36 protein-coding genes and 1 pseudogene (1 of these 37 cut by a window edge) are annotated in these 43,488 nt (G+C 62.9%); 18 read left to right on the forward strand and 19 right to left on the reverse strand.

Going from position 1 to position 43,488, the window contains the following annotated elements:
• From HV796_RS05840 to HV796_RS05875, 8 genes are all read right to left on the reverse strand, one after another.
• Positions 1 to 574, reverse strand: partial view of a 3-hydroxybutyrate dehydrogenase gene (locus tag HV796_RS05840; RefSeq protein ID WP_175225505.1) — the 5' portion only. Its footprint begins 209 nt before the window's first position; 574 of the gene's 783 nt are visible here — the first part of the coding sequence; the start codon lies at positions 572 to 574; its stop codon lies beyond the left edge, outside the window.
• A 22-nt stretch (positions 575 to 596) separates the two neighbouring features.
• Complete coding sequence (locus HV796_RS05845) at positions 597 to 1,376, reverse strand: acetoacetate decarboxylase (RefSeq protein WP_175225506.1); 780 nt, start codon at positions 1,374 to 1,376, stop codon at positions 597 to 599.
• A 266-nt stretch (positions 1,377 to 1,642) separates the two neighbouring features.
• The gene (locus tag HV796_RS05850; RefSeq protein WP_175225507.1) at positions 1,643 to 2,131 is read right to left on the reverse strand and encodes an SRPBCC family protein; all 489 of its coding nucleotides are present in this window, start codon (positions 2,129 to 2,131) and stop codon (positions 1,643 to 1,645) included.
• Between the two features lie 16 nt (positions 2,132 to 2,147).
• The gene (locus HV796_RS05855; protein ID WP_175225508.1) at positions 2,148 to 4,490 is read right to left on the reverse strand and encodes an ATP-dependent DNA helicase; all 2,343 of its coding nucleotides are present in this window, start codon (positions 4,488 to 4,490) and stop codon (positions 2,148 to 2,150) included.
• Positions 4,487 to 6,265 carry a VRR-NUC domain-containing protein gene (locus HV796_RS05860; protein ID WP_175225509.1) on the reverse strand — a complete coding sequence of 593 codons (1,779 nt, stop codon included), beginning with the start codon at positions 6,263 to 6,265 and terminating at the stop codon, positions 4,487 to 4,489. Before HV796_RS05860 ends, HV796_RS05855 begins: the two co-directional genes overlap by 4 nt.
• Before the next feature lie 99 nt (positions 6,266 to 6,364).
• Complete coding sequence (locus tag HV796_RS05865) at positions 6,365 to 8,029, reverse strand: MFS transporter (protein ID WP_175225510.1); 1,665 nt, start codon at positions 8,027 to 8,029, stop codon at positions 6,365 to 6,367.
• Positions 8,030 to 8,324: 295 nt separating this feature from the next.
• Positions 8,325 to 9,977, reverse strand: coding sequence for a methyl-accepting chemotaxis protein (locus HV796_RS05870; RefSeq protein WP_175225511.1), 1,653 nt, complete (start codon positions 9,975 to 9,977; stop codon positions 8,325 to 8,327).
• 325 nt (positions 9,978 to 10,302) lie between these two features.
• Positions 10,303 to 11,880, reverse strand: a complete 1,578-nt coding sequence (locus HV796_RS05875) for a complex I subunit 4 family protein (protein WP_175225512.1) — start codon at positions 11,878 to 11,880, stop codon at positions 10,303 to 10,305.
• Positions 11,881 to 12,338: 458 nt separating this feature from the next.
• Between HV796_RS05875 and HV796_RS05880 the strand changes: the two genes are divergently transcribed.
• The 3 genes from HV796_RS05880 to oxlT all read left to right on the forward strand — a co-directional run bounded on the left by HV796_RS05880 (position 12,339) and on the right by oxlT (position 15,282).
• Positions 12,339 to 12,587, forward strand: coding sequence for a hypothetical protein (locus tag HV796_RS05880; RefSeq protein ID WP_175225513.1), 249 nt, complete (start codon positions 12,339 to 12,341; stop codon positions 12,585 to 12,587).
• A 174-nt stretch (positions 12,588 to 12,761) separates the two neighbouring features.
• Entirely contained in the window at positions 12,762 to 13,679 is a 918-nt protein-coding gene (locus tag HV796_RS05885; protein ID WP_175225514.1) for a S66 peptidase family protein, read from the forward strand.
• A gap of 310 nt (positions 13,680 to 13,989) precedes the next feature.
• The gene (gene oxlT, locus HV796_RS05890) at positions 13,990 to 15,282 is read left to right on the forward strand and encodes an oxalate/formate MFS antiporter (protein WP_175225515.1); all 1,293 of its coding nucleotides are present in this window, start codon (positions 13,990 to 13,992) and stop codon (positions 15,280 to 15,282) included.
• A gap of 131 nt (positions 15,283 to 15,413) precedes the next feature.
• On the opposite strand, the gene HV796_RS05895 is transcribed toward oxlT, so the two are convergent.
• The gene (locus HV796_RS05895) at positions 15,414 to 15,752 is read right to left on the reverse strand and encodes a DUF4148 domain-containing protein (protein ID WP_175225516.1); all 339 of its coding nucleotides are present in this window, start codon (positions 15,750 to 15,752) and stop codon (positions 15,414 to 15,416) included.
• A gap of 204 nt (positions 15,753 to 15,956) precedes the next feature.
• On the opposite strand from HV796_RS05895, the gene HV796_RS05900 reads away from it, so the two are divergent.
• The 7 genes from HV796_RS05900 to HV796_RS05930 all read left to right on the forward strand — a co-directional run bounded on the left by HV796_RS05900 (position 15,957) and on the right by HV796_RS05930 (position 24,670).
• Positions 15,957 to 16,331 (forward strand): hypothetical protein, encoded by a 375-nt coding sequence (locus tag HV796_RS05900; protein ID WP_175225517.1) that lies wholly within the window; start codon positions 15,957 to 15,959, stop codon positions 16,329 to 16,331.
• A 249-nt stretch (positions 16,332 to 16,580) separates the two neighbouring features.
• Positions 16,581 to 17,504 (forward strand): LysR family transcriptional regulator, encoded by a 924-nt coding sequence (locus tag HV796_RS05905; protein WP_175225518.1) that lies wholly within the window; start codon positions 16,581 to 16,583, stop codon positions 17,502 to 17,504.
• 32 nt (positions 17,505 to 17,536) lie between these two features.
• Complete coding sequence (locus HV796_RS05910; protein ID WP_175225519.1) at positions 17,537 to 18,211, forward strand: response regulator transcription factor; 675 nt, start codon at positions 17,537 to 17,539, stop codon at positions 18,209 to 18,211.
• Between the two features lie 106 nt (positions 18,212 to 18,317).
• Complete coding sequence (locus HV796_RS05915; protein WP_175225520.1) at positions 18,318 to 21,569, forward strand: efflux RND transporter permease subunit; 3,252 nt, start codon at positions 18,318 to 18,320, stop codon at positions 21,567 to 21,569.
• Complete coding sequence (locus HV796_RS05920; protein WP_175225521.1) at positions 21,559 to 22,773, forward strand: efflux RND transporter periplasmic adaptor subunit; 1,215 nt, start codon at positions 21,559 to 21,561, stop codon at positions 22,771 to 22,773. The genes HV796_RS05915 and HV796_RS05920 overlap by 11 nt, the downstream gene beginning before the upstream one ends.
• Positions 22,766 to 24,271 carry an efflux transporter outer membrane subunit gene (locus HV796_RS05925; RefSeq protein WP_246355714.1) on the forward strand — a complete coding sequence of 502 codons (1,506 nt, stop codon included), beginning with the start codon at positions 22,766 to 22,768 and terminating at the stop codon, positions 24,269 to 24,271. Before HV796_RS05920 ends, HV796_RS05925 begins: the two co-directional genes overlap by 8 nt.
• A gap of 126 nt (positions 24,272 to 24,397) precedes the next feature.
• A complete protein-coding gene (locus tag HV796_RS05930; protein ID WP_175225522.1) occupies positions 24,398 to 24,670 on the forward strand; it encodes a DUF4148 domain-containing protein in 273 nt (90 codons plus the stop codon).
• Positions 24,671 to 24,714: 44 nt separating this feature from the next.
• Here HV796_RS05930 and HV796_RS05935 read toward each other — a convergent pair whose 3' ends face one another.
• From HV796_RS05935 to HV796_RS05945, 3 genes are all read right to left on the reverse strand, one after another.
• Complete coding sequence (locus HV796_RS05935; protein WP_175225523.1) at positions 24,715 to 25,401, reverse strand: response regulator transcription factor; 687 nt, start codon at positions 25,399 to 25,401, stop codon at positions 24,715 to 24,717.
• 46 nt (positions 25,402 to 25,447) lie between these two features.
• A complete protein-coding gene (locus HV796_RS05940; protein ID WP_175225563.1) occupies positions 25,448 to 26,773 on the reverse strand; it encodes a sensor histidine kinase in 1,326 nt (441 codons plus the stop codon).
• A gap of 83 nt (positions 26,774 to 26,856) precedes the next feature.
• On the reverse strand, positions 26,857 to 27,546 hold the full coding sequence (locus tag HV796_RS05945; protein WP_175225524.1) for a response regulator transcription factor: 690 nt from the start codon (positions 27,544 to 27,546) through the stop codon (positions 26,857 to 26,859).
• A 326-nt stretch (positions 27,547 to 27,872) separates the two neighbouring features.
• On the opposite strand from HV796_RS05945, the gene HV796_RS05950 reads away from it, so the two are divergent.
• A complete protein-coding gene (locus tag HV796_RS05950) occupies positions 27,873 to 29,147 on the forward strand; it encodes a porin (RefSeq protein WP_175225525.1) in 1,275 nt (424 codons plus the stop codon).
• 28 nt (positions 29,148 to 29,175) lie between these two features.
• Here the strand turns inward: HV796_RS05950 and HV796_RS05955 are convergent, their stop codons facing one another.
• Complete coding sequence (locus tag HV796_RS05955) at positions 29,176 to 30,492, reverse strand: hypothetical protein (protein WP_175225526.1); 1,317 nt, start codon at positions 30,490 to 30,492, stop codon at positions 29,176 to 29,178.
• An 81-nt stretch (positions 30,493 to 30,573) separates the two neighbouring features.
• On the reverse strand, positions 30,574 to 30,822 hold the full coding sequence (locus HV796_RS05960; RefSeq protein WP_175225527.1) for a DUF4148 domain-containing protein: 249 nt from the start codon (positions 30,820 to 30,822) through the stop codon (positions 30,574 to 30,576).
• 510 nt (positions 30,823 to 31,332) lie between these two features.
• On the opposite strand from HV796_RS05960, the gene HV796_RS05965 reads away from it, so the two are divergent.
• From HV796_RS05965 to HV796_RS05985, 5 genes are all read left to right on the forward strand, one after another.
• Positions 31,333 to 32,247, forward strand: a complete 915-nt coding sequence (locus HV796_RS05965; RefSeq protein ID WP_175225528.1) for a carbohydrate ABC transporter permease — start codon at positions 31,333 to 31,335, stop codon at positions 32,245 to 32,247.
• A gap of 9 nt (positions 32,248 to 32,256) precedes the next feature.
• A complete protein-coding gene (locus HV796_RS05970; RefSeq protein ID WP_175225529.1) occupies positions 32,257 to 33,108 on the forward strand; it encodes a carbohydrate ABC transporter permease in 852 nt (283 codons plus the stop codon).
• Between the two features lie 196 nt (positions 33,109 to 33,304).
• Entirely contained in the window at positions 33,305 to 34,594 is a 1,290-nt protein-coding gene (locus tag HV796_RS05975) for a sugar efflux transporter (protein ID WP_175225530.1), read from the forward strand.
• A 210-nt stretch (positions 34,595 to 34,804) separates the two neighbouring features.
• Positions 34,805 to 35,683, forward strand: coding sequence for an MBL fold metallo-hydrolase (locus tag HV796_RS05980; RefSeq protein WP_175225531.1), 879 nt, complete (start codon positions 34,805 to 34,807; stop codon positions 35,681 to 35,683).
• Positions 35,684 to 35,887: 204 nt separating this feature from the next.
• A complete protein-coding gene (locus HV796_RS05985; protein ID WP_175225532.1) occupies positions 35,888 to 36,562 on the forward strand; it encodes a peroxiredoxin-like family protein in 675 nt (224 codons plus the stop codon).
• Between the two features lie 33 nt (positions 36,563 to 36,595).
• On the opposite strand, the gene HV796_RS05990 is transcribed toward HV796_RS05985, so the two are convergent.
• Entirely contained in the window at positions 36,596 to 37,501 is a 906-nt protein-coding gene (locus HV796_RS05990; RefSeq protein ID WP_175225533.1) for a LysR family transcriptional regulator, read from the reverse strand.
• Positions 37,502 to 37,728: 227 nt separating this feature from the next.
• Between HV796_RS05990 and HV796_RS05995 the strand changes: the two genes are divergently transcribed.
• Both HV796_RS05995 and HV796_RS06000 read left to right on the forward strand, forming a co-directional pair.
• On the forward strand, positions 37,729 to 38,850 hold the full coding sequence (locus tag HV796_RS05995; protein ID WP_175225534.1) for a TIGR03118 family protein: 1,122 nt from the start codon (positions 37,729 to 37,731) through the stop codon (positions 38,848 to 38,850).
• Positions 38,851 to 39,325: 475 nt separating this feature from the next.
• A complete protein-coding gene (locus HV796_RS06000; RefSeq protein WP_175225535.1) occupies positions 39,326 to 39,895 on the forward strand; it encodes a VOC family protein in 570 nt (189 codons plus the stop codon).
• Positions 39,896 to 40,200: 305 nt separating this feature from the next.
• Here HV796_RS06000 and HV796_RS06005 read toward each other — a convergent pair whose 3' ends face one another.
• The 4 genes and pseudogenes from HV796_RS06005 to HV796_RS06020 form a co-directional block, all read right to left on the reverse strand.
• Complete coding sequence (locus HV796_RS06005; protein ID WP_175225536.1) at positions 40,201 to 41,175, reverse strand: anti-sigma factor family protein; 975 nt, start codon at positions 41,173 to 41,175, stop codon at positions 40,201 to 40,203.
• Between the two features lie 11 nt (positions 41,176 to 41,186).
• Positions 41,187 to 41,720, reverse strand: a complete 534-nt coding sequence (locus HV796_RS06010) for an RNA polymerase sigma factor (protein ID WP_075160886.1) — start codon at positions 41,718 to 41,720, stop codon at positions 41,187 to 41,189.
• 820 nt (positions 41,721 to 42,540) lie between these two features.
• Positions 42,541 to 43,239, reverse strand: a complete 699-nt coding sequence (locus HV796_RS06015; protein ID WP_175225537.1) for a response regulator transcription factor — start codon at positions 43,237 to 43,239, stop codon at positions 42,541 to 42,543.
• A 137-nt stretch (positions 43,240 to 43,376) separates the two neighbouring features.
• Positions 43,377 to 43,488, reverse strand: a pseudogene (locus HV796_RS06020) (ketol-acid reductoisomerase); the annotation flags it as partial.

The following is a 43,488-nucleotide window of genomic DNA, read 5'->3' on the forward strand; positions in this document are numbered from 1 at the left end:
GCGGCGTGCGCACGAAGCCCGGGCACACGACATTGGCGCGTACACCGCGCGGACCGCCCTCTTTCGCCACCACGCGCGCAAGGCCGAGCAGACCGTGCTTCGCGGTGACATAGGCGGACTTCAGCTTCGACGCCTCGTGCGAGTGCACCGAGCCCATATAGATGATCGAGCCGCCACGGCCGCTGCTGTACATATGGCCGATCGCCGCCTTGGTCGTGAGAAACGCGCCGTCCAGATGCACCGCGAGCATTTTCTTCCAGTCGGAGAACGCGTAGTTTTCGATCGGGTTGACGATCTGGATGCCTGCGTTCGACACCAGGACATCGATGCTGCCGAATTTTTCAGCCGCCGCGTCAATGCCGCGGTTCACCGCCTCTTCGTCGACCACGTTCATTTCGACAGCGAACGCGCTGCCACCGCCATCATTGATGCTGGTTGCGACTTGCTGTGCATTTTTCAGCGAAAGATCGGCAATTACCACTTTCGCACCTTGCGCGGCGAGCTTGCGCGCGCACTGCTCGCCAATACCGCTTGCCGCGCCGGTCACGACGGCCACCTTGTTCTTCAACGACATATCACGATCCTCATTCAGAAAATTATTGGTTTGCAGCGGGCTTCAGCGTATTGACAGCGGCGAGATAGTCGAATGCGACTTCGCCGATATCGAGCGTCAGGTCCGCGATCAGATGACGGGCGCCGATCACGCGACGGACCGGCAAATCCGCGACAGGCGCGAGCGCATGCGGATGCAATTCGAGCGCGGCCGGTCCGCTCCATGCGCCGTACACGGTGACGTCGCGCAGGAAGAATCGCACCAGTTCGCATACCCGGGCGGTACCGTCAACGTGCGGAAGAACCTTGAGCAGATAGTTCGGCGTTTCACCCAGCTTGCGGCGCTCGCCATCGGTATCGCAGAAGCTGTGCTTGTACCCCATCGTGCCGGTTGCAATGCGTTGAGTGCCGTAGTCGAGCGTGCCGAGCAACGTATCGTTGCCGTCAACCGAGATGCGCGGACGCGCGAGTTTCTTCGGAAAGCCCCAGATTTCGCGGCCGCCGGCGATCGGACCTTCGTCGTCGAGATACATCGAGTGCGTGTAATTGCCGATTCTGCCTTGCGGATCACGCACTGAGATTACCTGGCCACTTTCCGTGTAGTCGCCGAATCCGGACGAGTCCGGCATGCGAATAAATTCGTAATGCACAAGACCGTCAGCCGGCTGCAGTGGTTCGGGCACCGCGGCGCGCAGCGCGTCGGGATCGGTTTCGTATGAAATGATGAAGTACTCCCGGTTCCTGTAGCGGAACGGCGGGCGCGGATACGCAGGGTTATGAACAGGCATCGCAAAAGCCGCTTTGCGAATCGAGTCAATGTCCATCGGAACCTCTCCTTGTGGGTTTGGCGTGCGTGGCGCACATCGAACATCGTAAAGGAACGAGCAGTGATTCTGTTCTCAGTTTTCAAAAAAATACATTGATGCTTTTGCAACATTGCGAGCGCAATTTCGCACTTCAATGTAAGGTCCGTGTGTTAATCGCGCGTGTGCATGTTGACGTACGACTGTTTCCCGCTTGATACGGAATGCATGTCGACGATCGCCGATGAGGCGTTCGACCAATACTGAGGAACGCGAACATCGAAGCGTCAGGAACGGTGCTCGATACTGACGAGTCGCGCATCGAGCAACCGCGCCAGCGACATCCCCCCTTCGCGCATCACGAAATCGTGATTCCATCGAAAAAGCGGCTTCGCGAACGGCGCAAACAGATTCATCCAGCCGCGCCGTGTCCGCACGCGCCATTCGTAGTGCACCATGGTGATGCCACGATCGTTCGCGAAGTGCCAGCGGCCAATGCCTTCCAGATCGCCGCTCGCAATGCCTTCGAGCGCGACCAGCGGCTCGATGCGGGTGACGCGCACATCGAACACCACCCGATACGGCAGCCGCCCCTTCCACGTGTAGCGTTGCAGCGAGCCGATGCCGTCGCTCGACCCTGCTTCGAGTTCCGCGACCTGCTCAACGTTTTTCCACCACTCGGGCCAGCGCGCCGAGTCGTGAATCGCGCTCCACACTGCGTGGAGCGGCGCTTCGAGACGCCAGACCGTCGCTAGCCGGTACTCGCTCGCTTGCATGCCGCCCTCTCACCGTTCATTGCACGCGCCACCAACGCGGCAACAGGCGCCGCACGTCGGCGCGCCGATAGCGGTCGTCGATCAGATGCACAATGCCGACATCCTGCTCGGTGCGAATCACGCGGCCCGCGGCCTGCACCACCTTTTGCAGGCCCGGATACAGGTACACGTAGTCGTACCCGTTGCCGAACTGTGCATGCATTGTGCGCCGCATTTGCTCATTGACGTCGTTGATTTGCGGCAAACCGAGTGTTGCGATAAATGCACCGATCAGTTGCTCGCCAGCGAGATCGATCCCTTCCGAAAATGCGCCACCCAACACCGCGAAGCCGATTCCGCATGTCGATGTCCTGAAGCGCGCGATAAACGCGTCGCGTGCCACTTCGTCCATGCCGGGTTCCTGCGTCCATACCGGCACCTCTGGAAATTGCGCACGCAACAACGCGACCACTCGCTGCAGATAATCGAAACTACTCAGGAATCCAAGGTAATTTCCAGGGCGTGCGCGATATTGCCGCGCGATCAGATCGACGATCGGCGCAAGCGACGCTTCCCGGTCGCGCCAGCGCGTCGACACGTGAGCCGCGACATGCACGACCAGTTGCTCGGCCTTGAACGGTCCTGCGACGTCGAGCCAGCCGGTATTCGCCGGCAGCCCTAGCGTGTCGCGGTAATAGTGCTGCGGGCTGAGCGTGCCCGAAAACATCACCGTCGTGCGCGCGGCCGCGTGACGCGGTGCGAGAAACGGCGCGGGAATCACGTTGCGCACGCACAGCGATGTTGCAGGTTTTGCGTGTGAGCCGTACGCCGGCGCGGGCGATGCGAGCGTGACATCGCATAGCGAATGGTCACCGAACTGCTCGACGAGCGACATGAAATGCAATGCATCGAAGTAGAAGCGCAGCACCGTATCATCCATGCCGAACGGCGTTTCCGATAGCTGCTCGGTCATCGCGCCAGTCAGATTCTGTACGGCCGATTGCACCCGCGACGGAATCGCCGGCACGACTTCATAGCGTTGCGTGCACGCGCGCGTCAGCGCATTCCACTCGCGGTTCAGCCGCTCGAACGGTTGGCGCAGCGCGGCCGGCGCGGCACGGCGCGCCGCCTTGAGCGCTCGCTGGTCGAGTGTCGCGGTGTACATGCGGCGCGCACGGTCCGGCAGGTTGTGCGCTTCGTCGACGAGCACCGCGATGCGCCACTGGTTGAGCTGTGTCAGCGCGTAAAGCAGCGCGCCGCTGTCATAGTAGTAGTGGTAGTCGCCAATCACGACGTCGCACCAACGTGCGAGTTCCTGCGCGAGATAGTACGGGCACACGTCGTGCGCGAGCGCCGCGTCGCGCACCGTATCGCGCGATAGCCGCGTGCTGCGCAACGCGGTATCGCGCGCCGCCGTGACGCGGTCGTAGAAACCGCGCGCAAGCGGACATGACTGTCCATCGCATGAATGGCCTGGATGCTCGCAGGCCTTGTCGCGCGCGACCAGTTCGAGCACACGCAGCGGGAAGGGCTGCGTGCTGATGCCGCTGTCGCCAGCGTCGCGCGATTCGATGCCCGCGCCCGCCCACACGCGTTCACCCGATGCATGCGCACGCGCAAGCGCATCGAGCGCGTCGAACGCGAGCGCGCGCCCGGTTGTCTTGGCGGTCAGAAAGAAGATCCGGTCGATGTGATCTTCCGCGCATGCCTTCAGCAACGGGAAAATCGTACCGAGCGTCTTGCCGATGCCAGTCGGCGCCTGCGCAAGCAGCGCGCCGCCATCCCGGGCGGCACGATAGACGGCGACGGACAGCTCGCGCTGACCGCTGCGAAACGTACCGTACGGAAATTTCAAGTCTGTGAGAAACGCATTGCGCGCCGCGCGGTGCAGGTCTTCGCGCTCGGCCCATGCGATAAAACGCTCGCACTGCTGCTCGAAAAACGCCCGCAACGTATGGGCCGTATGCCGCTCGGTCAGCAGGGTTTCTTGCTGACTGACGACATCGAAGTACACGAGCGCGACGTCGAGTTCGGTCAGCCCGCGTGTTTCACACATCAAATGACCGTAAACCCGCGCCTGCGCCCAGTGCAACGCGCGATGGTTCTCGCGCATTCGTTCCAGGTCGCCGCGATAGGTCTTGATCTCTTCGAGCCGATTGCGCGCAGCGTCGTAGCCATCCGCACGGCCGCGCACCGTGAGGCCGCGATACGCGCCGCACAACGCGATTTCCGTTGTGTAACCCCTGTCGCGCCGCCCGGCAACGGCCGCGTGCCCCAGGATGCCGTCGGCCGCGCTCGGCGCCGGGGTAAAGCGCAGATCGAGATCGCCGCGCTTCGCGGTGAACTCGCACAGCGTGCGCACCGCGACCACGTAGCTCATGGGGCGGCCTCCGTGGCATGCGCATCGCCGGCGTCGCCAGCGCCAACGCATCGTTGCCCGGCATTCGAATGCCCCGCATCGCCATCGGCCCATCGCACATCGATCACGCGTACCGGCATGCCGTGCTGCATGCAGTAGTCAAGCCAGCGGATCTGATTGTCCTGCAGACGATCGCCAGGACCTTTCACCTCGATCAGCTCATAACGCCGCTCGCGCGGCCAGAAGCGGATCAAATCGGGCAACCCCGAGCGGTTCACGCGAATGTCGCGCAGCAGCCGCTCGCAGAACAGCTTCAGATGCGCGGCCGGCACGCAATCGAGCGCAAGTTCGAGCAGTTCGCGGGTCAGCATGTTCCAGAAGACGAACGGCGACTGCCTGCCGGCTTTGCTGTCGAAATGCCGCAGGATGGTCGTGCGGTAGCCGGTGCCGTCGAGCTGAGCAAGGCATTGGTCGAACAACGCAGCGCGCTTCGCATGGAAGTCGGGCGCGTGGAGATCAGCGGGACCGCGTTGAAACGGGTGAAAGAACGCGCCGGGCAGCGCCGCGAACACCGGTTCCCAGCACAGCAGACCGAACAGCGAATTGATGAGTCCGTTTTCGACGTAATGCACCGGCGCATCGTGCTCGCTCAGATGATCAAGCACGACGTATTCGACCGACACAGGCTCGGCAGGACGCGCGAGCGTCAGCACGCCGCGCTCGAGTGTGTTTGCCGATGCGCGACTTCGCGTGGCACGCGGGGACGGCGGCGTCCATTGCGCGCAGACGCTGCCGGCATGCCGCTGCAGCCGTGGCAACATGCGCGCGACGCGCTGACTTTCTTCTTCACCCTCCGGCTCATAAGCCGCTTGCAGCGCGAGCGTCAGCGCGTCATCCGCGCGGCCGGCCCGTTCCAGCGCGCGGATACGGCGATGTCGCGCGCCAGGCCACGTGCAACGCTGATAGATGTCGGTCGCGGTATCCCATTGTCTGCGCCGCTCAGCGTGATGGCCGATACGGTACAGCAGCTTCGCGCGGCGCGTCGCGAGCCACGGGTTGTCGGTCGCGATAGTCTCGACCGCGCGCAACAGCTGATCAAACGTTGCACCGTCGTCGAATGGGTCGAGCGTGTCAAGCATTTCGCCGCACGCGTATAGCGCCAGATAAACATCCACGTCGATGCGCTGCTGAAACGCGCGCGACGATCGCTCGAACGCAACTGGCTCGTATTGATACACACCAAGGTCCGCAAGCACAAATTCGGACCAGTCCTGACGCAGATTGCCGAAGAACATCAGCCTCAAGCGCTCGCACAGCGGCGCGACGCTCACGTGCAACACACGCTCGTGCGCATGCGGATGCCATGCCGCATAGGGCTTGGCATCCGCATGCGCCGCGCGCAGCAGTTCGAGCCATGCGTGCTTGCGCGCAGCTTTTGCGCCCGCCAGTTCCGCGGGAAAGCGCGCCAGCAGTTCGGCGCGCGTCGATAGATCGAATAGCGCGTCGAGCGTCAACGGGGCATCGGCATCGACCCAACCGGCGGCGATAAGCGGCTCGGCCGCCGCGAGCGGGCAGCCGATCTCGGGATAAGCGAGACGGCTCGTGCGAAATAGCGTGCCTTTGCGCATCAGCATGCGCGTGAGCAATGCACGCGACGCTTCAGGCAGGCTCGCGAAGCTGGTCAGAAACGCGTGCTCGGAATCGGCAAGCAGATCGGCATAGTGCTCGGCAAGCCACCCAAGCGCGCGTTCGAAATTGCGCAGGTAATAGAGCGGATCCGGGATGTCGTTCGGCACGGCGCTAACGGACTGGCGATCAGGCGGGTCTAAAGGGCGCAACAGACGAACTGTATATTTATACAGCCGCCGTGGCAATGCGCCCGTGCCGGCCTGTCGTCACTCCGGCTGCGCCGCTCCTTCGGCGGGCGGCTGCCGCGCGCCTTCCGCCACCCCCGCTGCTAACCCTGCGGCCGCCCCATCCGCCGCGCCTTCCGGATACGCGACCCGCACCGAAGGGACGAACCACGCAAGGCACAGACCGAGCACGGCCGCGGCGGCCGCAAGCGACAGGCCCACATGAATCGAATCGATCAGCGCGCGCCGCGCCGCTTCCATCATCGGGCCACCCACGTGCCCCGCCATGATCAGGTGCTCGATCAGCGCGGCCTGCTGCGAATGGTCGACGCGGAAATCAGGGCTCGAGAACGATTGCAGCCACTGCGTCGCCTGATACGAATCGAGCGAACGGTGTACGCCGCGCACATAGAGATGGCTTAACAGCGCGCCGGTCATCGCGGTGCCCAGCATCCCGCCAAAAATACGCAGCGATTGCAGCAACGCGGTCACTGCGCCGATATGGTCGCGCGCGACGATCTGCTGCGAGCAAATCGTCAGATTGGTCGCGACAAGGCCGAGGCCGAGGCCGCTGAGCGCCATGCACGACATCCATACGAAGTGCGGCTGATGCCCGCTGATGCCGACGAGCACGAGGCAAGACACCGCAAAGAGCGCAAAGCCGATATACATCAGCGCGTTCGCGCGCCGGATGCGCGTGACGATCCGGTTGTTCAGCACACTGCCGACCGTCGTGCCTAGCAGCAGCGGCGTGATCAGCATGCCGGAGTCATGCGGCGACATCGCGTAGCCGCCCTGAAACAGCAGCGGCACGTAAAACACCAGCGAAAACAGCGCAAAGCCGCCGAGCGCGGACATCACGAACAGCGCGGCGAGTCGCCGGTCGAGCAGCATATCGACCGGCACGACCGGGTAACCCATCCGCCTTTCCCAGAACCACAGCGTGCAGCCGCACGCGGCGGTGAGGACGAAAAGCACGATCGTCATCATCGTCACGCCTTCCTTCGGCAGCAGTTCGATCAGCAGTTGCAACGCGCCGAACGTGACGGCGACGACAAATGCGCCGAGCCAGTCGAGCTGCACCGGCCCCGCCTTGCGCAGATGCCGCAGCGGCGGCACGAAACGCAGCACGAACAGCAGCGACGCGACGCCGACCGGCACATTGACGAAGAACACGAAGCGCCAGCTGGCCGCTTGCGTTAACATCCCGCCGAGCGTCGGCCCAATGACATTCGCGAGCCCGAACGCCGAGGTGACGAACACCAGCCAACGCAGACGCAGCTTCGGATCGGGAAACAGGTCGGCCACGCTCGCGAACACGGTGCCGATCAGAATGCCGCCGCCGATGCCTTGCAGGCCGCGCGCGATGACCAGAAACAGCATGTTCGACGCAATGCCGCACAACACCGATGCGCCGGTAAACAGCACGATGGCGGCAATCAGGAATGGCTTTCGGCCGAACAGATCGCCGAGGCGCCCGAAGATGGGAATCGTGATGACCGATGCCAGCATGTACGAAGTCGCGACCCATGCGTACAGATCGAAACCCTTCAGGTCTGCGACGATTCGCGGCAGCGCGGTGCCCACGATGGTCTGATCGAGCGCGACCAGCATCGCGACAAACGCGATGCCGAGCATCGCCAGGAACGATTCGCGAAACGGCAGCAACTGCCTGCCCGGTTGATAGGCGGCGATGGCGGGAATCATGATGGCTTCGGCAAGCAAGAGTGGGGACGCAAAGCGGCACAACGCGCGGGCGCTGTGCAGACTGTGGCACCGCCGGTGTAAATCGGCAAGCCACATTCTGTAAGTCGCTGAAAGCGCGAAAAAATGACAGTCGATCGCGCGGCCTCCACGGCCTGCTTAATCGTGCGAGGCGGCGTGTGTCGTCTGGTTCATTTGCACTGCTTGCCCTACTAACATCCCCTTGGCCGCGTTTATTCCCGCCTTTATTTCCGTATTTATTTCCGCGCGCCTCCCCGCCGTGCTGCGGTCGCGCGGTTCAAACCACCGTGGCGTAACCCGCTGCCTGCCCGCGCCGCGCGGCCACCGCGCCCACCGATCGGCGGTTCGCACCGTGCAGGTCCCGCCCCTCTTCTTCCCGCAGACGAAACGCTTGTAGCGCGTTTTGCAGAATCACCGCCTGCTCGGTCAGCGAATGCGCGGCGGCGGCCGCTTCTTCGACGAGGGCGGCATTTTCCTGCGTCAACGTGTCCATATGCGTGACCGCGAGATTCACCTGTTCGATGCCCGAGCTCTGCTCGGCCGCCGCGGCGGCGATCTCCCGGATCAGCCCGGTGACCTTCGCGATGGCGGTGCGCGCCTCGTCGATCGTGCCGCCAGCGTTCTCGATGAGCTGCGCGCCGCTGCCCACCTTGCTCACCGCGTTGCTGATCAACTCGCGGACTTCCTTAGCCGCGGCGGCGCTACGGTGCGCGAGCGAGCGCACTTCCGCGGCGACCACCGCGAAGCCCCGCCCGTCCTCGCCGGCGCGCGCGGCCTCGACCGCGGCGTTCAACGCAAGGATATTCGTCTGAAACGCGATTCCTTCGATCACCGCAATAATCTCGACCATCCGCTGCGACGCAGCCGAGATATCGCGCATCGTCGCCACCGCGTCGGCGACCATCGCGCCGCCGTCGACGGCAATCTGCTCGGCCTGCACCGCCAGTTGGCTCGCCGTTTGCGCGTGCCCGGCTGTTTGCCGCACCATCGACGTCACCTCTTCCATACTGGCCGCCGTTTCCTCCAGCGACGCCGCCTGGTTTTCGGTGCGCGTCGACAGGTCGGCGCTGCCGGTCGCGATCTCGCGCGCGCCGGTCGCCACGCTATCGGCGGCCGCACCGATTTGACGCACCGTGCCGGTCAGCGCGTCGCGCATCCGTCGCATCACGTGCAACAGGCTGTCGCGATCGTCACCGCTGCGCGCGCGCAGTTCGATCGCGACCGTCAGATCGCCGTGCGCAATCGCACCCGCCACCTGCGCCGCGTAGCGCGGGTCACCGCCGATCGTGCGCACGATGCTGCGGTTGATCACCCAGACCAGCGATGCGAGCGCGACCGCGAGCACGATGAATACCGCGCCGACCACATACAGCGACTTCATGAACGCCGCGTCGATATCGTCGACGTATGCGCCGGTCGCGATGATCCAGTCCCACGGTGCGTAGCGCACCACGTAACCGATCTTGCCGACCGCCTCGGTCGAGTGAGGATGCGGGAACACGTAGTCGACGAATCCGCCTTGCGGCGACTGCGCGACCTTCGCAAACGTCACATAGTGATGGCGCCCGTCCGCGTCCGCAGTGCCCGCGAGCATCTTGTCATTCGACTCCGGCTTGATCGGATGCATCAGCATGCGCGGCGTTGAATCGATCACGAGCAGATAACCGTCTTCGCCGTAGCGGATGTCGCGCAGCCGCGCGAGCGCCTCCTTGCGGGCCTCGGCTTCGGACAGCGCGCCGCTGGCCGCGAGCGCCGCGTATTCACCGACAATCGATAGGCCCACGTGCGCGACATTGGTCAGATCATTCTTGCGTTCATCGATACGCGTCTGTCGAGAAAGCCACGCTGCCGACACGGATACCAGCAGCAGCGCGATGAGGCTAACGATCAGCGGCAACCACAGCTTTTGCGCGAAACCCAGCTTATACATTCCGGCGCCTCCGTCTTTATGGTGGATCGAACCACGAGCCACGCTTGTAATAGGGCACATCGTTTGCGCCGGATGGGCCGGCGCATGTCGCAGCGGAAAGGCAAAGGCAACGCAATAACGAGCATCGCCCGTTCCGTATAACGACCGGAACGGGCGATGCATTTGTAGAGGGAAACCCTCGCCTCGCGACGAATGTTTCAGGCGAACGGCATGCGCGCCGGGCTACGCGGGCGCATGCATCATGAATGCGACAGGCGCTTGCCGTTGCGGGTGGCGGGCGCGCGGCGCGCTGCCGGCGCCGCTGCCATGCAACACACGCGCCGGGTCAGCCGCGCGGCCGGTCGCGGTCGCCCGCGACACTGCGCGCTGAAGTGGTCGGCACCAGATGCACTTCGGGAACCGCGCGGCTATCCGCGACGCGCGTCGCGCCGTTGGCAATCGTGCCTTCGGCCTGCGCGAGCACTTCGCCAGCGGTCGCATCGATCGCGTCGGTAAACGGCTTCGGATGAATGCCGATTCCAAGCACGAGCACCGCCATCGCGCCCAGCAGCACGAACTCGCGTTTGCTGACGTCGGTGAGCTTCGCCACCCGCGCATTCGCGACGGCGCCGAAGATCACGCGCTTGGCCATCCACAGCGTGTACGCGGCGCTCAGGATCAGAATCAGCGCGGCCGCCGCGCCGACCCAGAAGTTGAACTGGATCGCGCCCATCAACACCATGAACTCGCCGACAAAACCGGACGTGCCCGGCAAACCGACATTGGCCATCGAGAACAGCATGACGAACACCGCGAAGCGCGGCATCGTATTGACCACACCGCCATACGCGTCGATCGACCCGCTTTGCGTGCGGTCGTACAGCATGCCGGAGCACAGCAGCATCGCGCCGGACACGATGCCGTACGACAGCATCTGGACTACCGCGCCTTCCATCGAGATGCGTGTGAACACGAACAGGCCCAGCGTAACGAGGCCCATATGCGCGATCGCCGAATATGCGAGCAGCTTGCGAATATCGGTTTGCACGAGCGCGACGAGGCTCGCGTAGATCACCGCGACCAGCGACAGCGTAATGATGGCCGGCGCGAAGAAATGGCTGGCCTGCGGCACGATCGGCAGCGCAAAGCGCAGCAGACCGTAGCCGCCGATCTTCAGCATACCGAGCAGCACCGCCGCCGCGGTCGGCCCTTCGAGGTGCACGTCGGGCAGCCATGTGTGCACTGGCCACATCGGCACCTTCACCGAGAATGCGGCGAAGAAGCACAGGAAGATCAGCACCTGCGGCATGAAGTCGAGTTGCAGCGAGCGCCATTGCGCGATGTCGAAGTTGTGCGACTGCGAGTACAGGTACAGCATCGCCGCCAGCATCGCGAGCGATCCGGTCAGCGAGAAAAGAAAGAAGCGCAGTGCCGCGTGCGCGCGATTCGATTGCCCCCAGGTCCCGATCAGCAGATAGAGCGGGATCAGCGTCGCTTCGAAGAACACGAAGAACAGCATGCCGTCCTGCGCGGTGAACACCCCCTGCATGAAGCCCGACAGCAGCAGGAACGCGCCGAAATACTGCGCGGTGCGCTTGGTGATCGACTCCCACGATGCGACCACGACGATCAAGGTCGTCACCGCGGTCAGCACGGTAAACCACAGCGAAATGCCGTCGACGCCGAGATGCCATGCGACGCCGAACGACGGCAGCCAGACCTTGTTCTCGACGAACTGCATCGCCACGACGTTGTTGCGAAAGCCTTCGACGAGCGGAATGGCCGGCACGGCACTGACGAGCGCGCCGACAAGCGCGATCCAGCGCGTACGGTTCAGCGCCTGATCGGAACCGACACGCAGCACGACCAGGCCAGCCACGATCGGAATCCAGATCAGCAAGCTAAGAAGCGGAGGGAATTGCATGAGATTGACTGGGAACTTTTGAGCACACAGCGACAGCTCAACTGTCGCAACCGTAAGCAAACTGATTACAAATGGATTGCGGAGGCAATAGGGAAAAGCGGAGAAATCCGACAGGCGGGGTCGAACTAGCCCGTCAGGGTTAACGAGCATACCTGTTAACTCAATCTTTTGCAGCGCAACAAAAAATAGCGAGGCACACAACGGATCATTGCTACAGCGGGGGTTGTCAGAGTGATTGCTCTTGTGCTCCGCACAACCGGCAACGCTTTGGCGAAATCGCACGGCCTCGCGTGTCAAAATGTTTGGGCACTGGCGAGACTTTTTGTCGCGTCCGCATGTCGTCGAATTACCACGCCTTCGCGCCGATTGTTACGAAAAAAATCACCGAAAAACGGGAAATCCCTGGCACGGAATGCGTGAGAATCGCGTTAGGCTGTCGCAAGGGAGGAGACACTCCGATGAGACGAGCTTTCAATATTGCAGTCGTCGTGCTGGTTGGCTTTCTGCTTGCCGACCGGGCCGCGATGCGCGCCCAGGCGCACGAGCCGGGATCGATCAGCTGCGCCGCCGGTGCGGACCTCGTGCGGCTCGACGCACTGAACAAAGGCTTTTCCGACGCCGCGGCGAGCAACCAGGGCGAAGCGTTCAAATCCGGTTGCTTCGTGACCGGCCGCGCGCAGATCGGCGATCTGATCGCGAGAGATTAAGCGCGCTGTGCGCGAATCGGGCGGCGTCCTCGCGGACGCCGCTTTTCGTTTTCCGCTCGCGCATTGCTCGTTCATTGCTCCCGCAGACTCGACGCCCCGGTCGGGTGCGTTGCGCTATCCGGCACGATAATGAACGGCATCACATCGGCAAACGGCTCTCCAGGAGACACGCGTATGCATCTGAAAGGCAGGACGGTTGGCGTGATCGCGCCGGCCGGCGTACCGGATAGGGAAAACGTCGCGCGCGGCATTGCGTTGCTCGAGAGTTGGGGACTCGAAGTGCGCGTCGGCGCACACGTCACCGACCGCTTTCGCTATTTCGCCGGCACGCATGAAAACCGCCGTGCCGATCTTGCGTGGGCGCTCACTGACCCTTCGATCGATATCGTGTGGATTGCGCGCGGCGGCTATGGCTGCGTGCATTGTCTGCCCGCCATTCCGGCAACCCTGCCGCGCGCGAAAACCGTCATCGGCTTTTCAGATGCGACGTCCCTGTTCTGCGCGATGAGCGGCATGCGTGATGCGCGGCTGATTCACGGGCCCTCGCTTGGCAGTCTCGCCGCGCATGTCGACGACGCATCGCGACAAAGCGTGCTAACCGCGCTGGCGGGCGACGTCGCGCCGGCCATCAGGTTGCAGCGCTTGCACGGCGCACCTCACGCGGTCAGCGGCCGCCTGCACGGCGGCAACATCACGACGCTCGCCAGCGTCGCTGGCACGCGCTGGCAGCCGGATTGCCGCGACGCGATCGTGCTGCTCGAAGACATCACCGAGCTCGCTTACCGGCTCGACCGCAGTATCACGCTGCTCAAGGAAAGCGGCGCGTTCGGCGGCGCGCGCGCATTCGTGCTCGGCGAGTTCGTGCGTTGCCCGCTGCCCCCGGACGCGGACTACACGCTGCACGACATATTGGTCGATCTGCTTGCGCCATTCGGCGTGCCGGTCTTCGCGGGCCTGCCGATCGGACACGCCGCACAGAACGTCGCATGGACCTACGGTGCGCCCGCGCACATCGAGGGCGACCAGCTCGTGTTCGACGCGTCGCACGACGCCAGGCTTGCATCCCCTTTACAGCACGCCCATCAACGGTGAACGCAGCCCACCGCTGAACGCACCAGCGCGGGGCGCACGCACCGCGCACAATCATTCCGACGCCGCGCCACGCGCGCCGCGGCGCATTCGCGTTCGCTGCGCAGTCCATCCGCGCGAACCGCGATTCGCACGATAACCCGCATTCCCACTTGTTGAGCACATCGGCGCGTGCCGTCGCGCGATGCGATTGGCACGCTTCTCGCTCACGTCGGCACGCTCGTCCAGCTTCGAATAACAAACAGATAACCAGGCGCCCTACAAAGCGCAAGACCAACCGCACTACGCGCAATCTCGCAACGGAGAACCATTGATGAACACCCCTGTGCAGTCGCTCGATCAGGCCGCGTCGCCCGGCGTGCGGGCCGCGACCTCCACACGATGGCTGCAGCTTGCGCTCGGTCTGATCTGCATGATGGCGATCTCGAGCCCGCAATATGTATGGACGCTGATGACCAAGCCCCTGATGGCGAAGCTTGGTATCTCGCTGCCGGAAGTGCAGGTCACGTTTTCGATCCTGGTCTTTCTGCAAGCCTTCTTTTCGCCGTTCCAGGGTGCGCTGATCGACCGTTTCGGTCCGCGCAAGCTGATCTCGATCGGCACGCTGCTCGCGGGCGTGAGCTGGATGCTTGCGTCGTACGCGTCGAGCACGACGATGCTGTATCTCACGTATGGCGGCCTCGGCGGCCTCGGCACCGGCATTGTGTATGTCGGTGTGGTCGGCCTGATGGTGCGCTGGTTCCCGGATCGCCGCGGCATGGCGGCCGGCGCGGTGGCCGCCGGCTACGGGATGGGCGCGATCGTCACGACCTTCCCGATTTCCGCTTCGCTGGCCACGCACGGTGTCGAGTCGACGCTGTGGCTGTACGGGATGATCTTCGCCGCGATTGGCTTCATCGCCTCGCAAGGCCTGCGCGTGCCGCCTGAAACCTCGGGGGCGGCGGCCGTCGTGCGATCGTCGTCGACAGGCGCGCGCGAATTCCGCCCGACGGAAATGCTGAAGACGCCGATCTTCTGGCTAATGTTCGCGATGATGACGATGATGTCGACCTCGGGCCTGATGGTTACATCGCAAATGGCGAGCTTCGCGGCGGACTTCGGCGTCAGCAAGGTGCTGGTGTTCGGCCTCGCCGCGTTGCCGCTGGCGCTGACCATCGACCGCTTCACGAACGGGCTGACCCGGCCGCTGTTCGGCTGGGTGTCGGACAAGTTCGGCCGCGAAAACACGATGGGCTTCGCGTTCGCGCTGGAAGGCGTTGCGATGACGCTGTGGCTGCTCACCCGCGACGACGCCGTGCTGTTCGTGCTGCTGTCCGGTGTGGTGTTCTTCGGCTGGGGCGAGATCTTCTCGCTGTTCCCGTCGACGCTGACCGATACGTTCGGCACGCGCTTCGCCACCGCAAACTATGGGTGGCTATATATCTCGTTCGGCGTCGGTTCGATTTTCGGCGGCCCGCTTGCCGCGCTGCTGCATCAGCATACGGGTAGCTGGATACCGGTATTCGCGTGCGCGATCACGCTCGACATCGTCACTGCCCTGCTCGCGCTATTCGTGCTGAAGCCGGCGCGCGCGAAGTTCGTGCGCGCGCAACGCGGCGTCCTCTGACCTAGCGACTCAAGCACGCAGTTGAACACACGACGACAGGCCAGCCGTTTCGCGCGTCCCGTCGCAGCGGGGATGATTGCGCAAAACGGCACCTGTCATGCGCGATTGCCGCGCCCCGCCGCAACAGACCATCATTCGAATCCGCCGGGGCCCGCGCTATAGATAATGGGCGCCGTCGGCACCTTCACGTTTTCGCCCAGACAGTCGGCACGATATTTCAGCTGAAGCCGTGCTTCCGCCTCCTGAATTTCCGACGGATAGTAGCTGTCGTCGCCGCCTGACGCCTGGTAGCCGACCGATTCCAGTTCGCTAAGTTCCTGCATCAGTTGCGCGTGCGTGACCGGTTTGCTCAACGGCTTGAAAGGATAGTCATTGCATTCGCCGGGCGTAAGCCTGCTGCTTGCCGACGCCGCGCCGCTTGCCAGCAGCACGCAAAACACGACCGTGGTCTTGATCCAGAAGGGTTTCATGTCATCCGCTCCTTGCGCGTTGTTGTGACGATGCAAGGATGGGCCGCGTCGCGTATCGAACCACGATAAAACGGATGAACCTTTTGTTAGGAAGGGCCGCGTCGATGAAAGAAGTTTCATCATTTCACGGCCCCTCTTCCACTTGCCGGGCGCCTGTTCGCGCGCATACTTCTGCTGTTTTAGCGCACGGCAGGAGCGAACAATATGCATCATCCCATGCAAGTGGAACTTGTCAGCGACTACGGCGGCCAGGCGCTGCGTGTCACGATCGACCGTAGTATCGCGATGCTCGACGTCGCCGACCTCGATGCCTTGATTGAACATCTCGCGATGTTGCGCGCGAAAATGCGCCCGGAAATCTCGCAGCAGATCTCCCGTCAGCATCAGTATGTGATCGAAGTCGATCCCTGCTGGTACACCGAGAAAAGCCCGCTATTCGAGGGCGCGGTGATGTTCTTCCGGCACACTGGCTTCAACTGGACTGGCTTCGCGGTGCCGAAAGAAAGTCTCGTCAGATTGATCGACGCGCTGTCCCAGCATGCCGATGCGTCCACCGAAACGTATAGCATGCCGAACTGACTGGCATCGCTGACACCCCTCTCGCATGCGCGCGCATCGCGCGTGCGTCATAGTTCAACCCCCGTTCTCCCATTACGCAGGCACAGCGCAGGCTGGTCGCCTGCGCGAGCGCGTTCGCATTCATCGAACGTGTCTTCGCATCGAAACACAAGCAATCCGAAATATAAATAATCGTTCACCTTGACGGCGATCCACTGTTAAGCCGACTGGCCGATCATTCGCAACGTCCAACCAACAGGGCTTGCCGATATGAACCAACTCCAGTCCATGCGCGTTTTCATGCGTGTCGTCGAACTGAGCAGCTTCTCGGTTGCCGCACGCCAGCTCGGCATGTCGGCCGCGGCGGTCACGCGCAGCGTCAATATGCTCGAAGCGCATCTGAATACTCGCCTGATCAATCGCTCGACCCGCAGCTTGTCGCTCACCCAGGCAGGCGCACGCTACCTCGACAGTTGCCGTGCGATCGTTGCGAACATCGATGAAATGGATGCGAATCTCACGCGTACTGCGCACTCGCCGCACGGCACGGTGCGTATCGCCGCATCGACGACATTCGCGAGCACCGAACTCGTCGCGCTGCTCGCCGACTATCGCGCGAGCGAGCCCGGTGTCGACTTCGACGTCACCACATTCGAAGCGCAGCTCGATCTGATCGAAGGCGGCTTCGACGTCGGCTTTACCGACGACGACCGGCTCGTCGGCACGTCGGTGGTCGGCCGCATGCTGATGCAGTACCGCAGCCTGCTGGTGGCGTCGCCCGCCTATCTCGCGCAGCGCGGCACGCCGCTCAATCCGTCGATGCTCAATGCGCACGCGCTGCTCGGCCCCGCCAGCGGCGCCGCGCGCGCGTGGGAGTTCACCGATGCGCACGGCGCGTATCGCGTGCCGGTGCGCTACAGCCTGCGGGCAGGCGACACCGCGATGCTGCGCACGGCCGCGCTCAGTCATATGGGCATCGCGCTCGTGCCCGCGCCGGCAGTCGCGCGCGAACTCGCCAGTGGCACGCTGTCGCAGGTGCTCGAGCGCTTTCCGCTCAACGATGGCGCGCGGCGGTTTTCCATTATCTATTCCGGCCGCAATCACCTGACCGCCAAGGTGCGCGCGTTCGTCGAATTCGCGGTCGCACGCTTTCGCTCCGACGAGCGCAAAACATCGTTGCGTGCAGTGGCGTAACCCCAGACGGACCCGACGGACTAAATCAGCGTATGGCCAGAATTCTCACTATCGAAGACGACGAGTGGATTGCCGGCGAGATCGTGCGCGCGTTGAGCGCAACCGGACTTGCCGTCGATGTCGCCCGCACCGGCCGCGAAGGCCTCGTCAAGGCGATGTCCGATGCTTATGACGTCGTCACCGTCGACCGCTTGCTGCCGGACCTCGACGGCCTGAAGATTGTGTCGACGATGCGCGGCGCCGGCATCGACACGCCCGTGCTCGTGATGAGCGCGCTAGACGGCGTGGAACAGCGCATCGAAGGGTTGCGTGCCGGCAGCGACGACTATCTGATCAAGCCATTTTCCGCCGACGAAATGTCCGCGCGTGTCGAAGTGCTGCTGCGCAGGCGTCCGCGCAGCGAGCCGGAGCCGATCGTGTTGCGGGTCGGGCCGCTCGAACTCGACCGCATGCGCAGACGCGTCACAGCACGCGAACGAAACATCAGCCTGCAGCCGACCGAATACCGTCTGCTCGAATTCATGATGCGCCATGCGGGCCAGGTGATGACGCGCACGATGATCTTCGAGGGCGTATGGGGCGGCGCCTTCGATCCGGGCACGAACCTGATCGACGTGCATATCGGCCGCCTGCGCAGAAAGCTCGAAGCGGGCGGCGAGCCACCGTTGATCCGCACGGTGCGCGGCTCCGGCTATCTGCTCGGGTAATCGCGCGCAACGTACGCCGCGCCAACACCTGCGCGCCCGGACCCGCCGCGCGACTGCCGCCCGTCCTTATCTCCTTGTTGCACCTCGATCACGGACCGCCTGCCCGATGCTGAAGATTGTGCGCCTCGCGTTGACCCGGCCCTACACGTTCATCGTGCTGGCGCTGCTGATTCTACTGGCCGGCCCGCTCGCCGCGATGCGCACGCCGACCGACATTTTCCCGGACATCCGGATTCCGGTGATCGCGGTTGTGTGGAACTACCAGGGCTTGCAGCCAGACGACATGTCGGGCCGCATCGTCACGTATTACGAGCGCACGCTCGGCACCACCGTCAACGATATTCAGCATATCGAGTCGCAATCGTTTCGCGGTTTCGGCGTGGTCAAGATCTTCTTTCAGCCAACGGTCGATATACGCACCGCGACCGCGCAGGTCACCTCCGTATCGCAAACGGTGCTCAAGCAGATGCCGCCCGGCACGACGCCGCCGCAGATTCTCAACTACAACGCGTCGACGGTGCCGGTACTGCAGATCGCGCTCACAAGCGACACACTCGATGAGCAGAAGCTCGCCGACTACGCGACCAATTTCATTCGTCCGCAATTACTGAGCGTGCCGGGCGTTGCGATTCCGACGCCGTACGGCGGCAAGATTCGCGACGTGCAGATCGACCTCGACCCGCTTGCGCTGCAGCAGAAGCATTTGTCCGCGCAGGATGTGGCGAACGCGCTCGCACAGCAGAATCAGATCATTCCGGCCGGCACCGAGAAGATCGGCCGCTTCGAATACAACATCAAGCTCAATAACAGCCCGCGACAGATCGCCGCGCTCAATGCGTTGCCGATCAAGACCATCGGCGGCACGACGATTTATATTCGCGATGTCGCACACGTGCGCGATGGCTATCCGCCGCAGACGAACGTGGTGCGCGTCGACGGCCACCGCGCGGTGCTGATGAGCATCCTGAAGAACGGCAATGCGTCGACGCTCGACATCATCGCCGGCGTCAAGGCGCAACTGCCGCGCATCGAGGAAACGCTGCCGCCGTCGCTCAAGCTCGTCACGATGGGCGACCAGTCGACCTTCGTCAAAGGCGCAGTGAGCGGCGTCGCGCGCGAGGGGATTATCGCGGCCGCGTTGACTTCGCTGATGATTTTGCTGTTTCTGGGCAGCTGGCGCTCGACGCTGATCATCGCGACGTCGATTCCGCTCGCGGTGCTCAGCGCAATCGCGGCGCTGTCGGCCACCGGCGAGACGCTCAACGTGATGACGCTCGGCGGACTCGCGCTCGCAGTCGGCATACTCGTCGACGACGCGACGGTCACGATCGAAAACATCAACTGGCATCTCGAGCAAGGCAAGGACGTGCGCAGTGCGATTCTCGAAGGCGCATCGCAGATCGTGCTGCCCGCGTTCGTGTCGCTGCTGTGCATCTGCATCGTGTTCGTGCCGATGCTGCTGCTCGACGGCATCGCGCGCTTCCTGTTCGTGCCGATGGCCGAAGCCGTGATCTATGCGATGGTCTCGTCGTTTATCCTGTCGCGCACCTTCGTGCCGATGATGGCGCACTATCTGTTGCGTCCGCACGCATCGGGCGGCCACGCGTCGGGCGAGCTCGCGGTGGTGATGGCTCCGCACGGCAGTCACGACCGCCCTGTGCGGTCACGCAACCCGCTCGTGCGTTTCCAGCGCGGCTTCGAGCGCGGCTTCAATACCGTGCGCGGCACGTATCGCGCTCTGCTCGGCGCCGCGCTATCGAACCGCGCGCGTTTTCTCACGGGCTTCGCGATTGCGGTTGCATCCGCGTTTCTGCTGGTGCCGTGGCTTGGCCGCAACTTCTTTCCGAATATCGATTCCGGCGAGATCGAGATTCACTTTCGCGCGCCGATCGGCACACGCATCGAAGACACAGCCGCGCTCGCGGATCATATCGAAGCCGCTGTGCGCCAGACGATTCCGCCCGACGAGCTAAGCAACGTGGTCGATAATCTCGGTCTGCCGAACAGCGGCATCGACCTCGCGTACAACAATAGCGGCACAACGGGCTCGCAGGACGGCGATATCTACGTGACGCTAACGGCCCATCACGCGCCGACCGCGGACTACGTGCGTACGCTGCGCGCGACGCTGCCGCACACGTTTCCCGGCACCACGTTCTCGTTTCTGCCGGCGGATATCGTCAGCCAGATTCTGAATTTCGGCGCGCCCGCGCCGATCGACGTGCAGGTGTCGGGACCCGACGACGCCGCGAACCGCCGTTACGCGGTCGAACTGTTGCGCCGCATGCGCGACGTGCCCGGTATCGCGGACCCACGTATCCAGCAGGCGTCGAACTATCCCCAGTTCAGTGTCGCGGTGGACCGCTCGCGGGCCGATCAGCTCGGCATCACCGAGGACGACGTCACCGATTCGCTGGTCGCGAGCCTGACCGGCACCGGCCAGGTCGCGCCATCGTTCTGGCTCAATCCGCGCAATGGCGTGTCGTATCCGATCGTCGCGGCGACACCGCAATACAGTTTGACGTCGCTTTCCAGCCTCAAAAACCTCACCGTGACCGGCGCCGACGGCCGTTCGCAATTGCTCGGCGCGATCGCGAGCGTGACGCGCGGCGTCGGCGACCTGGTCGTCTCGCACTACAACATCCAGCCGCTCTACGACGTGTTCGCGACTACGCAGCGCGCGGACCTCGGCTCAGTGGCATCCGGTATCCAGCACATCCTGCACGCGACCGCGCATGACGTGCCAAAAGGGGCGCGCGTCACGCTGCGCGGCCAGGTGCAGACGATGAACAGCGCCTTCACTGGCCTGCTGTTCGGTCTGGTCGGCGCGATCGTGCTGATCTTTCTGCTGATCGTCGTGAACTTTCATTCGTGGAGCGATGCGGGTGTGATTGTCGGTGGCTTGCCGGCTGCGCTCGCCGGCATCGTCTGGATGCTGTTTGCGACGCATACGCCGCTGTCGGTGCCCGCGCTGACGGGCGCGATTCTGTGCATGGGCGTCGCCACCGCGAACAGCATCTTGGTCGTGAGCTTCGCGCGCGAGCGGCTGCGCGCGACCGGCGATGCACACGTCGCCGCACTCGAAGCGGGCTTTGCGCGCTTTCGCCCGGTGCTGATGACCGCGCTTGCGATGATCATCGGCATGGCGCCGATGGCGCTCGGCCTGGGCGACGGCGGCGAACAGAACGCCCCGCTCGGGCGCGCGGTGATCGGCGGCCTGCTGTGCGCGACCTGCGCGACGCTGCTGGTGGTGCCGGTGCTGTTCAGCATGGTCCATCGCCATGACAGTCACGACCCTCACTCCGATCCCGACACCGGTTCGACCGGTCTTGCCGAAGGAAACGCTCATGTCCACTGAAATCGACATCGCTGCGCCCAAGCGCCCCGCCCATCTGAAACTTGCCGGCATCGTCATCGTGCTGGCGGCCGCCGCGACCGTCGCGGACGGCATTGCGAGCCGGCTGCATACGCAGCGCGAAGTCGCCGCATGGACCACGCAGCAGGCGCTGCCCACCGTCGCCACGGTGCGGCCGCAACCGCTCACGGCCACGCAGCAGCTGGTGTTGCCGGGCCACCTCGCCGCGTGGATCAATGCACCGATCTATGCGCGCGTATCCGGCTACCTGCATGCGTGGTACGCCGATATCGGCACGCCGGTGAAGGCCGGACAACTGCTCGGCGTGATCGATACGCCCGATCTCGATCAGCAGCTCGATCAGGCACGCGCCGATTTGCAGAAGACGGTCGCGACCGAGAAACTCGCGGTGGTCACCGCGCAACGCTGGACGGAAATGCTGAAGCAGGATTCGGTGTCGCAACAGGAAACCGACGAAAAGACCAGCGACCTCGCCGCGCAACAGGCAGCGGTTGCCGCCGGGCAGGCCAACGTGAACCGGCTCGAAGCACTCGAATCGTTCAAGCGGATCGTCGCGCCGTTCGACGGCGTGGTGACCGCACGCGATACCGACGTCGGTGCGCTGATCGATGCAGGGGGCGGCAACCGGCCGCAGCTGTTCACGGTATCCGACGCGCAACGATTGCGCCTCTACGTCAGCGTGCCGCAAAGCGAAGCGGCCGCGGTGCGGCCCGGCATGCAGGCGACCCTAACCGTGCCCGAACGGCCGGGCACGACGTTCAATGCGTCGCTGGTCGATACCGACGATTCGATCACGCCTGCATCGGGCACGCTATTGGTTCAACTGTCCGTCGATAATCACGCGGGGCTGCTTTTTCCCGGCGAATACACGGAGGTGCGCTTCGCGCTGCCGACCGACGCGCATGCGCTGCAAATCCCCGCGAGCGCGCTGATTTTCCGGCACAACGGCTTGCAGGTCGCGACACTCGGCCCGCACAATCGCGCCGTGATGAAGCACGTGACGATTGCGAGCGATCTTGGCTCGCATGTCGTGATCGGTTCGGGTCTCACGGCAAGCGACCGCGTGATCGACAATCCACCGGATTCGCTCGCGGCGGGCGACCTCGTGCGCGTCGCCACGCAGCCGCCTGCGGCGACGACACGCACCGCGGATGCGCAGACCGACGCGGAGCACGCGCATGGGTAGGCGGATGTTGCGCCCATCGACGGCATGGACCGTTATTGCGTTACTCGCCGCGGTCGCGTTGGATGCATGCTCGTTCGCGCCGCCGTATCAGGTGCCACCCACCGCGATACCGACTTCGTTCAAGGAAGGCGGCCCATGGCAGCTGGCACGCCCCGCGGACCGCATTCCGCACGACGGCTGGTGGAAGATGTTCCACGATCCGCAACTCGATGCGCTTGAAGCGCGCGTTGACACCGCGAATCCGGACGTCGCGGCGGCGGTCGCGCGTCACGATAAGGCAGAGGCGCTGGTCGACCAGACGCGCGCGGGTCTTTTCCCGACCATCGGTTCCAGTCTCGATGTGACACGCGCGCGCCAGTCGGACCGGCGGCCTTTGCGCGGCGCAAACGAACCGGACAATTTCTATTCGAATACCTTCGCACTGAGCGCCGACTTCGATCTCGACTTATGGGGCAAGGTGCGCAACGAGGTGAGCGCGGGCCGCGCGAACGCGCAGGCCAGCGCGGACGATCTGGTGTCGCTGCAACTGGATCTGCAAGCGAATCTGGCCGACGACTACTTCACGCTGCGCGGCTTCGATGAGCAACAGCGGTTGCTGGCCGACGCGGTTGCCACGTATCGTCGCGCGCTTGCGCTGACCCGCAGCCGGCACAGCGGCGGCATCGCATCCGGACTCGACGTATCGCGCGCCCGTACGCAATTGCAGACGGCCTTGGCCGCGGCCGACGACACGCGTGCACAGCGTGCGTTGCTCGAACATGCGATCGCGACGCTGACCGGCACGCCCGCCTCCGACTTTTCACTCGCGCCGGATGCAACCCGCACGAGCCTGCCGTCGATTCCGACCGGCGTGCCGGCCGCGCTGCTGCAACGGCGCCCCGACATCGCCGCCGCCGAACGCCGCGTGGCGGCGGCCAACGCGGAGATCGGCGTCGCCAAGGCCGCCTATTACCCCGACGTCTCGCTCGACGCGCTAGCCGGTTATCAAAGCGGCGTGCTGTCGCCGTGGTTCGGCGCGGGCGACGAAATATGGTCGGTCGGACCCAGTCTCGCGTTCACGCTATTCGACGGCGGGCGTCGCCGCGCGATCACCCGCGAAGCGCGTGCGCAACTTGCGCAGAACGGCGCGCAATACAAATCGACGGTGCTGCTCGCGTTTCAGCAGGTCGAAGACAATCTCGCGCTGCTGCATCACCTTGGCGACGAAGCGCGGCACGACGACGACGCACTCGCCGCCGCACAACGCACGCTCAAGCTCGCGACGTCGCGTTACAAGGACGGCGTGGTCAGCTATCTCGAGGTCGTGACCGCGCAAACCGCCGCGCTCGATGCGCAAATCGCATGGTCGGAACTGCATACGCGCAGATTGACCTCATCGGTGGGTCTGATCCAGGCGCTCGGCGGCGGCTGGCGGAACGATAACGGTGACGCACCCAGCACGCGCGTTGCGCACGATGCGCGCAGCGCGCGGAACGCGACCGCGAACAGCGCTGGATGAACGAGTTTTCATCGTGATACGGCGGAATCGCTACGGGCTCCTTTTTACACTGACTCTGACCACTGCCGATCCGCTCACGCCGATCGACGGCGGTCCTCTTCTGACGATTTTCCGAGGAACACCCCTATGAAACTCACACTGGTCATCTTCGCACTCGCCGGCGCCACGCTGTGCAGCCCGGTCTTCGCCCAAACCGCCGCATCGGCGAATACGGCCGCCAGCGGCGCATCCGCGCCGTCCGACCCGCCGCCCTCGGTCGCGCAGGCCGGCCAATGGACGCCGCCGTATGGCCAGCCTGTGACCGGCCTGACACGTGCACAGGTCTATCAGGATCTTGTGCACGCCGAGAAGGATGGGCAATACCAGTACCTGAACCAGACCCTGTACTCGCACGGTTGAGCATGCGAGACGCGCGCGCGATGCGGGTCGTGCGCGCGCTGCACTCAAGCGTCGACGGATAGCTGATACCCGTAGCGACTGACCGTCTCGATGCGCACCTGCGGACAGCGTCCGGTGAGCTTGCGGCGCAAGCGCGACACGACGAGGTTCACGCATGCGGGGTCCACCTCTTCCTTCTCCGACCACGCGTAGCGGATCAGCTGATCGCGCGGCACGGGCACATCGAAGCGGCGCAGCAGGCATTCGAGCAACTGGTACTCGCGCCGCGTCAGCGCGATACGGCTCGCGCCGGCGACCAGCTCACGGGTGGCCGCGTCGAGCTGTACGGTGATCCGCAGCGCGCCGAGCGGTTCGGCGGGCAACGCGACGGTGATCCGCTGCAGGGCCACAATCCGCTCGTGAATCTCGACGAACGAGTAAGGCGGTGTCAGACACCCATCCGCGCCCGCACGCAACATGCGAACTCGTTCCGCTGCGCCAAGCCCGCGCACCAGCGCGATGATGACCGGCGCCTCGTCCACGCGCGACAGCGCGGGCAGCGCGTGCAATAGCCCCGCCTGCGACGCCGGCTCCATCGCGAGCGCGACGACGGCGTCGAACGGGTCGTGCGCGGCGAGAAACACGCCGTCACGTATGTCGTCGACACGCTGGACGCTGTGCGCGCTTTCGCGAAACGCTTTATGAAGCCATGTGGCTTCCGGATGAATCGCCGAAACAAGAAGGATGCGCATGCAATCGGTTACGAAATTCGAGTGGAGTGAGCGCGCATCGCCGCGGCTAGGCGAGCGTGTGAGGCCAGCATTCGACCGTCACACGCGTGCCTGGCTCGGCGCTGCCAATGCTGGCGGAGAAATCATGCACTCTGAGAACCGCCGATACGATGCCGAGGCCCAGCCCCGAACCGGCGATATGCCGGGTCTGTTCACCGCGATAGAAACGCTGCATCACCGCGTGGCGCTCTTCGACGGGAATACCGGGTCCGTTGTCGATCACGTCGACTTGTGGGCCGTCGCGGGTCTGCGCAAGACTCACGCACACCGCGCCGCCGGCCGGCGTAAACTTCAGCGCATTGTCGAGCAGATTGCTCAGTGCCTCGAACAGCAACGCACGGTCGCCGTGCACGACCTGAACGGCCGCCGTGTCGACACTGAGCGCGATCGACCGGCTTTCGGCAAGCGGTTCATATAACTCGCAGACATCGCGCACTAGCGCTTCGAGCCGGATTTGCGCAAATCCGCCACGCCGTTTGAGCGTGCCGATCTCCGAAATTCGCATCATTGCGCGAAAGCGCTCCAGCAGATGATCGGTTTCCTCTCGCGCGCGCACGAGCATCGGCCGCCAGGCAATGGTCGTATCGTCCTGCGCATTTTCGTCGATATGCGCAAGCAGCGTTCGGACATGAGCAAGCGGCGTGCGCAAATCATGAGCGATACCGTCACATGCCCCCTTCACTTCGGTCATCAGGCGCTCGACCTCGTCGAGCATGTGATTGACGAGGTGCGACAACAGGTCGAGTTCGTCGCGACGGCCGACCGGTAGGCGCTGGTTCAGATCGCCTTGCGCGATCAGCTGCGTGACGCGCCGGATTTCGCCCACGCGCCGCATCTGGCGCATCGCCAGCGCCAGACCGCCGGCCACACCGGCCGCGAGGCAGAGGCCGCTGCTGAGCAGCAACGCGTTGAGGATGGTGTCGCGGATGCGGATGATGTAGGTCAGGTCCCGCGCAACCAGCATCACATCGCCGTCGCGACGACGATCGGCCATCGCGCGCACCACCGGCACGTCGACCGTTCCATTCACCGGCAGCGTGTGATTGAGGGTCACGCCGACGCGATCGGTCCGCATGCCGGGCGGCAGACGCGTCACATCGCCGGCCAGAGGCTCGCCGTCCGCGCGAAACAGGCCGTAATACGCGTTGTGCATCCGCTCGCGCTCGACCCGGTGCCCGATCGTTTTGGCCAGTTGCGCGCGCGGAATCGCGTCGAAGTACTTCAGTTGCCAGTCCATCACGAGGTCGTTCTGCCGCTCCATCTCGCCTGTCACAACCCAGCTCATGAAGCCGAGCAGCAGCATCACCGATACCGCGAAAATCGACCCGTACATGAACAGCAGGCGAAACGTCGTGGTGTGCCAGCGCCGGCCGATATCGGGCGGCAATGGACGGGGGGCCTGACTGGACAGCGTGCTCAACTTCCCCCCTGGCCGAATATATAGCCTGACCCGCGCACCGTCTGGATCATCGCGGGCACACCGGGCGGATCGATCTTCTTTCGCAGGCGGCCCATATGCACATCGATCAGATTCGTGCCTGGATCGAAGTGGTAGCCCCAGACCGCCTCGAACAGCATCGTGCGTGTAATCGTGCGGCCGGCGTGACGCATCATGTACTCGAGCACGCGGTATTCCGTCGGCAGCAACGCAATTTCCTCGCCGTCGCGGCGTACCTTGCGTGATACGACGTCGAGTTCGATCGGCCCCACCGACAACAGTGCGTCCGATTGCGGCATCGGCGTGTTACGCCTGCGCAGCAGCACTTCGAGCCGCGCGACCATCTCTTCGGGATCGAACGGCTTGGTCAGATAATCGTCGCCGCCCGCGCGCAGCCCACGCACCCGTTCGTCGACATCGCCAAGCGCACTGAGCATCAGCACCGGCGTCGTGACACCGATGCTGCGCATGGTCGTCAGGATAGTCAGACCGTCCATGCCCGGCAGCATCCGGTCGAGTGTGATGACGTCGTAAGCGTCGTTAAGCGCACTAACCATGCCCTCCTTGCCATTGTCGATCCAGTGTACGGAAAAGCCTCTGCGGCTCAGTTCGTTGACGATCTCGCCTGCCGCAATCTCGTCGTCTTCGATCGTAAGCACTCTCAACATGATGATCCAATCGCCTCGCGCGTCGTCACGGCATTCACGTCAACCGATGCGGCTCGCCCAGCGTCCGTCTCCTTTCGTTACTGGCAGCTTACGCGACGCTGTCCATCTGATCCGTAGCAATTCGATGAAGAATTTTTCATCTTCGCGCGGCTCACGGAACAGGCAACAGCCTGAGCGCCAATTCACGTTTTCGGAATACACCATTGCACGGTCCTGGCTAGATTGCACTGCTATATTTCGCCCGGCAATAGCGCAGCGGCATAGCGCCGCACGCGTCGCAGCGCGCGGATGAATGAATTCCACAAGAGGCATATCAGGAGACACGTATGAGGAGACGGCATTGGCTCGCCGCCATGGTGCTAGGGTCGCTGTTCGATATCGCGCATGCGGACGACGGCAACAGCATTACGCTGTATGGAATCATGGACGTCGCGGTGGGTGTGGTCGAACACAATCCGAATGCGAGCGCTTCGTTTCCGACCACGGTGAATCCTGTCAGCAAGGTCAGCACACAGTTTCAGAACCCTGTCATTGGACTCTTCAACGGCGGCATTTCGGACTCGCGCTGGGGGATACGCGGCAACGAGAATCTCGGCGGCGGAATGCATGCGTTCTTCGATCTTGAATCGGGCTTCAATGCGCAGTCTGGCCAATTGAACAATGCGGTGGCGTCGATTACCGGCGCGAAAAACACCGTTGCGGGCGCATCCGCGCTGGACGGCCAGTTGTTCAATCGCGGCGCCTATGTCGGACTGCGCGACGACAAATTTGGTTCCGTCGAATTCGGCCGTTCGACGACATTCGGCTACGACGTCATCACCTCATACGATCCGCTGTTCCAGTCGCAGCTGTTCTCGCCGCTCGGTTTCTCCGGATCGTATTCGGCAGGCGGCATTACTGAAGGATCGCGAACCGATAACAATATCAAGTACACGAATCAGATCAGCAACTTCAACTTTGGCCTTTCATATAGCTTTGGCGGCGTCGCCGGACACTTCGGCGACGGCTCGACGTTCGGCGCCGTCGCGGGCTATCAGAACAACGCGTTCGGCATTCAGGCGACTTACTACCAGGCGCGCGATATCGTCCATTCGGGTGCGCTCGTCGGCGCGAATGCGATCGACAGCCCGCTGATCGGCACGAATGTCGGCGCGCTGTCGCTGAATGACGACTACGACTATATGATCGCGGCGAAGTATTCGTTCGCGAACGCGACGCTCAAGGGCGGCTACGAGCGCTTCGTGATCAAGCCGCCGTCCGATCCGGTACCGGCCGGCACGACGGTCGATTATTTCGGCTTTACCGGTGCGCTGAGCAACACGACGACCACCACGACCACCAACGTCTACTTTTTCGGCGGCGATTATCAGTTCACGCCGAGCTTCGACGTCGCCGCGGGCATCTACGATACGCAGACCGAGCAGTCGCAGGGCGTGGCGGGCGGCAACCAGTGGCAGTACTCGGTGCTTGCCGACTATCACTTCACGCGGCGCACCGATGTGTACGCCGGGTATATGTTCTCGAAGTTCAATGGCGCAGCTTTCAATGGCTTTCAGTCAACGAACTATATTCTCGCGACAGGCTTGCGCACGTTGTTCTGACGATCACATAAGCGATACACCCGATCGATCACGATTGCCTGACCACGGGCGAATCGTGATCGGGGAACACAGGGGTCGAATCGCCGGGCGTGAAGACCTGTGAATAGAAAATGTGATGCCGCGCATCGGGCCGCAATGCGATCTCATGGTTGGACATCGGCAAGCGGTAGGTGCCGTCAATGTCCCGCCCAAAGTAAGTCGCAACGACACTGCCGGTTTGCGCCGGGTAGGTCAGTGCGATTGCGCGGTCGAACTGGCGCATCGCCTGGGGAGGGACGCTCGAAGGCCAGTAAAAGGTCTGCGGCCAGCGCGCGACAATCGAAACCGCCTCGGTATCCGGAGATTTCGCCTTTTCCTCCCGGAACCTCTGCTGCAGGCACGGCAGCATATTGCCCGCAAGCCACTGTGCACGCTCGTCCATCGCTTTGCCGTAGTAGTCGACGACAGCGGGGTTGCTTGCGGTCCCCGGCGGAAACTCCGATGGCGCGGGCCGACCTGGACTGTTGCCGTGCGCTCGCTCGAATTTCTCGATCTCAGGAGTCAACGCCCGGGTGTAGTACGGAGCAAACCAGTTAACGATGGGCGTCGCATTGAGCGATGCAAGCGTATGGCTTTCGTGCGCCGCTCCTGCTTCCGTATCCTGACCTGTTTGTTCGAGGGCGGTTTCCCGATCGGCCAATCCCCACGCGCGATGAGCTTCGGCGACATCGGGCAGCGCAAGCGGCGCGAACGCGATTGCCGGCGAAAGCGGCGCCAATAGCAGAGCCACGCCATTGCCGAGCGTCTGTACCGAAGCGTTTGCGAAATCCCATTTGGCCTGATCAGAATTGGGGTTGCTTGACCATTCGCTGCCGGTTAGCGCCATGCTGTATGCGCCCATCCCTACCCCTACCGCTGCGCCGATGTTCATGCCCGAGCTGTAGAGCCTGTAGGGCAACTTGCTGCCGTTCCTGTTGACCGCCTGCAGGTATTCCAGCCCGGTCATCATGGTTTGATTGCCGGAATTGACATAGTTTTCGGGCACAGGATTCTGCTGCGTGAGTTTGTATTGACCCATCAACCCCAATACACCAAATGCCCCCCACGCGGCGTGATTTCCGCCGCTACCGGCAAACGGATGCGGCCCGGTCCCGCCGGAATTGTTCCGCGCGGACCCGTTACGCCGGCCAGCTCCGTTGGTCCCGGGAGCCGCATGGTTTGCCAACGGCGCTTTCGGTATCGCGTTGGTGGCATGGGTCGCGCTGTGGTTCGCCACTTTCTGCCTGGCGTCATTCAACTCCGGATCATCGTTTGCCGGGCCGGCCGACGCCGCACCGACGCCTGCGCCAATAGACGAAACTCCCACAACATCACCTTTGACTTTGAGTGAACGGGTATCCCGATTCTATTGACGCGATGCGGCGTGCGGTCCTATCTGTTCACTCGTTTAGTGATGCGCATAGACGGTCCGGTTCAGCGTGGCAATCTGTCCATCACGTTGCGCTTGCACGAGTTCCGCGTAGACCTGAGCGCGGGTCTTTTCCACATTCGGTGGGCTCGTTGCCGACCACTGTGACGTTTGCGCCGGCGCGGCGCTCTGCTGCTTCGGTGGGGCTTCGCTGTTCGTTTGTGCATGAACTGCCATGCTTGAGGCGAGCGTGAGGAGTGCGGTCAACGTCGTGATGCTAGCCTTCATGAGAAATTCCGTGCGTTAAGTGAAACACTGTCCTGTCGAAGGCCGGGCACGCTTTTCTCCCTATCCGCATTGGCGGCGGAGTGCATGCGTCGGCATCGGCTATTCAATAACGCCTCGGATTTCCTCGTTCTTCCATTCAACAAATCTCAACTCGAACGGCCTCGTGACGCGCGGCACGCTCGCTCGCAATTCCGTTCCACGGTTGTCTGTACGTGTCATCGTCGATCGTCTGCATTGCCAATCAACTGGCTGGAACACGCCGACCTGAGCGCGTTTTGTGCGGTGCGCCGCAACGCGCGGCGGGACAGGTTTGAAACATTCGAAAGCGATGCGCGCTACCCACATATTAAGACGACCATCCAAAGGTTGCGTGCGCTGAACGGGTCGGCTACTTTTTTCTTCTGTGCCGCGAACCCGCTTGAGTCGGGCCAAGCCGGCGCGGAACGCTTCCCTGGACGCATCCGCCGTCACCCACGGCCCGTGCGCAGTCGTCTCGCGCGAGGAAACCGAATGTCCACGACCCTGTCCGAACCCGCCGCGGGCGCGAGCCGCATCCGGCGCAAGCGCCGTGCGCCGCTGAACCGGCGGCGCAATCGCGCGGCGCTGCTGTTTCTGCTGCCCGGCGCGCTGATCTTCGCGCTCTACGTCGTGTACCCCGTGCTGAGCAGCATCGCGCTCAGCTTTTACAACTGGGACGGCATGACGCCGCGCACTTTCATCGGCCTCGCGAACTATGCGGAGCTGCTGCGCTCCGACACGTTCTACGTCGCATTGAAGAACAATGTGCTGTGGCTCGTGCTTTTTCTGCTCGCGCCGCCCATTGGCCTCGCGTTCGCGCTCTATCTGAATCAGAGCGTACGCGGCATCCGGCTTGTGAAGTCGCTCTTCTTCGCGCCGTTCGTGCTGCCGGGTGTGGTCGTCGGTCTCGTGTTCAGCTGGTTCTACGACCCGACGTTCGGCTTGCTCAAGATGATCATCGGGCACGGCATTCCGGTGCTCGGCGATCCGCGCTACGTGACCTACGGAATCATCTTCGCCGCGCTATGGCCGCAAATTCCTTTCTGCATGATTCTGTATCTGACCGGCCTCACCGGCATCAATGCCGAAGTCATCGAGGCCGCGCGCATGGAAGGCGCACAGGGCTTCAAACTGCTATGGCATGTGATCCTGCCGCAATTGCGGCCTGCCACCTTCATGGCGTTCGTGCTGACGGTGATCGGCGCGCTGCGTAGCTTCGATCTGATTTCGGTGATGAGCAGCGGCGGCCCGTTCGACAGTTCCACCGTGCTTGCCTATTACATGTACGACCAGGCGATCAAGTACTACCGCGAAGGCTATTCCGCGTCGATCGCGGTCGTGCTGTTCCTGATCATGCTCGCCTTTATTGTGTGGCAGCTGCGCCGGCTCGTGCGCAGCGAATCCTGAGGAAACGCGATGTATCCGATGCCCGTTTCGCGCTGGCGCCCCGGCAACCGCCTGCTGTACAAGATATCGCTGCCGTTCGCGCTGCTGCTGTGGCTGCTGCCGTTGCTGGCCGTGCTGACCACGTCGATCCGCTCAAGCGATGAACTGTCCGCCGGCAACTACTGGGGCTGGCCGAAGCAGTTTGCGCTGATCGAGAACTATCGGGTCGCGCTCACCGAAACGCCGATGCTGCATTACTTCCTCAACAGCGTGCTGATTACGCTGCCGTCGGTTGCAGTGGCGATCTTTCTTGCGTCGATGGCAGGCCACGCGCTGGCGAACTACCGGTTCCGCGGCAATATGGTGCTGCTCGCGGTGTTCGTCGCGGGCAACTTCGTGCCGGTGCAGATCCTGATGATTCCGGTGCGTCAGTTGACGCTCGACTTCGGCCTCTATAACACCGTCTGGGGGCTGGTCCTGTTCCACATCGCATTCCAGACCGGCTTTTGCACACTGTTCCTGCGCAATTTCATCCGCCAGTTGCCGTACGAACTGATCGAAGCGGCACGCGTGGAAGGCGCGAGTGAATGGGCGGTCTACGCACGCATCGTGTTGCCGCTCGTGCGTCCGGCACTCGCCGCACTCGGCATTCTCGTCTTCACCTTCGTCTGGAACGACTACTTCTGGGCGTTGTGCCTCACGCAAGGCGATGATGCGGCGCCGATCACGGTCGGCGTCGCCGCGTTGCGCGGCCAGTGGACGACCGCATGGAACCTCGTCTCAGCCGGGTCGGTGCTCGCGGCGCTGCCGTCGGTTCTAATGTTCTTCGCGATGCAGAAACACTTCGTCACGGGCCTGACGTTCGGCGCGACAAAGGGATAAAACGAAGGAAAGACGATAACCGGACACCCCCCAAGATGGGCGCGTTTATGCCGTGAACGGCGCACCGCCGCCGCATGCGTACCCGCGATCGATGCCTCATGCATTGAGCGATACGCGCCGCGCCCACGACTCACCCCATGCGCGTTACCATCTCGCTCGGCGCACGTGCCGCGTAGCGCCCTGATCCCCCTAATCGATGAACGCCCGACTCGCCGCACTCGCCCGTATTCCGTTTTTTATGCCCCTCGCGGCCGCGACGCTGATGCTTGGCGTCGCGATGTCGTTTACCGCGCCGTATCTGTCGCTGTTTGGTGTCGAGCAGGCCGGCATGACGCCGCTGATGCTCGGCGTGTTCATGACATTGATTGCCGCAAGCGGCGTTGCAACCAGCGCATGGGCCGGCAAGTGGTCCGACCGGCATGGACATCATCGGTCGCTGTTGCTTGCGGCGCTGGTGCTCGCGGCGCTCGGCTATCTGCTGATCTGCTTCGTGCGCGAGTACCGTGCGCTGCTGGTGATCGGCATCGTGTTTCTCGGCGCAAGCGGTTCGGCGCTGTCATTGGTGTTCGCGTTCGGCCGCGCCGCCTTGCCGGTGCGCGACGAAGCCGAGCGCGCGTTCGCCACCGCGACACTGCGTACGCTGCTGTCGGTCGCGTGGGTGTTCGGGCCATCGCTTGGCGCGCTGGTGCTCGCGGCGGCGGGCTTTCATGGGCTCTTTCTGTTCGCGGCCGCAAGCTTTGCGGGCTGTGCGGCCATTATCTGGCGCATGCACGAGGTGCCCAGTGGTGACCTGCATAGCGCGCCCGAGCACGTCCCCGGCGACCCGGCGTCGTCACTCGAAGTCACGACGCCCGAGCCGGAAATCCCGATCCAACCGGACTACACGCACGCAGGCGCGCCGATGCGGCAAATCTGGCGCTCGGTGCTCGCCCTGACGCTGATCGGGCTCGCCGCCAACGCCACGATGATCGTGCTGCCGCTTTACATCGTGCGCGGCTTGCACGGCACGCGCATCGACGTGTCGATCATGCTCGGCCTCGGCGCGTTCCTTGAAATCCCGATGATGCTCGCGCTCGGCGCACGCGGCGCAACATTAAACAAGCTCCGTTGGCTGGCGGCCTGCTGCGTCGTGCATGTGATCTACTTCATCGCGATGGCGGCCGCCGGTTCGATCAACGTGCTGATTCCGATGCAGGGGCTCAACGCATTCGTTGTCGCCGTCACCTCGTGCCTCGGTATGACCTACGTGCAGGACCTGATGCCGAGCAAGCCGGGCGCCGCCACCGCGCTGTTCTTCAACGCGTCGCGCGTCGGTTCGATCCTGTCCGGCGTGCTGTCAGGATTGCTGGTCGCGGGCATCGGCTATCGCGGCACCTTTCTCGCTTGCGGCTGCCTCGCGGCGGGCGCATTCGTGCTTTTCGCCGATCCGCCCTGGGCGCGCGGAGCGCGCTACGTGCGCGATATGTGGCGTAGCCGTCGCGCTTAGGACGCGCACGTTCCCTATATCCGGCCGTATACGGCATGTCGCATGTCGTTGCGTATCCAACAAACTCTGTGCGAATCCGCAAGACGTACGCGGCCCGGACGCCAACAATTGGCGTTTTCTCACGGCAACGGCGCGCGCCGACGCCGCGCCGCTGATCGCAACCTTGCGCGGAACCCGCCGCACGCCGACGCCTGATGTCTCGAGGCAAAATTGGCATTAACAACTGTTTCTCATCAGATCGGCCACGTGTCGATCACGCGTGTCACTGAAACCGCGTTTACGCTGCCGCTGTCGTTTCTGTATCCGAACTGGCGCACCATCTGCCGTGCGGAATTGGGCCGGCTGCTGTCGCCGGCCACGCTCGATGTACAGCAGGAGGAAGTGATACTGAGCGTGCATACATGGGTGGTCCGCACCGGCGGGCACACGCTGCTGATCGACACGGGCATCGGCAACGGCAAGTACCGCCCGTTCAATGCGCGCTTCGACCAGCTGCAAACGTCGTTTATCGAGCGCCTTGCGCTTGCCGGCGTGCGGCCATCGGACGTCGATTATGTGCTGCTCACTCATTTACATGCCGACCACGTCGGCTGGAACACACAGTTCGTCGACGGCCGGTGGATACCCACGTTCCCCCGCGCGAAGTATGTGTTTCCGCGCGCTGAAATGGACTTCTTTGCAACGCGCGCGGGGGAGAACCGCCGGATGGTTTTCGAGGACAGCGTGTTGCCGGTCGTCGAAGCAAACCAGGCAACCCTGATTCCTGAGAGCGGCGGCGAGTTTCTCGACGGTATCGAATTTCACCCGACGCCTGGGCACAGCATCGCGCATATGGCCATTTCGATCCGCTCGGAAGGCGAAGAAGCGCTTTTTTGCGGCGACGTAATGCACAATCCGCTGCAGGTGTACCGGCCCGACTGGTGCTCGACCGTCGCGCTCGACCGAGCGCGTGCCCGCAGTTCGCGGCGATGGCTGCTCGATTACGTCGCTGAGCGCGGCGCGCTGGTGTTCACTGCGCATTTTCCGGAGTCGTCAGTCGGGCGAGTGACGCGTAACGGCGATGCATTCGCGTGGGGGTACAGCGCCTGATACGCCTGATCTGCTTGAAGCTTCCTTTCACATTGCACTTCGCGAGCGTGCCCGCGCCCGCCTGCCGCCTACGCATGCCGCGGTCATGCCTCGCCGGAATGAATGTTATGCGCGCGCGGCCGCTACCGTGCGGAGAACGGTTCGCCGACGATGGTTGCTGTGATGCTCCAGGACGGGCATCGTCAGTCACGACAGGAACCTTCGATGTCTCTACAAGCAAGACTCGACGCCTTCACGGCCGCTTTCCAGGCCGGGCATGCGCCCTACTTCGCACCGCCCGAGGTTCACCGGATCATCGAACGGGCGACCGCCGAACTGGTCGCGTCCCGTCAGGCCGAACGCGCGCTGAGAGCCGGCCACCGCGTACCCGCATTCGTGCTGAACAGCCCCAATGGCAAGCCGGTATCCTCGTTGAGTCTGCTTGCGCAAGGACCGCTCGTCATTGATTTCTGCCGGGGCGTCTGGTGCCCGTACGGCAATCTCGAACTGCAGGCGCTCGAGGCGGCGCTGCCCGCGCTTCGCGCGCACGGCGCGCGCGTCATCGCCATCTCGCCGCAGAGCGCGGCGCATAGCCGGAAGGCTGTGCGGATGAATCGGCTCAGCTTCCCGATTCTGTGCGACACGCACAACGACCTGGCAGCCGCGTTCGGCTTGCGCTACGCGCTGCCTGGCTATCTGATCGAACTCTACAGGCAGTTGAAAAACGACTTGCCCGCGTTCAACCACGACACGAGCTGGACGCTGCCGATGCCGGCGCGCTATCTCGTGGGTCAGGATGGCGTGGTGCTGGTCTCGGAAGTCAACCCCGACTATACGCAGCGTCCGGAACCCGAAGATCTGCTGCCGGCGTTACGGCAGGCGCAAGCGTCATCTGCATGAGGCGCCTTGGCCCGCTCCGCGCACATGCCGGACCTATGCCGCTGCCGCTGCGCCATCGGCGCCAAGCGTCGCTTCGACAAACGCGGTAAACGCGCGGGCCTTCGCACTGGCCATCCGCCCGGTCGGAAATACTGCCCACAGGTCGATCGGCGGCAGTGCCCAGTCGGTGAGCACCGCTTGCACTTCGCCGCTCGCGAGCTCCGGCGCGAACATCCACGCCGACGCCACCGCGACGCCCAGGTCCGCCAGCACGGCCGCACGCACGCCTTCCGCGGCGGTCACACGCATTCTGCCGCCGACCGCCACCGCCGTTTCGGAACTGCCGCGGCGGAACGACCATGCGGTGCCGCCGCCGCGCTGCTCGTAGACGATGGCCTGGTGCGACGCAAGCTCGGCCGGCGTGCGCGGTATCCCCGCTGCGCTGAAGTACGCGGGCGTGCCGACCACGAATCGCGCGCTCTGTCCGATCTTGCGCGCGGTCATGCTTGAATCGTCGAGCGCCCCCATCCGGAACGCGACATCGATACCTTCCTCCAGCAGGTCGACATTCCGATCGTCGAGCACAACATCGACGTTCAATTCCGGATGCTGTGTGAGAAACGATTTCATCTTCGGCACGATATGCAGCCGCGCGAACGTGACCGCGGCGCAGATCCGCAGACGCCCGGAGAGGCCTGCGGCGGAGCCGCGCGCGGCGAGCTCCGCTTCGTCGATCTCCTCGATCGCACGCTTCGCGCGCTCGTAGTACTGCTGGCCCGCTTCGGTCGGCGTAAGGCCGCGCGTCGAGCGCATCACGAGCCTCACGCCGAGACGCTCCTCGAGTTGCGCAATCGACTTCGAGACCGCCGGCTGCCCGACATTCAGGCGTCGCGCACCACCGGAAAACGAGCCGGCCTCGATCACGCTGACAAAGGTTTCCATCGCCGTCAAACGATCCATCAGTCGCTCCTTCTGGAGCACCGATCATATCGCTCGCGACGCGACGACGCCATTGCGCCATGGAATGCCGACCTTGCATTGCGACGCATCGCCCATCGCGCGACGCTTCGAATGCGCGCGTCACCCAACCATGCAACGCAAATAGTCTCGTCGCAGCGGGAATAAAGCGTACGCGCACTTCGTTCAGTGTCCCGTAACAACGACCCGGGTATCCGAGGAGTGCGGCCATGAAGTCTGTGCTTAAGGTGTTAGGCGCCGTCGTCGGCGGTACGTCTTTGTCGATGCTGGTCGCGTGCGGCGGCAGTGGCTCCGGGTCGGGCAACAACATGATGCAAACGTTCGCTGAAACCATCCTGGTTTCGGACGGTGCAGTCCCCGCCTCGCATACGGACCCGAACCTGAAGAATGGGTGGGGCGTCGCATTCAACCCGAATGGATTCGTCTGGGTCGCCGATAACGGGACCAATGTCGCCACGCTCTACGACGGCAACGGCGTCCCGCAATCGCTCGTCGTCAGTATTCCAGATGGTACGAATGGACCCACGAATCCAACCGGCATTGTGTTCAACGGCACGAGCGACTTCATGATCAGCCAGGGCGGCAAGAGCGGCGTGGCGGCATTTATCTTCGCCGGCGAAGGCGGCACGATTACCGCGTGGGCGCCGGCCGTCCAACCCACCGCCGCGCTGATCGAACACGACGACGGGACGGGCGACGCGGTCTACAAGGGCCTTGCGCTCGCGTCCGCGAACGGCAACAACTTTCTCTACGCGACCGACTTTCACAACAACAAGATCGACGTGTTCGACCGGTCCTTCAACAAGGTGACGATGCCGGGCAATTTCCACGATCCGTCGCTGCCCGCTGGCTTCGCGCCGTTCGGTATTCAGGCGATCGGCTCAAGGCTTTTCGTCACCTACGCGCAGCAGGACGCCGCTGCACATGACGACGTCGCCGGTGCCGGACTCGGCTTCGTCGATGTGTTCGATACCGAAGGGAATTTCAAGCAGCGCTTTGCATCGGGTGGCCCACTCAACGCACCATGGGGCATCACGCAAGCACCGTCCAATTTCGGCTCGCTCAGCAACGCGGTGCTGATCGGCAACTTCGGCGATGGGAAGATCAACGCGTTTGATCAGTCGAGCGGTCTTTTCATGGGGACGCTCAACACGTCGAATGGCAGTGCGTTCGTCCAGGATGGTTTGTGGGGAATTGCGTTCGGCAACGGCCTCGACAATCAGCCGATGAACACGTTGTTCTTTGCCGCCGGACCGAACAATGAAGCCAATGGTGTGTACGGACGTATCGATGTGCAAACCATCACGACCTCATCGATGCCCATGATGTAGCGTGCTAGCCGGCTTCGGGTCCGACGCCTGCGCGACAAGCACACGAACGCGCAATGCCGCACCGCACCATGATCGACGTGCGCACCATGATCGAGGACGCAACGGATAGTTGCGTCCGCTACGATTCTGTTTCCTCAATGTAATGCACGCGTCACCGCCCCGCGTTCGATGACATGCGTATGAAGCCCGTTGATCCCTATCGGAAACGCAGGTGTCTCATCGATATTCCCGAACGGATACAACGCGTTGGCGCGTATCGAACGGTTCGTTTCGTGTGCATCGAAATTTGCGCTCCGCCATGCGCGATTACCCAGGAATAATCGTCTGCGCCAGTTGTTTTACGTGAGCAGCGTGCGTTTGACGTCGAGCAGAATCGGAGCGTCACGGGTGGTTCAGCCAGTTGCGTGCTAGCAAGGCTGCGAGGCACAACACGCGCCACCTCGTGTTTACATCCAGCAGCAAAGGAGTTGAAGCAATGATGAATCAGTCGGTGAAAGACAAGCCCGTGCGACCGTTGAAGAAGCTTCCGATGCGTTTGCATCACCATGCCTTTACGACGGACAACCACCAGCAGACCCGCCACTTTTACGAAAAGATTCTCGGTCTGCCGCTCGTCGCTTATGAAGTGGAACGCGAGCGGATCGGCGATACATACGTCGATATCGGCTACGCGTTTTACGAGCTGGGCGACGGCAGCACGCTCGCGTTCTTCACATTCGATGACCCTGAAAAACAGGCGACGTGGAAAGAAAAGGAGCAGTCGCTCTTCGTGCACATTTCGCTGCTCGTCGAGGCCGCGACCCAGGATGAAATCGAACAGCGGCTAACGAAGGCCGGTTTCGAGCCGCTGATGCTGCAGCATGGCTTCTGCACGTCGCTCTATATCAAGGATCCGAACGGCCTGATGCTCGAGTTCAGCGTCGACCACGAAGATACATTCGGCGTGGTCGAAGCAATGACATCTTCCGTGCGCGAATGGATGCAGGGCGGTCGCAAGCCGGGCAAAAGCCTACCCTTTAATGCGGCCGCGGGCAACCTCGCGTGAGCGCGCAAGGCCGCATGCCGCGCAATCGATGGGCTGAACGGCGCGCACCTCGCGGCACCTCGCGAGCGCGCACCGCGCACCGCGCACCGTTCTCTCAGCGAGAAAATCTCTACAGAAATTGAGAATTCGCTGGAACGCTATTCCGCTACACTTGTTGGGTAAGTTCTTTGTGTTGTCGTGATTCGGGTCGCCGCCGTTGTAGCGTAGAGCACACAACGCACGCAGCGCCGTATAAAGCAGTCGAGCCATGCGGCCGACTCCAGACTCGAGGTCGGCCGCATGGCTCGATCAGCGCATGCGCACTATCAGGTCATGCTCGAAAGCAGTGAATCGACCGATGCCTTACCGAATAGCTGGCCGCTGCGATTTTCCGCCAGCATCTTGCCGAGATCGGGCAACGCAATGCCGTCGCGTTTGCCGATCAGCGCGTAGCCCAGTTGACCCTGTCTCCACGTAATCACGCTCATGTCGTCGATGCTTTGCTCGGCGATCGCACGATCCGGCTTCGCTTCTTTCGTCACGCATAGCGCGACCGGCGCGCCGGAGCCCGTTGCCGGCAGATAAACGATCTGCACAAGCGGCTTGCCATGAAAGCGCAGGCGCTGCACGCGCTTGAATGTCAGGCCCGACGCACTCAGGTCGGGCACGTGCACGTCGAGCCCATCCACATGCCGGATTTCGTCGACGATACGCGCTGACTGCGCCATATCCGGCTGTACTTCCGCAAGCGTTTCGTTCGCATACAGCTGCTGGTATCCCGCGGCTGCGATCACCCATGGCGATGCGCCACCCGCCAGCGATGCGAGCGGCGTGTTGTCGAACATCCCGGACCCGGAATGAGCATCCGCAGCCAGCCTGAACACCGCACCCCAGCAGAACGCACCTGCGACGAACGCGACCGCAAGCCACGCCGGCGCAATGCGAAACGGCGCGCGGCGCGGCAACTGCCACGCAGGCGGACTGCCCGCGGCAGGCGGAGGCGGGCCCGCGGGACTCGCGTGAAAGCGAATCTGATCAGTCGACGCGTCACACTCGTCGTCGTACTGCGCGTGCTCATCACCACGCGCGATGCGGCCGACCAGCGCTACCAGACGCTCGGGCACATCAGGCAACTTCTGATGCGCGAAAGCGTTCTGATAAGGTAGCCGAGACGCCCGAAGCAATGCGACACGTTCCGCGAGCTCAGCCGACGACCCGATCCCCTCTTCAACCTGTTGTTTCTGGTCAGCCGGCAGCAAGCCGTCGACGTACGACAACAACAGGATGTCGTCAATCTTCATTCCCCGTCTCCTTACCCTTTGATGCTGTCTTTCACTTTTTGGTCTTGTCGCGTGCCGAACTGACTCCCAACGGCCTGCCGCGCGCGCGACAGACGGCTCATGATGGTGCCTACCGGTACTCCGAGAACCTGGGCCGCCTCCTGATAACTAAGCCCTTCGACGACTACCAACAGCATAACGGTGCGCTGCGCATCGGGCAATCGCTCGACTGCACGAACGATCTGCCGGTTGAGCGCATCCGCCTCAGGATCCGGCGCGGAAGGATCCGCGACCGTTTCCAGGTAGCTGTCGTCCCACTCCGCGCTTGTCCGGCTGCGCACGCTGCGCGCGCGCAATTCGTTGATCCATGTGGTGTGCACGATCGAATACATCCAGCTCAACGGCGACGTATCCGGCTTCAACTGGTGTGCCCGCTCGAGTGCGCGCAAGCACGCGCGTTGCACCAGATCTTCCGCATCGTGCTGATCCCGAGAAATGCGTAGCGCGAACGCCCACAACCTCGGCAGCAATTCTGGAAGGATGCTGGGAAAATCTGCGACGCTCATCGGCGTAATTCCTCGCGTGACGTTTCTGTTCTGTCGACTCTGCGTAATTTTGCAGACATCGGCGGCAAACGAAGTTTAGCGTCGATCGCAAACGTTTGCTGTTGCATCCATTCTGATCCCGACTAACGCAATTAGAAAAAGAAACGAAGGCAGTCATTGTTGATCACCAGTCCAATTGCAAGTCAATTGCCGGGTTGTCATGCCAGAAAGCACTGGAGCCCTATTAGACGCAAGGAGCATAAGCCGCCTGCGTGACCGTGCTGTAAAAGCACCCCAACGAACCGTCGCCAGCGCTGCTGCCGGAGTGTCGTGGGAAGTGTCCACTTTGCCTAATGCCATTCGTATTTGCACCGTCAAACAACCGGCTTCGCGCGTCCGCCTCAACATCATTTCGATATCCTTGCGACGCATCTTTTTGCTCATTGCGCGGGGCCTGCAGCCTGTCTGCCCAGCCTCCGCGTCACATCGACGCACCTGAAGGGGAACGCGGCGATACCGTCGTTTCCCTTGCAGGCATGACCTTAACCAAAGCGAACCTTTACGGCAACCGAACGGTATTCGTTTAAGGAGAACCATCTTTTCCACCTAACGAAGTATCCGCGATGCCGAATATGAAACGTCCGACATATGCCGGCTTTCCGCAAAGTAATCCGCTTTACAAACCTTTGGGATCCAGATGAATCATTAATCTGCTGATTCACCCAAGTCCGCAATAAACCATGCAGCGCAAATCTGCCTCAAAAAAGCCTGCCGCGTTCTTAATTCTATTGAATTAAACTCCGGCCATTATTGCGTTAAACAATGGCAATCGCACAGCCACTTATACCGTCAATACATATCCGGCACCGCGCACCGTCTTTAGCATCGACTCTTCACCGGGTACGTCGATCTTCTTGCGCAGCTTGCTCATGTGCACTTCGATCAGATTCGTGCCCGGATCGAAGTGATAGCTCCAGACCGCCTCGAACAACATCATGCGGGTCACGGTCTGCCCGACGTGACGCATCATGAATTCGAGTACACGGCATTCGGTCGGCAGTAACGCGATTTCCGCGCCATCGCGCGTGACCTTGCGCGCGGCCAGGTCGAGCGCGAGCGATCCGGCCCGCAACAGCGAATTCGCACACACCGTCGCGCCGAGGCCCGGTTCCTGGCTGCGACGAATCAATTCTTCGAGACGGGCCATCAACTCGCCGGAGTTGTACGGCCGCGTCAGATAGTCGTCACCCCGTGCTCTCAGACTGCGAATCCGTTCGTCGACATCGCCAGGAACGTTCAGCATCAACACCGGCGTTTGCACCCCGACAGTGCGCATCGCGGCGAGAATGCTCATTCCGTCGATGCCGGGCAACATGCGTTCGAGCGTGATGGCGTCGTAACCGCCGCCGATTGCGCGCGCCAGCGCTTCACGTCCATCGCCGACCCAGTCGACGGAGAATCCGTAATTTTTCAGTTCCGCGACGATTTCAACGCCTGTTGTCGGGTCGTCATCGATCGTCAGTACTCGCGATCTCGTCATCGTTTTACCTTCCCGAATCTGCTTATCCTTGAGCCGGTCATCCGTCACCGCCTCGTTTCGCCTGCTTCACGTCCTCGGTTGTCCGTCCTCACCTTGATCTTGCTGCGCGCCCGTTTGCGCGTCCATCGTTGGCTCGTCTAGTTCTTCGACTGGTCGACGAGCTTGTTCTTTGCGATCCACGGCATCATCGCGCGCAGCTTCGTGCCAACCTGTTCAATCTGATGCTCAGCCGTGAGACGGCGGCGCGAC

The organism is Paraburkholderia humisilvae, assembly GCF_902859855.1.
Lineage (GTDB): Bacteria > Pseudomonadota > Gammaproteobacteria > Burkholderiales > Burkholderiaceae > Paraburkholderia > Paraburkholderia humisilvae.

What these genes read in the sequence shown, in the direction of transcription:
- HV796_RS05845 (WP_175225506.1), bottom strand. Translation starts at nt 1,376, where the DNA reads ATGGACATTGACTCGATTCGCAAAGCGGCTTTTGCGATGCCTGTTCAT.
- HV796_RS05850 (WP_175225507.1), bottom strand. Translation starts at nt 2,131, where the DNA reads ATGCAAGCGAGCGAGTACCGGCTAGCGACGGTCTGGCGTCTCGAAGCG.
- HV796_RS05855 (WP_175225508.1), bottom strand. Translation starts at nt 4,490, where the DNA reads ATGAGCTACGTGGTCGCGGTGCGCACGCTGTGCGAGTTCACCGCGAAG.
- HV796_RS05865 (WP_175225510.1), bottom strand. Translation starts at nt 8,029, where the DNA reads ATGATTCCCGCCATCGCCGCCTATCAACCGGGCAGGCAGTTGCTGCCG.
- HV796_RS05870 (WP_175225511.1), bottom strand. Translation starts at nt 9,977, where the DNA reads ATGTATAAGCTGGGTTTCGCGCAAAAGCTGTGGTTGCCGCTGATCGTT.
- HV796_RS05875 (WP_175225512.1), bottom strand. Translation starts at nt 11,880, where the DNA reads ATGCAATTCCCTCCGCTTCTTAGCTTGCTGATCTGGATTCCGATCGTG.
- HV796_RS05880 (WP_175225513.1), top strand. Translation starts at nt 12,339, where the DNA reads ATGAGACGAGCTTTCAATATTGCAGTCGTCGTGCTGGTTGGCTTTCTG.
- HV796_RS05885 (WP_175225514.1), top strand. Translation starts at nt 12,762, where the DNA reads ATGCATCTGAAAGGCAGGACGGTTGGCGTGATCGCGCCGGCCGGCGTA.
- oxlT (WP_175225515.1), top strand. Translation starts at nt 13,990, where the DNA reads ATGAACACCCCTGTGCAGTCGCTCGATCAGGCCGCGTCGCCCGGCGTG.
- HV796_RS05895 (WP_175225516.1), bottom strand. Translation starts at nt 15,752, where the DNA reads ATGAAACCCTTCTGGATCAAGACCACGGTCGTGTTTTGCGTGCTGCTG.
- HV796_RS05900 (WP_175225517.1), top strand. Translation starts at nt 15,957, where the DNA reads ATGCATCATCCCATGCAAGTGGAACTTGTCAGCGACTACGGCGGCCAG.
- HV796_RS05905 (WP_175225518.1), top strand. Translation starts at nt 16,581, where the DNA reads ATGAACCAACTCCAGTCCATGCGCGTTTTCATGCGTGTCGTCGAACTG.
- HV796_RS05910 (WP_175225519.1), top strand. Translation starts at nt 17,537, where the DNA reads ATGGCCAGAATTCTCACTATCGAAGACGACGAGTGGATTGCCGGCGAG.
- HV796_RS05915 (WP_175225520.1), top strand. Translation starts at nt 18,318, where the DNA reads ATGCTGAAGATTGTGCGCCTCGCGTTGACCCGGCCCTACACGTTCATC.
- HV796_RS05920 (WP_175225521.1), top strand. Translation starts at nt 21,559, where the DNA reads ATGTCCACTGAAATCGACATCGCTGCGCCCAAGCGCCCCGCCCATCTG.
- HV796_RS05925 (WP_246355714.1), top strand. Translation starts at nt 22,766, where the DNA reads ATGGGTAGGCGGATGTTGCGCCCATCGACGGCATGGACCGTTATTGCG.
- HV796_RS05930 (WP_175225522.1), top strand. Translation starts at nt 24,398, where the DNA reads ATGAAACTCACACTGGTCATCTTCGCACTCGCCGGCGCCACGCTGTGC.
- HV796_RS05935 (WP_175225523.1), bottom strand. Translation starts at nt 25,401, where the DNA reads ATGCGCATCCTTCTTGTTTCGGCGATTCATCCGGAAGCCACATGGCTT.
- HV796_RS05940 (WP_175225563.1), bottom strand. Translation starts at nt 26,773, where the DNA reads ATGTACGGGTCGATTTTCGCGGTATCGGTGATGCTGCTGCTCGGCTTC.
- HV796_RS05945 (WP_175225524.1), bottom strand. Translation starts at nt 27,546, where the DNA reads ATGTTGAGAGTGCTTACGATCGAAGACGACGAGATTGCGGCAGGCGAG.
- HV796_RS05950 (WP_175225525.1), top strand. Translation starts at nt 27,873, where the DNA reads ATGAGGAGACGGCATTGGCTCGCCGCCATGGTGCTAGGGTCGCTGTTC.
- HV796_RS05960 (WP_175225527.1), bottom strand. Translation starts at nt 30,822, where the DNA reads ATGAAGGCTAGCATCACGACGTTGACCGCACTCCTCACGCTCGCCTCA.
- HV796_RS05965 (WP_175225528.1), top strand. Translation starts at nt 31,333, where the DNA reads ATGTCCACGACCCTGTCCGAACCCGCCGCGGGCGCGAGCCGCATCCGG.
- HV796_RS05970 (WP_175225529.1), top strand. Translation starts at nt 32,257, where the DNA reads ATGTATCCGATGCCCGTTTCGCGCTGGCGCCCCGGCAACCGCCTGCTG.
- HV796_RS05975 (WP_175225530.1), top strand. Translation starts at nt 33,305, where the DNA reads ATGAACGCCCGACTCGCCGCACTCGCCCGTATTCCGTTTTTTATGCCC.
- HV796_RS05985 (WP_175225532.1), top strand. Translation starts at nt 35,888, where the DNA reads ATGTCTCTACAAGCAAGACTCGACGCCTTCACGGCCGCTTTCCAGGCC.
- HV796_RS05990 (WP_175225533.1), bottom strand. Translation starts at nt 37,501, where the DNA reads ATGGATCGTTTGACGGCGATGGAAACCTTTGTCAGCGTGATCGAGGCC.
- HV796_RS05995 (WP_175225534.1), top strand. Translation starts at nt 37,729, where the DNA reads ATGAAGTCTGTGCTTAAGGTGTTAGGCGCCGTCGTCGGCGGTACGTCT.
- HV796_RS06000 (WP_175225535.1), top strand. Translation starts at nt 39,326, where the DNA reads ATGATGAATCAGTCGGTGAAAGACAAGCCCGTGCGACCGTTGAAGAAG.
- HV796_RS06005 (WP_175225536.1), bottom strand. Translation starts at nt 41,175, where the DNA reads ATGAAGATTGACGACATCCTGTTGTTGTCGTACGTCGACGGCTTGCTG.
- HV796_RS06010 (WP_075160886.1), bottom strand. Translation starts at nt 41,720, where the DNA reads ATGAGCGTCGCAGATTTTCCCAGCATCCTTCCAGAATTGCTGCCGAGG.
- HV796_RS06015 (WP_175225537.1), bottom strand. Translation starts at nt 43,239, where the DNA reads ATGACGAGATCGCGAGTACTGACGATCGATGACGACCCGACAACAGGC.